Annotated in this window: 51 protein-coding genes and 1 pseudogene; 29 read left to right on the top strand and 23 right to left on the bottom strand. The window is 62.8% G+C overall.

Translation table 11 applies throughout. From position 1 onward, the window contains the following. The 4 genes from ACQ4N9_RS17645 to tcyJ form a co-directional block, all read right to left on the bottom strand. The coding region (locus ACQ4N9_RS17645) for an SfnB family sulfur acquisition oxidoreductase (RefSeq protein ID WP_390968127.1) at window positions 1–1,239 on the bottom strand (1,239 nt) is incomplete at its 3' end. A 319-nt stretch (window positions 1,240–1,558) separates the two neighbouring features. Continuing rightward, on the bottom strand, window positions 1,559–2,317 hold the full coding sequence (gene tcyN / locus ACQ4N9_RS17650) for an L-cystine ABC transporter ATP-binding protein TcyN (protein WP_323831669.1): 759 nt from the start codon (window positions 2,315–2,317) through the stop codon (window positions 1,559–1,561). 2 nt (window positions 2,318–2,319) lie between these two features. Continuing rightward, entirely contained in the window at window positions 2,320–2,988 is a 669-nt protein-coding gene (gene tcyL / locus ACQ4N9_RS17655; RefSeq protein ID WP_125465993.1) for a cystine ABC transporter permease, read from the bottom strand. Next, on the bottom strand, window positions 2,985–3,779 hold the full coding sequence (tcyJ, locus tag ACQ4N9_RS17660) for a cystine ABC transporter substrate-binding protein (protein WP_125861007.1): 795 nt from the start codon (window positions 3,777–3,779) through the stop codon (window positions 2,985–2,987). The genes tcyL and tcyJ overlap by 4 nt, the downstream gene beginning before the upstream one ends. 389 nt (window positions 3,780–4,168) lie before the next feature. Here tcyJ and epsC point away from each other — a divergent pair, with 389 nt between their 5' ends. Then, on the top strand, window positions 4,169–5,101 hold the full coding sequence (gene epsC, locus ACQ4N9_RS17665; RefSeq protein WP_347151243.1) for a serine O-acetyltransferase EpsC: 933 nt from the start codon (window positions 4,169–4,171) through the stop codon (window positions 5,099–5,101). A 331-nt stretch (window positions 5,102–5,432) separates the two neighbouring features. After that, on the top strand, window positions 5,433–7,394 hold the full coding sequence (betT, locus tag ACQ4N9_RS17670) for a choline transporter BetT (protein ID WP_390968237.1): 1,962 nt from the start codon (window positions 5,433–5,435) through the stop codon (window positions 7,392–7,394). 97 nt (window positions 7,395–7,491) lie between these two features. Here betT and tauD read toward each other — a convergent pair whose 3' ends face one another. From tauD to tauA, 4 genes are all read right to left on the bottom strand, one after another. Continuing rightward, window positions 7,492–8,325 carry a taurine dioxygenase gene (gene tauD / locus ACQ4N9_RS17675; RefSeq protein WP_390968128.1) on the bottom strand — a complete coding sequence of 278 codons (834 nt, stop codon included), beginning with the start codon at window positions 8,323–8,325 and terminating at the stop codon, window positions 7,492–7,494. A gap of 181 nt (window positions 8,326–8,506) precedes the next feature. Next, on the bottom strand, window positions 8,507–9,343 hold the full coding sequence (gene tauC / locus ACQ4N9_RS17680) for a taurine ABC transporter permease TauC (protein ID WP_347151241.1): 837 nt from the start codon (window positions 9,341–9,343) through the stop codon (window positions 8,507–8,509). Continuing rightward, on the bottom strand, window positions 9,340–10,134 hold the full coding sequence (gene tauB, locus ACQ4N9_RS17685; protein WP_125465988.1) for a taurine ABC transporter ATP-binding subunit: 795 nt from the start codon (window positions 10,132–10,134) through the stop codon (window positions 9,340–9,342). The genes tauC and tauB overlap by 4 nt, the downstream gene beginning before the upstream one ends. 14 nt (window positions 10,135–10,148) lie before the next feature. Beyond that, window positions 10,149–11,120 carry a taurine ABC transporter substrate-binding protein gene (gene tauA / locus ACQ4N9_RS17690; RefSeq protein ID WP_110992085.1) on the bottom strand — a complete coding sequence of 324 codons (972 nt, stop codon included), beginning with the start codon at window positions 11,118–11,120 and terminating at the stop codon, window positions 10,149–10,151. 492 nt (window positions 11,121–11,612) lie between these two features. Between tauA and ACQ4N9_RS17695 the strand changes: the two genes are divergently transcribed. From ACQ4N9_RS17695 to ACQ4N9_RS17735, 9 genes are all read left to right on the top strand, one after another. Beyond that, window positions 11,613–12,944 carry an OprD family porin gene (locus ACQ4N9_RS17695; RefSeq protein WP_390968129.1) on the top strand — a complete coding sequence of 444 codons (1,332 nt, stop codon included), beginning with the start codon at window positions 11,613–11,615 and terminating at the stop codon, window positions 12,942–12,944. 166 nt (window positions 12,945–13,110) lie between these two features. Continuing rightward, window positions 13,111–13,749: a peroxiredoxin gene (locus tag ACQ4N9_RS17700; RefSeq protein WP_110992087.1), complete on the top strand. Its 639-nt coding sequence runs from the start codon at window positions 13,111–13,113 to the stop codon at window positions 13,747–13,749. Window positions 13,750–13,935: 186 nt separating this feature from the next. Continuing rightward, window positions 13,936–14,517, top strand: coding sequence for an alpha/beta hydrolase (locus ACQ4N9_RS17705; protein ID WP_390968130.1), 582 nt, complete (start codon window positions 13,936–13,938; stop codon window positions 14,515–14,517). A 63-nt stretch (window positions 14,518–14,580) separates the two neighbouring features. Next, a complete protein-coding gene (locus tag ACQ4N9_RS17710) occupies window positions 14,581–15,528 on the top strand; it encodes a sigma 54-interacting transcriptional regulator (protein WP_390968131.1) in 948 nt (315 codons plus the stop codon). 182 nt (window positions 15,529–15,710) lie between these two features. Continuing rightward, window positions 15,711–16,496: a MetQ/NlpA family ABC transporter substrate-binding protein gene (locus ACQ4N9_RS17715; RefSeq protein ID WP_125465983.1), complete on the top strand. Its 786-nt coding sequence runs from the start codon at window positions 15,711–15,713 to the stop codon at window positions 16,494–16,496. 611 nt (window positions 16,497–17,107) lie between these two features. Further along, window positions 17,108–17,773 carry an amino acid ABC transporter permease gene (locus ACQ4N9_RS17720; RefSeq protein WP_125860992.1) on the top strand — a complete coding sequence of 222 codons (666 nt, stop codon included), beginning with the start codon at window positions 17,108–17,110 and terminating at the stop codon, window positions 17,771–17,773. Continuing rightward, window positions 17,754–18,413 carry an amino acid ABC transporter permease gene (locus ACQ4N9_RS17725; RefSeq protein ID WP_390968132.1) on the top strand — a complete coding sequence of 220 codons (660 nt, stop codon included), beginning with the start codon at window positions 17,754–17,756 and terminating at the stop codon, window positions 18,411–18,413. The genes ACQ4N9_RS17720 and ACQ4N9_RS17725 overlap by 20 nt, the downstream gene beginning before the upstream one ends. Then, entirely contained in the window at window positions 18,410–19,183 is a 774-nt protein-coding gene (locus ACQ4N9_RS17730) for an amino acid ABC transporter ATP-binding protein (RefSeq protein ID WP_390968133.1), read from the top strand. Before ACQ4N9_RS17725 ends, ACQ4N9_RS17730 begins: the two co-directional genes overlap by 4 nt. Next, on the top strand, window positions 19,180–20,052 hold the full coding sequence (locus tag ACQ4N9_RS17735; protein WP_258705331.1) for a transporter substrate-binding domain-containing protein: 873 nt from the start codon (window positions 19,180–19,182) through the stop codon (window positions 20,050–20,052). The genes ACQ4N9_RS17730 and ACQ4N9_RS17735 overlap by 4 nt, the downstream gene beginning before the upstream one ends. Before the next feature lie 139 nt (window positions 20,053–20,191). On the opposite strand, the gene ACQ4N9_RS17740 is transcribed toward ACQ4N9_RS17735, so the two are convergent. Further along, window positions 20,192–21,010, bottom strand: coding sequence for an alpha/beta fold hydrolase (locus tag ACQ4N9_RS17740; RefSeq protein ID WP_390968134.1), 819 nt, complete (start codon window positions 21,008–21,010; stop codon window positions 20,192–20,194). Window positions 21,011–21,188: 178 nt separating this feature from the next. Then, window positions 21,189–23,555, bottom strand: a complete 2,367-nt coding sequence (locus ACQ4N9_RS17745) for a penicillin acylase family protein (protein ID WP_390968135.1) — start codon at window positions 23,553–23,555, stop codon at window positions 21,189–21,191. 86 nt (window positions 23,556–23,641) lie between these two features. Between ACQ4N9_RS17745 and ACQ4N9_RS17750 the strand changes: the two genes are divergently transcribed. After that, window positions 23,642–24,193, top strand: coding sequence for a sugar O-acetyltransferase (locus ACQ4N9_RS17750; RefSeq protein WP_390968136.1), 552 nt, complete (start codon window positions 23,642–23,644; stop codon window positions 24,191–24,193). Between the two features lie 39 nt (window positions 24,194–24,232). On the opposite strand, the gene ACQ4N9_RS17755 is transcribed toward ACQ4N9_RS17750, so the two are convergent. The 3 genes from ACQ4N9_RS17755 to ACQ4N9_RS17765 form a co-directional block, all read right to left on the bottom strand. Continuing rightward, window positions 24,233–24,508 carry a bacteriocin immunity protein gene (locus ACQ4N9_RS17755; RefSeq protein WP_390968137.1) on the bottom strand — a complete coding sequence of 92 codons (276 nt, stop codon included), beginning with the start codon at window positions 24,506–24,508 and terminating at the stop codon, window positions 24,233–24,235. After that, entirely contained in the window at window positions 24,505–26,706 is a 2,202-nt protein-coding gene (locus ACQ4N9_RS17760) for an S-type pyocin domain-containing protein (RefSeq protein WP_390968138.1), read from the bottom strand. The genes ACQ4N9_RS17755 and ACQ4N9_RS17760 overlap by 4 nt, the downstream gene beginning before the upstream one ends. Before the next feature lie 65 nt (window positions 26,707–26,771). Beyond that, window positions 26,772–27,353 (bottom strand): DUF6436 domain-containing protein, encoded by a 582-nt coding sequence (locus ACQ4N9_RS17765; protein ID WP_390968139.1) that lies wholly within the window; start codon window positions 27,351–27,353, stop codon window positions 26,772–26,774. A gap of 208 nt (window positions 27,354–27,561) precedes the next feature. On the opposite strand from ACQ4N9_RS17765, the gene ACQ4N9_RS17770 reads away from it, so the two are divergent. Then, complete coding sequence (locus tag ACQ4N9_RS17770; RefSeq protein WP_390968140.1) at window positions 27,562–28,488, top strand: alpha/beta hydrolase; 927 nt, start codon at window positions 27,562–27,564, stop codon at window positions 28,486–28,488. Here the strand turns inward: ACQ4N9_RS17770 and ACQ4N9_RS17775 are convergent, their stop codons facing one another. Continuing rightward, window positions 28,489–29,241 (bottom strand): DUF2059 domain-containing protein, encoded by a 753-nt coding sequence (locus tag ACQ4N9_RS17775; RefSeq protein ID WP_110992100.1) that lies wholly within the window; start codon window positions 29,239–29,241, stop codon window positions 28,489–28,491. A gap of 121 nt (window positions 29,242–29,362) precedes the next feature. Here ACQ4N9_RS17775 and ACQ4N9_RS17780 point away from each other — a divergent pair, with 121 nt between their 5' ends. Then, window positions 29,363–29,986 (top strand): 2OG-Fe(II) oxygenase, encoded by a 624-nt coding sequence (locus tag ACQ4N9_RS17780; protein ID WP_390968141.1) that lies wholly within the window; start codon window positions 29,363–29,365, stop codon window positions 29,984–29,986. After that, window positions 29,973–30,473, top strand: coding sequence for a DUF523 domain-containing protein (locus tag ACQ4N9_RS17785; RefSeq protein ID WP_390968142.1), 501 nt, complete (start codon window positions 29,973–29,975; stop codon window positions 30,471–30,473). The genes ACQ4N9_RS17780 and ACQ4N9_RS17785 overlap by 14 nt, the downstream gene beginning before the upstream one ends. Before the next feature lie 20 nt (window positions 30,474–30,493). Here the strand turns inward: ACQ4N9_RS17785 and ACQ4N9_RS17790 are convergent, their stop codons facing one another. Further along, window positions 30,494–30,970: a transporter substrate-binding domain-containing protein gene (locus tag ACQ4N9_RS17790; RefSeq protein ID WP_390968143.1), complete on the bottom strand. Its 477-nt coding sequence runs from the start codon at window positions 30,968–30,970 to the stop codon at window positions 30,494–30,496. Window positions 30,971–31,196: 226 nt separating this feature from the next. Between ACQ4N9_RS17790 and ACQ4N9_RS17795 the strand changes: the two genes are divergently transcribed. Beyond that, window positions 31,197–31,673 (top strand): DUF4399 domain-containing protein, encoded by a 477-nt coding sequence (locus tag ACQ4N9_RS17795; protein WP_110992104.1) that lies wholly within the window; start codon window positions 31,197–31,199, stop codon window positions 31,671–31,673. Window positions 31,674–31,986: 313 nt separating this feature from the next. On the opposite strand, the gene serA is transcribed toward ACQ4N9_RS17795, so the two are convergent. Then, window positions 31,987–33,216 (bottom strand): phosphoglycerate dehydrogenase, encoded by a 1,230-nt coding sequence (gene serA / locus ACQ4N9_RS17800; protein ID WP_390968144.1) that lies wholly within the window; start codon window positions 33,214–33,216, stop codon window positions 31,987–31,989. A gap of 171 nt (window positions 33,217–33,387) precedes the next feature. Between serA and ACQ4N9_RS17805 the strand changes: the two genes are divergently transcribed. The 4 genes from ACQ4N9_RS17805 to ACQ4N9_RS17820 all read left to right on the top strand — a co-directional run bounded on the left by ACQ4N9_RS17805 (window position 33,388) and on the right by ACQ4N9_RS17820 (window position 37,550). Beyond that, window positions 33,388–34,785: an FAD-binding oxidoreductase gene (locus tag ACQ4N9_RS17805; protein ID WP_390968145.1), complete on the top strand. Its 1,398-nt coding sequence runs from the start codon at window positions 33,388–33,390 to the stop codon at window positions 34,783–34,785. 25 nt (window positions 34,786–34,810) lie between these two features. Beyond that, window positions 34,811–35,476, top strand: a complete 666-nt coding sequence (locus ACQ4N9_RS17810) for a fumarylacetoacetate hydrolase family protein (RefSeq protein WP_390968146.1) — start codon at window positions 34,811–34,813, stop codon at window positions 35,474–35,476. Between the two features lie 154 nt (window positions 35,477–35,630). Further along, window positions 35,631–36,557 carry an SdiA-regulated domain-containing protein gene (locus ACQ4N9_RS17815; protein WP_390968147.1) on the top strand — a complete coding sequence of 309 codons (927 nt, stop codon included), beginning with the start codon at window positions 35,631–35,633 and terminating at the stop codon, window positions 36,555–36,557. 87 nt (window positions 36,558–36,644) lie between these two features. After that, the gene (locus tag ACQ4N9_RS17820; RefSeq protein ID WP_390968148.1) at window positions 36,645–37,550 is read left to right on the top strand and encodes an SdiA-regulated domain-containing protein; all 906 of its coding nucleotides are present in this window, start codon (window positions 36,645–36,647) and stop codon (window positions 37,548–37,550) included. Window positions 37,551–37,655: 105 nt separating this feature from the next. Here ACQ4N9_RS17820 and rpiA read toward each other — a convergent pair whose 3' ends face one another. Continuing rightward, complete coding sequence (gene rpiA, locus ACQ4N9_RS17825; RefSeq protein WP_110992109.1) at window positions 37,656–38,330, bottom strand: ribose-5-phosphate isomerase RpiA; 675 nt, start codon at window positions 38,328–38,330, stop codon at window positions 37,656–37,658. Between the two features lie 135 nt (window positions 38,331–38,465). Between rpiA and ilvA the strand changes: the two genes are divergently transcribed. Then, window positions 38,466–39,980, top strand: coding sequence for a threonine ammonia-lyase, biosynthetic (gene ilvA, locus ACQ4N9_RS17830; protein ID WP_390968149.1), 1,515 nt, complete (start codon window positions 38,466–38,468; stop codon window positions 39,978–39,980). A 128-nt stretch (window positions 39,981–40,108) separates the two neighbouring features. Continuing rightward, window positions 40,109–40,534 carry a DUF2269 family protein gene (locus tag ACQ4N9_RS17835; protein ID WP_390968150.1) on the top strand — a complete coding sequence of 142 codons (426 nt, stop codon included), beginning with the start codon at window positions 40,109–40,111 and terminating at the stop codon, window positions 40,532–40,534. Between the two features lie 123 nt (window positions 40,535–40,657). Here the strand turns inward: ACQ4N9_RS17835 and ACQ4N9_RS17840 are convergent, their stop codons facing one another. Continuing rightward, entirely contained in the window at window positions 40,658–41,314 is a 657-nt protein-coding gene (locus ACQ4N9_RS17840; RefSeq protein ID WP_390968151.1) for an HAD family hydrolase, read from the bottom strand. A gap of 141 nt (window positions 41,315–41,455) precedes the next feature. Here ACQ4N9_RS17840 and ACQ4N9_RS17845 point away from each other — a divergent pair, with 141 nt between their 5' ends. Together ACQ4N9_RS17845 and ptsP are read left to right on the top strand one after the other, a co-directional pair. Continuing rightward, window positions 41,456–41,935: an RNA pyrophosphohydrolase gene (locus ACQ4N9_RS17845; protein ID WP_003249017.1), complete on the top strand. Its 480-nt coding sequence runs from the start codon at window positions 41,456–41,458 to the stop codon at window positions 41,933–41,935. A 22-nt stretch (window positions 41,936–41,957) separates the two neighbouring features. Next, a complete protein-coding gene (gene ptsP / locus ACQ4N9_RS17850; RefSeq protein WP_390968152.1) occupies window positions 41,958–44,237 on the top strand; it encodes a phosphoenolpyruvate--protein phosphotransferase in 2,280 nt (759 codons plus the stop codon). A gap of 133 nt (window positions 44,238–44,370) precedes the next feature. Here ptsP and ACQ4N9_RS17855 read toward each other — a convergent pair whose 3' ends face one another. Then, a complete protein-coding gene (locus tag ACQ4N9_RS17855) occupies window positions 44,371–45,117 on the bottom strand; it encodes an NRDE family protein (protein ID WP_390968153.1) in 747 nt (248 codons plus the stop codon). Window positions 45,118–45,248: 131 nt separating this feature from the next. Here ACQ4N9_RS17855 and ACQ4N9_RS17860 point away from each other — a divergent pair, with 131 nt between their 5' ends. From ACQ4N9_RS17860 to ACQ4N9_RS17870, 3 genes are read left to right on the top strand one after another with little or no spacing between them, the layout of a single operon-like run. Further along, window positions 45,249–46,031, top strand: coding sequence for a sulfite exporter TauE/SafE family protein (locus tag ACQ4N9_RS17860; protein WP_322359611.1), 783 nt, complete (start codon window positions 45,249–45,251; stop codon window positions 46,029–46,031). Between the two features lie 16 nt (window positions 46,032–46,047). Continuing rightward, window positions 46,048–46,857: a prolipoprotein diacylglyceryl transferase gene (gene lgt, locus ACQ4N9_RS17865; protein WP_110992116.1), complete on the top strand. Its 810-nt coding sequence runs from the start codon at window positions 46,048–46,050 to the stop codon at window positions 46,855–46,857. Between the two features lie 48 nt (window positions 46,858–46,905). Beyond that, window positions 46,906–47,877, top strand: a complete 972-nt coding sequence (locus ACQ4N9_RS17870) for a thymidylate synthase (protein ID WP_110992117.1) — start codon at window positions 46,906–46,908, stop codon at window positions 47,875–47,877. 43 nt (window positions 47,878–47,920) lie between these two features. Here ACQ4N9_RS17870 and ACQ4N9_RS17875 read toward each other — a convergent pair whose 3' ends face one another. The 4 genes and pseudogenes from ACQ4N9_RS17875 to cadR all read right to left on the bottom strand — a co-directional run bounded on the left by ACQ4N9_RS17875 (window position 47,921) and on the right by cadR (window position 51,621). After that, on the bottom strand, window positions 47,921–49,222 hold the full coding sequence (locus tag ACQ4N9_RS17875) for a helicase-related protein (protein ID WP_390968239.1): 1,302 nt from the start codon (window positions 49,220–49,222) through the stop codon (window positions 47,921–47,923). A 201-nt stretch (window positions 49,223–49,423) separates the two neighbouring features. Next, window positions 49,424–49,792: pseudogene (locus ACQ4N9_RS17880) on the bottom strand (DEAD/DEAH box helicase); the annotation flags it as partial. Between the two features lie 363 nt (window positions 49,793–50,155). Next, window positions 50,156–51,037, bottom strand: coding sequence for a HamA C-terminal domain-containing protein (locus ACQ4N9_RS17885; RefSeq protein WP_390968154.1), 882 nt, complete (start codon window positions 51,035–51,037; stop codon window positions 50,156–50,158). 140 nt (window positions 51,038–51,177) lie between these two features. Beyond that, on the bottom strand, window positions 51,178–51,621 hold the full coding sequence (gene cadR, locus ACQ4N9_RS17890; RefSeq protein ID WP_390968155.1) for a cadmium resistance transcriptional regulator CadR: 444 nt from the start codon (window positions 51,619–51,621) through the stop codon (window positions 51,178–51,180). A 111-nt stretch (window positions 51,622–51,732) separates the two neighbouring features. Between cadR and ACQ4N9_RS17895 the strand changes: the two genes are divergently transcribed. Both ACQ4N9_RS17895 and ACQ4N9_RS17900 read left to right on the top strand, forming a co-directional pair. After that, on the top strand, window positions 51,733–53,997 hold the full coding sequence (locus ACQ4N9_RS17895; protein ID WP_390968156.1) for a heavy metal translocating P-type ATPase: 2,265 nt from the start codon (window positions 51,733–51,735) through the stop codon (window positions 53,995–53,997). Between the two features lie 123 nt (window positions 53,998–54,120). After that, on the top strand, window positions 54,121–54,990 hold the full coding sequence (locus tag ACQ4N9_RS17900; RefSeq protein WP_125465959.1) for a LysR family transcriptional regulator: 870 nt from the start codon (window positions 54,121–54,123) through the stop codon (window positions 54,988–54,990). Window positions 54,991–55,005 lie beyond the last annotated feature (15 nt).

The following is a 55,005-nucleotide window of genomic DNA, read 5'->3' on the forward strand; positions in this document are numbered from 1 at the left end:
GATCCAGGAATGGCGGGCTGGCAGGGTGCCGTTGAGGTAGTAGGCGCCGACCGCGTGGTACTTCCAGCGCACCGGGTCGTGCAGGGTGTGCACCCGGGCGTTGCGCCAGTGCCGGTCGAGGTTGTACTCGGCCAGGCTCGCGCGGCTGCCGGCCAGCTCGAACAGCTTCTCGCTGGCCTGCAACGAAATCTCGGTGGTGAGCACCTTGGCCTCGGCCACCGCGATCGAGGCCCGCGCAGCGGCGGCATCGTCGATGGGGCCGGCGTTGACTTCGTCGAGCACCTTGGCGGCCCTGCGCAGCAGCGCTTCGGCGGCATGCAGGTCGAGCTTCAGGCGGCCGATGTCGGCGATCACATAAGGGTCGTCGCTGTTGCGCTCGACCTTGGCTTCGATCCACGGCCGCGACTTCTCGCGCACGAAAGTGATCGCGTCCTCGATCGCCGCTTCGGCGATACCGGCGTCGATGGCCGCCTGGATCAGTTGCGAGGCCGCGCCCTGGATGTTCGGTACATCGCGCTGGCGCCAGTTATCCACAACCAGGTCGGCGTCCACCGGCACCTGTTCCAGCAGCACGGTGCCGCTGGCGGTGGTGCGTTGGCCAAAGCCCGACCAGTCGTCGATGATGCGCAAGCCGCGGCTGCCACGGCGCCCGAACGCCAGGCGCTGGCGGCCTTCGTCGTCCAGCGCCTTGACCGCCACCCAGTGGGCGTACAGGGCGCCGGTGGAGTAGAACTTTTCGCCGCTGATGCTGAAGTCGTCACCCTTGCGGGTGATGCGCGCCTTGAGCGTCAGGGTGTCCTTGGTGCCGCGCTCCGGCCCGGCATTGCCGATGCGCCAGCCGTCGAGCACGGCGCGGAAGATCCGCTGTTTCTGCGCCTCGGTGGCGGTCAGGCGCACCAGCTGCAGGATGCCGAACTGGTTCTGCGGGATCTGCCCCAGCGCCGGGTCTGCGGCGCTGATCAGGCGGAACACTTCGGCGATGGTCACGAACGACACTTCCGGGCCGCCGTAGGCCTTGGGGATGCTGATGCTGCCCAGGCCGCTGCGGGTGAACTGTTCGATCTCGGCCCACGGCAGCTTGCGCTGCTGGTCGCGGCTGGCGGCGTTGTGGCGGGCCAGGTCGGCCAGTTCACGGGCGGCCTGCAGGGCCTCCTGGTCGCTCTGCAGCACCTTGGCGGGCAGCAGCAGGGGCGAGCTGTCGGTGTCGCTGTGCGATTGGGTAGTTGGCTGGCTGGACATCAGTACCGCTCCTTGGCTGCACTCAATGCCCTGGCGTTGGCCACTGGGGTGATTGTGATCCTGACCATTCCTTACCTCACAAAAGTTGACTGTGCCGCCTCGGGGTGAGGTCGGCAGACGTTTGCTGGTCCGGTGGTCCGGTCTATATACCCTAATGGCTTATCAAGCCTTTATGAACTAACGCTTTGGAATATATATAGAATCGGGCATTTGCTCCGCACGTGCTGACGCAATCGCCGGCAAGCCAGCTCCCACAGGTACAGTGCACACTTGTGGGAGCCGGCTTGCCGGCGATTGCGTCAGTGGAGGTTGTGCAGGCTTACTCTGAGGCAGCCGTGCCGAGGAACTTGCGCAAGAACTGCCGCGTACGCTCCTCTCTGGGGTTGGCGAACAGCGCCTTGGCCTCGCCCTGCTCGACGATCACGCCCTTGTCGAAGAAGATCACCCGATTGGCCACATCGCGGGCAAAGCTCATCTCGTGGGTGACGATGATCATGGTGCGCTTTTCCTCGGCCAGGCCGCGGATGGTCGCCAGCACTTCACCCACCAGCTCAGGGTCGAGCGCCGAGGTGGGCTCGTCGAACAGGATCACCTCCGGCTCCATGGCCAGGGCGCGGGCAATGGCCACCCGCTGCTGCTGGCCACCTGACAGGCGCCGGGGGTAGGCGTCTTCCTTGCCGGCCAGGCCGACCTTGGCCAGCAGGCGCTTGCCCAACTCGATGGCCTTGTCCCGAGGCGTCTTCTTGACGATCACCGGCCCTTCGATGACGTTGTCCAGCGCGGTGCGGTGAGGGAACAGGTTGAAGTTCTGGAACACGAAACCGGCCTGCTGGCGCAGGCGGCGAATCGCGCTTTGCTGGCCACCCAGGGGGCGGTTGGCGTCGATGCTGATATCGCCGATCTGGATGCGCCCTGCGTCGGGCGTTTCCAGCAGGTTGAGGCAGCGCAGGAAGGTGGTCTTGCCCGAGCCGCTGGGGCCGATGATGGCCACCACTTCGCCCGGTTGTACGGTGAGGTCGATGCCGTTGAGCACGGTCTGGCCCTTGAACCGCTTGGTCAGGCCTTCTACTACGATCATCGTCAGTGCTCCTGGTCGTGCTGGTTGACCCGCGCTTCCATGCGGTTCTGGAAGTGCGCGAGGATGCTGCAGAGGATCCAGTAGATCAGCGCAACCGCCAGGTACATGGTGAACACTTCGAAGGTGCGGGCGGTGATCAGCTGCGCCTGACGGAACAGCTCGGGCACCTGGATGGTCGCCGCCAGGGCGGTGTCCTTGACCAGCGAGATGAAACTGTTACCCAGCGGCGGCAGCGCGGTGCGCAGCGCCTGCGGCAGGATCGCCCGGCGCATGGCCTGGGTGCGGGTCATGCCGATGGAGGCAGCGGCCTCCCACTGGCCACGGTCGATCGAGGAGATCGCCGCACGCAGGATTTCGCAGATGTACGCCGCCATGTTCAGCGACAGACCGATCAGCGAGGCCGGGATCGGGTCTAGCTCGATACCGATCTGCGGCATGCCGAAATAGATCACGAACAGCTGCACCAGCAGCGGCGTGCCACGGAAGAACGAGACGTAGATACGTGCCAGCCAGTCCAGCGGCAGGATCTTCGACAGGCGCATCAGTGCCAGGGCAAAGCCCAGCACCAGGCCGAAGAACATGCCGCCGACACTGAGCAGCACCGTGTAGCCAGCGCCCTTCAACAGAAAGGGCGTGGAATCGGCAACGAGTTGCAGGCTTTCAGCAATCATTTGGTGACATCGGCACCGAAGTATTTCTCGGACAGCTTGGCCAGGGTGCCGTCAGCCTTCAGCTTGTCGATGGCCTTGTTGAGTGCGGCCAGCAGCTCTGGCTCACCCTTGCGCAGGGCCACGCCGCTTTCCAGGCGCGAGAAGGCGTCGCCGGCGAGCTGGGTGTCCTTGGCTTTTTGCGCGTATTCCAGCGCGGCCAGGCGGTCGATCAGGATGGCGTCGATGCGGCCGTTGCGCAGGTCGGCGAACTTGCTCGGGTCGTCTTCATAGGTGCGTACTTCGGCTTTCGGCACGTCCTGCTTGACCCATTGCTCGTAGTTGGTGCCCAGGCCCACGCCGACCTTCTTGCCGGCCAGGTCTTGCGCGGTCTTGATGTTCAGGGTTTCGGCTTTCTTCTTCAGGATCAGCGCCTGGATACCGGAGACGGTGTAGGGCTCGGTGAAGTCGTACTTCTTCTTGCGCTCTTCGGAGATGGTCACCTGGTTGATCACCACGTCCAGACGTTTGGACTCCAGCGCGGCGAGGATGCCGTCCCACTTGGTCGGCTGCAGCTTGACCTTGACCCCCAGCTCCTTGGCCAGCAGTTCCGACAGTTCCACTTCGAAGCCGGCCAGCTTGCCGTTCTCATCCTGGAAGCTGAAGGGAGGGTAGGTGCCTTCCAGGCCGACGTTGATCACGCCTTTTTCCTGGATGGTCTTCAGTTGCTCGCCGGCGAAGGCCTGGCCGAGCAGGCCGGCGCCGAGCAGCAGCGCCAGGCTGGCATTGAGAAGGGGTTTGGCGAATTTGGACATGTGTGGCCCCGCGCTTGTTGTGGAAGTAGTGGGTGGCAAATATAAAGCTGGGCTGTATAGGCCTGGAAATAATAAAAAATCCGGTTGTTATTCCATGTCTGTAAATTGCCATCCCATGGCAGGGTTGAGGGTAGCCACGAATGGACACCCCGTCAGCGTTGCTTATGCCTGACTTAGCGCAGGATGGAATAAAGCGTTGTTTTTTCCAAGGGGGGGATTTGTCTTACAGTGGCTTGCAGAACCAGCACTACCCCCTGTGGGAGCTGGCTTGCCAGCGATGGCGCCGGCCCAGGCAACGGCGTTGTTTCGGCTGGCGCCATCGCCGGCAAGCCGGCTCCCACAAGGCCGAATGTGCACATCAAGAAAGCCCGCCTGGCAGGAGATCCACCGTGAGCGAACAACCATCAACAGCCCATTGGCAACTGCAGGGCATCGTCACCGGCCTGCGCAGCGCCCGTGAGCAATGGCGCAGCAGCAATGGCCGCAGCAGCGGCGAGCAGGGTGGCCGCGAGCTGCCGTCGCGCGAGGCGCTGCGCCAGATCCTCGAGCAACTGTGCGGCGCGCTGTTCCCCATGCGCCTGGGCCCGGTGGACCTGCGCGAGGAAAGCGAGGACTTCTACGTCGGCCATACCCTCGACGCCGCGCTGACCGCGCTGCTGACCCAGGCTCGCCTGGAACTGCGTTACGCGGCGCGCCATGGCAAGACCGACGTCACCGACGTCGACGCCCACGCCCTGCGCCTGATCCAGGACTTCGCCGCCGCCTTGCCGGCCCTGCGCGTGCTGCTCGACACCGATGTGCTGGCCGCCTACCACGGTGATCCGGCGGCGCGCAGCGTCGACGAGGTGCTGCTGTGCTACCCGGGCATCCTGGCGATCATCCACCACCGCCTGGCCCATCACCTGTACCAGGCTGGCTTGCCGCTGCTGGCGCGGATCAGCTCGGAGCTGGCGCACTCGGCCACCGGCATCGACATCCACCCCGGTGCGCAGATCGGCCCGAGTTTCTTCATCGACCACGGCACCGGCGTGGTCATCGGCGAGACGGCGATCATTGGCGAGCGGGTGCGCATTTATCAGGCGGTAACCCTGGGGGCCAAGCGCTTCCCCAGCGATGAGTCGGGGACCCTGCACAAAGGCCTGGCGCGCCACCCGATCGTCGAGGACGACGTGGTGATCTATGCCGGGGCGACCATTCTGGGGCGTATCACCATCGGCAAGGGCTCGACCATTGGCGGCAACGTGTGGCTGACCCGCAGCGTGCCGGCCGAGAGCAACATTACCCAGGCCAATTTGCAGTTGGATTGCCAGGACAAGAACTGATCTGAGTTGTGGGGCGCCTGTGCCGGCCTCTTCGCGGGTAAACCCGCTCCCACAGGGACTGCACATTTCTCGAGTTGGGCGACATCCTGTGGGAGCGGGTTTACCCGCGAAGAGGGCTGCGCCGATGCCCCGCCCAGCGGCATCGGGTCGCATTGAAATCCGATCCATGTTTAACTTGAACGCTTGTTCAATGAAAAAACGCTGGTCCATTGCCGGTGTTCAACAGGAGGATTCCTTTGCTGAACCCGTACAATCCGAACCTCACGTCCTTTGACGAGGTGCACGCCCGATGAGTGCACCAACGCCTTCCCTTGCCAATGGCAAGATCCGCATGAACCCCCCGGTGTTCTACTTCGCGGCAAGCTTCATCCTGCTGTTCGGCCTGGTGGTCATCGCCATGCCGCAAGCGGCCGGCGAATGGTTGCTGGCGGCGCAGAACTGGGCGGCCAACACCGTCGGCTGGTACTACATGCTGGCCATGACCCTGTACCTGGTGTTCGTGGTGGTCACTGCGGTATCCGGCTACGGCAAGATCAAGCTCGGCGCCGACCACGACGAACCCGAGTTCAGCTACCTGTCCTGGGCGGGCATGCTGTTCGCTGCCGGCATCAGTATCACGCTGTTCTTCTTCTGTGTTTCCGAACCCCTGACCCACATGCTCCAGCCGCCCCAGGGCGAGGCGGGCACGGCCGATGCCGGGCGCCAGGCGATGCAGATCCTGTTCCTGCACTGGGGCCTGCATGGCTGGGGCGTGTTCGCCTTCGTCGGCATGGCGCTGGCCTACTTCGCCTACCGCCACAACCTGCCGCTGGCGCTGCGTTCGGCGTTGTACCCGCTGATCGGCAAGCGCATCAACGGCCCGATCGGCTACGCGGTGGACGGCTTCGGCATCATCGCCACGGTGTTCGGCCTGGGTGCCGACATGGGCTTCGGCGTGCTGCACCTGAACGCCGGGCTCGACTACCTGTTCGGCATCAGCCACAGCCAGTGGGTGCAGGTGCTGCTGATCACCCTGATGATGGGCGCGGCGGTGGCCGTGGCGGTCGCCGGGGTGGAGAAGGGCGTGCGGGTGATGAGCGACATCAACCTGTTCCTGGCCTGCGCGCTGCTGCTGTTCGTGCTGTTCGCCGGGCCCACCCAGCACCTGTTCAACACCCTGATCCAGAACCTCGGCGACTACCTCGGCGCCTTGCCTCGCAAGAGTTTCGACGTGTACGCCTATGGTGAAAACCGTGACTGGCTGGGTGGCTGGACGGTGTTCTACTGGGCCTGGTGGATTGCCTGGGCGCCGTTCGTGGGCCTGTTCATCGCGCGTATTTCGCGCGGCCGCACCATCCGCGAGTTCGTCTTCGGCGTGCTGCTGATCCCGCTGGGCTTCACCCTGGCGTGGATGTCGATCTTCGGCAACAGCGCGCTGGACCAGGTGATCAACCACGGCATGACCGCGCTGGGCCAGTCGGCATTGGATAACCCGTCGATGAGCCTGTACCTGCTGCTGGAAACCTACCCGTGGAGCAAGACGGTGATCGCCGTGACGGTGTTCATCAGCTTCGTGTTCTTCGTCACCTCGGCCGACTCCGGCACCGTGGTGCTGTCGACGCTGTCGGCCAAGGGCGGCGGCGCTGACGAAGATGGGCCGAACTGGCTGCGGATCTTCTGGGGGGCGATGACTGCGCTGATCACCAGTGCCCTGCTGTTCGCCGGCAGCATCGACTCGCTCAAGTCTGCGGTGGTGCTGACCTCGCTGCCGTTCTCGCTGATCCTGTTGTGCATGATGTGGGGGCTGCACAAGGCCTTCTACCTGGAGAGCCAGCGGCAGATCGCCCAGATGCATTCGCTGGCCCCGTTCGCCCAGTCGCGGCGCGGCCGTGGCGGCTGGCGCCAGCGCCTGAGCCAGGCCGTGCATTTCCCGTCACGTGACGAGGTGTACCGCTTCATGGACGACGTGGTGCGCCCGGCGATTGCCGAGGTGCGCGAGGTGTTCGAGCAGAAGGGCCTGGTGCTGATCACCCAGGACGACCCGAGCCATGACAACGTCAGCCTGAAGATCGGCCATGGCGATGAGCAGCCGTTCATCTACCAGGTGCAGATGCGTGGCTACTTCACCCCGTCGTTCGCCCTCGGTGGGCTGGGTACGCAGGACTTGAAGAACCGCCGTTATTACCGGGCGGAGGTGCACCTGAGCGAGGGCAGCCAGAACTACGACCTGGTGGGCTACAGCAAGGAGCAGATCATCAACGACATCCTCGACCAGTACGAGCGGCACATGCAGTACCTGCATCTGGTGAGGTAGGCCTGTTCGCGGGTAAACCCGCTCCCACAGGGTTCTGCGCAGCGCCTGTGGGAGCGGGTTTACCCGCGAATGCATTGGGACTGGCAAAGCCTATCTGTCAGAACGGCGCATCCCCCAGGATGGTCGCCCGGTGCATCACCCGCCGATTGGGCCGGTAGTCATCCACCGCAAAATGCTGGGTCACGCGGTTATCCCAGAACGCCACGTCGTTCTCCTGCCAACGCCAGCGAATGCTGAACTCCGGCCGCGTCGCATGGGCGAACAGCAGCTTGAGCAGCGCCTCGCTTTCATACTCGTTCAGCTCGTTGATCCGCGTGGTGAACCCTTCGTTGACGAACAGCGCCTTGCGCCCGCTGACCGGGTGGGTGCGCACCACCGGGTGCGACAGCGGCGGGTTGTTGCGCCGGGTGGCTTCCCAGCGCGCCAGGTCCTCGGGCGTGGTGCCGAAGCGCTCAAGCGGGAAGGATTTGGTGAAGTCATGGGTGGCGGTCAGGCCGTCGAGCATCGCGCGCAGCGGCGCCGACAGTGCCTCGAATGCGGCAATGCCACTGGCCCACAAGGTGTCGCCACCGTAGGCCGGCAGCTGCTTGGCGCTGAGCACCGCGCCCAGTGCCGGGGTCGGCAGGAAGGTCACGTCGGTGTGCCACACGGCGTTGTCGCGCACGTCGGTCACGGCGGTGTCGAGGATCAGTACCTGCGGGGTTTCCGGCACGTTGGGGTAGATCGGGTGGATGTGCAGGTCGCCGAAGCGGGCGGCGAAGCGCGCCTGTTGTTCGGGGTTGATCGGCTGGTCGCGGAAGAACAGCACCTGGTGCTCGAGCAGCGCCTGCTCGATGGCGTCGCGCTGTTCTTTGGTGATATCGCGGCTGATGTCGACGCCGCTGATCTGCGCGCCCAGGGCCGGGCTCAAGGGGGTAATGGTCAGGCTCATGGTTGGTCTCGCATGGATGTCGTATCCCAGGGGCGGGGTGAGTCTTTTCTGATATGGCGCGGACTTGTGGGAGCGGGTTTACCGGAGTGCCGGACCACCGCGAACACCGGCGAAGCCGGTGCCATCCACCGTGGCGCCTGCTTCGCGGGTAAACCCGCTCCCACAGTTGCGATCTTTGGGGTCAATGGCTCTGCCCATGCCAGGGCACCAGCTTGCGTTGCAGGGCGCGCAGGCCCATCTCCAGGGCGAAGGCGATCAGGGCGATCAACAGGATCCCCAGCACCACCACGTCGGTCACCAGGAACTGCGCCGCCGACTGCACCATGAAGCCCAGGCCGCTGGTGGCGGCGATCAGCTCGGCGGCGACCAGGGTCGACCAACCCACGCCCAGGCCGATGCGCACGCCGGTGAGGATGTCGGGCAGGGCGCTGGGCAGGATCACGTGGCGGATCAGCTGGGCCTTGGTCGCGCCCAGCGATTGCGCGGCGCGCAGCTTGGTCGGGTCGACGGTGCGCACGCCGGTGGCGGTGGCGATGGCGATCGGGGCGAAGATCGCCAGGTAGATCAGCAGCACCTTGGACAGCTCGCCGATGCCGCACCAGATCACGATCAATGGCAGGTAGGCCAGCGGCGGGATCGGCCGGTAGAACTCGATCAATGGGTCGAGGATGCCGCGGGCCACGCGGTTGTAACCGATGGCCAGGCCGACCGGGATGGCGGTCAGGGTCGCAGCCGCCAGCGCCAGGCCGATGCGGCCGAGGCTGGCACCCAGGTGCTGCCACAGGCTGGCGTCCATGTAGCCCTGGGTGAGCAGGGTCCAGGCCTTGGCCAGGATGTCGGCGGGCGGCGGCAGGAACAGCGGCTCGACCAGGCCTGCGGCCGTCACCAGCCACCAGGCCAGCAGCAGGGTGGCCAGGGTCAGGGTGCTGATCCAGCGGGTGGAAAGGGGCTGGCGGGTTTTGCCAGGGGCAGGTTTGGCGTCACGTTTGGCCGCGACAGGCAGGTCCAGGCTGCTCATGCAGACTCCTCTCGGCGGGCGCTTTCGCGTTGTGAGAACACCCGCGCCAGCACGTGCTCGCGGGTTTCGATGAAGCGTGGGTCGGACTTGATCGCCCGGGCCGGTTCGCCAGCGGCGTAGCGCTGGCCGAAGTCCAACTGCAGGCGTTCGACCACGCGCCCGGGGTTGGGCGCCAGCAGTACCAGCTCGGTGGCCAGGAACACTGCCTCTTCGATGTCGTGGGTGATCAGGAACACCGGCTTGGCGGTGCGCTGCCAGACCTGCAGCAGCAGCTCCTGCATCTGTTCGCGGGTGAAGGCGTCGAGGGCGCCGAACGGCTCGTCCATCAGCAGCACCCGAGGGTCGGCGGCCAACGCTCGGGCCAGGCCCACGCGCTGTTTCTGGCCACCGGACAACTGCCAGATGTGCCGCTCGCCGAAGCCGGCCAGGTCGACCAGCGCCAGCATCTCGCGGGCCTTGGCCTCACGCTGCGCGCGGGGTACGCCGGCCAGTTGCAGGCCGAAGGCGACATTGGCCAGCACGTCCTGCCACGGCAGCAGAGCGTCGTCCTGGAACACCACGCCACGGTCGGCGCCCGGCCCTTGCACGGCGGCACCGTCAAGGGTGATGCGCCCGGCGCTGGGGGCGACGAAACCGGCGATCAGGTTGAGCAGCGAGGTCTTGCCGCTGCCGGACGGCCCAAGGGCCACCAGCAGCTGGCGTGGGCCCAGGCTCAGGTTGATGTCGGCCAGCACCGGGGTGCTGGCGCCGGGGTACTGTGCGCTGATGCGCTCCAGTTCAAGCAAGGCCATGACGGGCTCCGGTCTTAGTTGGGCAGGTATTGCTTGCTGACGTAGGGCGAGTAGTCCGGCAGTACCGCATCGACCTTGCCTTGTTGCTTGAGGAAGGTGGCGGTGTCGGTCAGCGCCTGGGTGGTCGGTGCGCCGAGGGCATTGGCCTGGTCGTCCGCCAGCGGGTAGACGTTGCCTTGCAGCAGTACCGGGATATCTGCCGCCTTGGCACCCGACAGCTTGACCAGCTTGGCGACGTTGTCCGGGTTGGCCAGCCAGGCTTTCGGGTCTTTGCGGTAGTCGGCATAGGCGTCGAGGGTGACCTTGGCGAACGACTTGACGATTTCCGGGTGCTTGGCGGCGAAGTCCTTGCGCACGATCCAGGCGTCGAAGGTCGGCGCGCCTTTTTCGGCCAGCTCGCCGGAGGTGATCAGCACCTTGCCGTTTTCCTTGGCCACGCCCAGGGCCGGGTCCCAGACGTAAGTGGCGTCGATGTCGCCGCGCTTCCAGGCGGCGATGATCGCCGGCGGCGCCAGGTTGAGGATCTGCACCTTGGTGGGGTCGATGTTCCAGCTTTTGAGCGCGGCCAGCAGGCTGTAGTGGCCGGTGGAGACGAACGGCACGGCGACTTTCTTGCCCACCAGGTCCTGCGGGGTCTTGATGCTGTCACGGGCGACCAGTGCCTCGCCGGCACCGATCTGGGTGGCGATCAGGAAGGTCTCGACCGGCAGCTTGCGGGTGGCGGCGGCGGCCAGGGGGCTCGAGCCGAGGTAGCCGATCTGCACGTCGCCGCTGGCCACGGCGGTGATCACGTCGGCGCCGTTGTCGAACTTGCGCCAGTCGATGCTGGCCTTGCTGGCTTTCTCGTAGTCGCCGTCCACCTGGGCCACCTTGGCCGGGTCGACGGTGGTCTGGTAGGCGACGGTCAGGTCGGCGGCCTGGGCCAGCCAGCTGGTGCCGGCGAGGGTCAGGGCAGCGAACAGGCGCAGCGGGGCATGCGGGATCATGGTGAACCTCTCGTCAGGCAATTGGGTTATGGATGGCGAGAAGACTAGATGATCTAAGAAATGAGAAATAAATAACTTTTTTGCATTAGCTTAGGAGCCAAACGCTTTAAGGGCGCGGGGGCTGCGGCTGGCGGAATGGAAAAGGGCTGCTAGCCTTTTTCGGCTCCGGTCGGGGGGCTGTGCGGCAGAGGGCCGCCAAACGTTTGCACATAACCTAAAGGTATGATTGACGTCGTCGATACAACCTTTTGCAGTAAAGGTTCCAATGTTATTCCGTAAAAATCTTACAGATTCATAAAACGGTCATTTTGGATTTATAGGATTGTCATTATCCTGTAGCGCAGGACGACGGCTTAGACCAAAGTCGCGAATCGACCGTTGAGCATTGACTTGGCGGTCACGCATTGGTGCTAAATCGCCAATCCCGGGCGAGTGGGGCAAAAGATCCTGCCGCTTGTGACGCACAAAAATTAGAACGTAGAGGAGCAAAACATGTACAAGTCCAGCCTGGCCCTGGCCGTGGCACTGGGGGTTCTCGCCCAACAAGCAGGCGCTGCAGGTTTCATCGAGGACAGCAAAGTGTCCTTGAGCTCGCGCACCATGTACTTCAACAACGACAACCGTGAAGCCCACGGTAAAGTCCGCCCGGATCAACGTGAATCCGGCCAGGGCTTCAAGCTCGACTACATCTCGGGCTTCACCGAAGGCACCGTAGGTTTCGGTGTTGACGCCCAAGCGCTGTGGGGCATCCGCCTGGACGGCGGCAAGGGTTACCACAAAGGTGGTTTCTTCCCGGATGACGGCAAGGGCGCCGCAGACCAGTGGGCACGTGTTGGCGCCAATGCCAAGGCTCGCTTCTCCAAGACCGAAGCGCACTTCGGTAGCGCGCTGGCTCCGAACCTGCCGATCCTGGTCTCCAACGATGGCCGTCTGCTGCCGCAGACCTTTGAAGGTGGCACCATCACCTCGAAGGAAATCGACAACCTGACCATCAACGCCGGTCAGCTGACCCACGCCATGGGCCGTGCGTCGAGCAACCGCACCGGTCTGTCGGTTGCCGGTTCCGCCGCCGAAAGCAACAAGTTCCGCTACGGCGGCCTGGACTACAAGCTCACTCCAGACCTGACCCTGCAGTACTACTACTCGAACCTGGAAGACTTCTACAAGCAGCACTTCCTGGGCGCGACCCACGTCTTCAAGATCGCTGACGACCAGTCGTTCAAGACCGACCTGCGCTACTTCGACAGCAGCAACGACGGCAAGAACGGCCACGACAGCGCGTACAACTTCAACAACAACGGTGGCTACGCCAAGAACAAAGGCAAGATCGACAACAAGACTTGGTCTGCCATGTTCACCTACACCCTGGGTGGCCACGCGCTGATGCTCGGTCGTCAGCAGGTTGGCGACGACGGTGGCTTCGTCTGGCTGAACCAGGGCAGCCTGGTCAACGACAGCGGCACCTCGGAAGGCGCTGGCGGTTCCAGCTTCTACCTGTTCACCGACAGCATGATCAACCAGTTCGCCCGTGCTGGCGAGAACACCAACTTCGGTCAGTACTCCTATGACTTCGCCGCGCTGGGCGTGCCAGGCCTGAAAGCCTCGGTTGCCTACCTGCGTGGTGACGACGTGCGTAACGCATCGGGCCACGGCACCTACGACGAATGGGAACGTGATGCCCGCGTCGACTACACCATCCAGCAAGGTACCCTCAAAGGCCTGGGCTTCAGCCTGCGTCAGGGCGTGTACCGTGGTGAAGGCGAAAGCAGCGCCGACCAGGATCAAACTCGCTTCATCGTCAACTACACTTACGCCTTCATGTAAGTCGTAGCTGCAACAGAAGAAGCCTCGCCTAGTGCGAGGCTTTTTTGTGCCTGCCATTTCGTATGCGTTATGGTTATAAATAAATCGATATTTATTCTTTTTATTTTGATTCGAATGCAGGCACATTGAACCCATCAAGGCCAGACACAGCACAGGAGCCGCTTCCATGAGCCTCAAACTCGGCGACATCGCCCCCGATTTCGAACAGGATTCCAGCGCCGGCAAGATCCGCTTCCACGAATGGCTGGGCAACAGCTGGGGCGTGCTGTTCTCCCACCCGGCCGACTTCACCCCGGTGTGCACCACCGAGCTGGGCCTGACCGCCAAGCTCAAGGATGATTTCGCCCAGCGCGGGGTCAAGGCCATCGCCCTGTCGGTCGACCCGGTCGACTCGCACCACCGCTGGATCGATGACATCAACGAAACCCAGAACACCGTGGTCAACTTCCCGATCATTGCCGACGCCGACCGCAAGGTGTCCGACCTGTACGACCTGATCCACCCCAACGCCAGCGACACCCTCACGGTGCGCTCTCTGTTCGTCATCGACCCGAACAAGAAGGTGCGCCTGACCATCACCTACCCGGCCAGTACCGGGCGCAACTTCAACGAGATCCTGCGGGTGATCGACTCGCTGCAACTGACCGACAACCACAAGGTCGCCACCCCCGCCAACTGGCAGGACGGTGATGAGGTGGTGATCGTGCCGTCGCTCAAGGACGAGGACGAAATCAAGCAGCGCTTCCCGAAAGGTTACCGGGCGGTGAAACCTTATCTGCGCCTGACGCCGCAACCCAATCGTTAAGTGAATCCTCGTTGTAATGCTCTTAGCCATAGCAGGGATTTCGGGCCGTTTCGACGGCCCTTTTTTATGGGCGTCGTTTAGTGTTTTGTTATTTTGGTTATTAATAAATAGCTTCTTATTCCTTTACGGATATAACTGCCTCCTTATACTTGCACCCCAAGCACGCAAACTTTCGGAGGCGTCCCCATGCGCAATGAGTCGATTCGTTACCTGATTGTGCCGGGCTGGCAAGGATCGCCAGACAACCATTGGCAGAGTCACTGGCAGCGCAGCCTGCCCAACAGCGCCCGGGTCGAGCAGCAGGACTGGCTCACCCCGCAGCGGCGCGATTGGGTGCAGGCACTGGAGCAGGCGATCGCCGCCGAAAGCTCGCCGGTGATTCTGATTGCCCACAGCCTGGGTTGCATCACGGTCGCCCACTGGGCCGCCCAGGCCAGCCCGAGCCTGCTGCGGCGGGTGCGTGGCGCGCTGCTGGTGGCGCCGGCCGATGTCGAGCGGCCCAACTGCGCGCCGGCCTTGCGCAACTTTGCGCCGATCCCGTTGCAGGCGCTGCCATTCCCAAGCCAGGTGGTCAGCTCTGACAACGACCCGGCGGTGAGCGTGCCACGGGCCCTGCACCTGGCGCGCGCCTGGGATGCCGAGGTGGGGCTGCTGGCCAATGCCGGGCATATCAACGTCAAGTCCGGCCACGAACGCTGGGAACAGGGCTTCGCCTACCTGTTCCGCCTGCAGGCCCGGATCGACCAGCGTGCGCTGCGGCGCGCCTGATCCGCTGGCTGTTCCACGAATGCCTTGAGCCCTGGCTGCATGCGACCGGGGCGGGAGTTTTCCATGACCTTTCACACCCCTTTCGGCCAGCCATTGCTGACCTTCCCTGAACTGGACAAGAGCCCGCTGAGCATCCGCGCCAAGGCGCTGGTATTCGTCGACCCGCGCTCACAGGCGCTGCGCCAGGCCCTCGAACGCCTGGCACCGCAACCGCTGCCGGTATTGATCCGTGGCGAGACCGGCACCGGCAAGGAGCTGCTGGCGCGGCAGATTCACCGCGCCAGTGACCGCGCGGGGCTGTTCGTCTCGGTCAACTGCGCGGCCATCAGCCCGACCTATGCCGACGCCGAACTGTTCGGTTACAGCGCCGGTAGCCAGGGCGGTACCGCCAGCAGCCGCGCAGGCTGGTTTGGCTCGGCCAACGGCGGCACCTTGTACCTGGACGAGATCGCCGACCTGCCGCTGACGATCCAGGGCAAGTTGCTGGCGGCGCTGGAAAACCGCGAAGTGACCCGCGTCGGTGCAGCCCAGCCGCAGCCGGTGGATGTGCGCCTGGTCGCCGCCTCCAGTATCGACCTGGCCAAGGCGGTGCAGGCCGGGCGTTTCAACGAGCGGCTCTACCATTACCTGCATGAGGGCGAGCTGGAGCTGCCGGCGCTGCGCGAGCGGGTCGGTGACATCCTGCCGTTGGCCGAGTACTTCGTCGGTATCTACAGCGTGCGCCTGGACCGGCCGCTGGCATTGATCAGCGAGGCCGCCCAGCAGGCGCTGGAGGCCCATGCCTGGCCGGGCAATACCCGCGAGCTGGAGAACGTCATCCACTTCGCCCTGCTGGTCAGCGACGGTGAGGAGATCCTCCCCGAGCACCTTGATCTGCCGGACACCACCCCGCTGGCCAGCCTTGCCCGCCAGCTTGGGCAGTTGGGCCGCAGCCGCGAGGCGCAGACCCTCCGGGCCCTGCGACAGCTGCTGAGCGAAAGCCTGGCGCAGCTGGATGAGCCTGCACCCTAGAGCGATGCCTGAAGGCTCATAAGTAAAGGCGTTGATGGCCATTTGTTTTTGGAATAAGCAGCTAAATAAAAGATATTGTTCCGGAATAAAAAATCCCGGTATCGTCCGTTTCACGCCCACCCGAACGGGTGGGCACCTGACGTAGCCATCTGCGATGGCCCAGCTCGATAACAAGGATCACCATGAAAAAGACCCTGCTGACCACCGCCCTGGCCGCCGCCCTTTCGTTTGCAGGCCTGGCCTCTGCCGCCGAGAAACTGGTGGTCGCCGCCACGCCGGTACCCCACGCTGAAATCCTCGAACTGATCAAGCCGACCCTGGCCAAAGAAGGCGTAGACCTGCAGATCAAAGTGTTCACCGACTACGTGCAGCCCAACGTGCAGGTCGACCAGAAGCGCCTGGACGCCAACTACTTCCAGACCCTGCCGTACCTGCAGAACTTCAACGAAGGCAAAGGTACGCACCTGGAGACCGTGATCGGCGTACACGTCGAACCTTTCGGTGGCTACTCGAAGAAGGTCAAGTCCCTGGCCGAGCTGAAGGAAGGCGCCACCGTTGCCATCCCCAACGAAGGCAGCAACAGCGGCCGCGCCCTGCTCCTGCTGCAGAAGGCTGGGCTGATCACCCTGAAAGACCCGAAGAACGCTCTGGCGACCCCGAAAGACATCGCCGAGAACCCGAAGAAGCTCAAGTTCCGCGAGCTGGAATCGGCCATGCTGCCGCGCGTGCTGGACCAGGTCGACCTGGACATGATCAACACCAACTACGCCCTGGAAGCCGGCCTGAACCCGGCCAAAGATGCCCTGGTGATCGAGGGTGCCGACTCGCCGTACGTGAACTTCCTGGTGGCCCGCCCGGACAACAAGGACAGCGAGGCCATCCAGAAACTGGCCAAGGCGCTGACCAGCCCGGAAGTGAAGGCGTTCATCGCCCAGAAGTACCAGGGCGCGGTACTGCCGGCGTTCTGATACGCGGCATCAGCCAAGCCTGAAACGAAAAACGCCGACGCATCTTGCGTCGGCGTTTTTGTTTTTGCCGGGAGCAGCTGTCTTGTGCTGGTTTTCTGGCCTCATCGCCGGCAAGCCGGCTCCCACAGGTACATCGTTTGCCTTGGGGAGAGCGGTACGATCCATGTGGGAGCCGGCTTGCCGGCGATTACCGGCGAAGCCGGTGCCATGCCGCGTGGTGCCTGTATCGCCAACAGTTCAGGGTTGGCCACCCAGCGCCCGGCGCAGGGCCAGCAGCCACAGCAATTGTTCATTCGCAGCAGGTGAGCAGGGGCTGTTCATCGTTCTCGTCCTTGTAAGTTGATGGGCCATGCAAGTCACAGTTTGGAATCTGTTTGAGGTGCGGATCGCGGGAAAGGTCCCAAGTTGAAGTAGGAAATTTCCGAGGGAAACAAGCGGTGATATAGATATGCAATAAAGGTATTTATAAAAATATTTTTATACCTTTAAAGTCTATAAATCGTGCCTACCGGCACAGCGCCACTATGTGTTGAACGACGCCGAGCGACCCTCGTGCCGACCTGGAACCTGCCCATGCCGTACCTCCGTAACCTTGTGTCGAGGCCCTATCCATGAGTTTCGACACCGCCTTCATGCTTAGCACATTGCCGGCGTTCTTCAAGGCGCTGGGGGTGACCTTGCAGGTCGGCTTGATCGCCATCGCCACCTCGATGTTGGTGGCGCTCCTCAACTCGGCCATCCTGGTTTTTCGCACGCCGTACCTGTGGCGCCTGGTGCAGGGCTACGTGGAACTGGCACGCAACACGCCGCTGCTGATCCAGCTGTTCTTCGTCTACTTTGCCCTGCCGAGCGTGGGTGTGAAGATTTCCGGCTTCGCCGCGGCGATCATCACCATGACCTTCATGGGCGGCGCTTACCTCACCGAAGTGCTGCGCGCCGGTGTCGAAGCGGTGCCGCGGGCACAGCTGGAGTCCGGGCGTTCGATCGGCCTGTCCGAAGGCCAGTTGCTGCGCCATGTGATCCTGCCGCAAGCGGGCATCCTCAGCCTGCCGGCACTGTTCGCCAACTTCGTGTTCCTGCTCAAGGAGACCACCGTGGTCTCGGCGGTGGCGGTGCCGGAGATCCTCTACACCACCAAGAACTACATCGCCCTGTACTACAAAACCTACGAGATGCTCGCGGTGCTGACCCTGCTTTGCGTGCTGGTCTTCCTGCCGTTGTCGCTGCTGCTGCGTCGCCTGGAAAGGAGGCTGCAACATGGCCAGTTCGGCATTTGAACTGCTGCAGGTGTCGCTGCCGCAACTGGCTGCCGGCGCCGCGCAGACCGTAGCGATTTCGGCACTGGGCATCGGCTTTGCCACCCTCGGCGGTGTGCTCTACGGCGTGCTGGCCACCCTCGGCAACCGGCTGCTGAACGCGCTGCTGCAGGTTTACCTGGAGCTGTTCCGGGCGATCCCGGTACTGGTCTGGTTGTACCTGGTGTTCTTCGGCTTGCCGATCTTCTTCGGCCTGAGCATCCCCAGCTTCTGGTGCGCGGTGCTGGTACTGGGCCTGTGGGGCGCCAGTGAAGTCGGCGAGGTGGTGCGTGGCGCGCTCGGTTCGCTGCCCCGTGGCCAGCGCGAGGCCGGGCTGTCGATCGGCCTGTCCGGCTGGCAGCTGTACGCCCATGTACTGCTGCCGCAAGCGCTCAAGCGCATGACCCCGCCGACCATCAACATCTATACGCGGATCATCAAGACCAGCTCGCTGGCGGTGCTGATCGGTGTGGTCGAGGTGATCAAGGCCGGCCAGCAGATCATCGAACGCACCTATGAGTCGGCGCTGATCTACGGCGTGCTGTTGCTGTTCTTCTTTTTCGTCTGCTACCCGCTTTCCGCCGCCTCGCGCGTGCTGGAACGCCGCTGGGCCCACTTATGAGCGCATTGATCGAATTCCACGGTTTCAACAAGTTCTTCGGCGAGCAGCAGGTGCTCGCCAACGTCGACCTTAAGGTTCGCGCCGGCGAGGTGGTAGTGATCCTCGGCCCCAGCGGCTGCGGCAAGAGCACTCTGCTGCGCTGCCTCAATGGCCTGGAACAGGCCCACAGCGGCAGCCTGCGCCTGGACGGGCAGGAGCTGCTGACCCCAGGCACCGACTGGCGCCAGGTGCGCCAGCGGGTAGGCATGGTGTTCCAGAGCTACCACCTGTTCGGCCACATGAGCGTGCTGGACAACCTGCTGCTGGGCCCGCTCAAGGTGCAAAAGCGCGAGCGCGCCGAAGCCCAGGCCCAGGCCGAAGCGCTGCTGGCGCGGGTGGGCCTGCTGGACAAGCGCGATGCCTTCCCGCGGCAGCTGTCCGGCGGCCAGCAGCAACGCATCGCCATCGTCCGCTCGCTGTGCATGAACCCGCAGGTGATGCTGTTCGACGAAGTCACCGCAGCCCTCGACCCCGAGATGGTCAAGGAGGTGCTGCAAGTGATCCAGGGCCTGGCCCGGGACGGCATGACCCTGCTCATCGTTACCCACGAAATGGCCTTCGCCCGCGCGGTGGCCGACCGCATTGTGTTCATGGAGGCCGGCAGGATCCTTGAACAGAACCACCCCGAGCGCTTCTTCACCCAACCGCAGACCGCACGCGCGCAGCAGTTCCTGGAGAAATTCTCTTTCGTCGAAAGCCTGCCCAAGACACTGCACAAGGAACTGTCATGAACACCGCACCCTTTGCCAAACTGCTCGCTCCACTGCTTGGCCTGGCCCTGCTGGCCGGCTGCAACAAGGCCGATGAGCCGGCCAAGCCCGCTGCCGCCTCGCCCGCCACCAGCTACCTGGAAACCATCAAGGCCCGCGACAAGCTGATCGTCGGCGTGTTCACCGACAAGCCGCCGTTCGGCTTCGTCGATGAGAGCGGCCGCTACGTCGGCTTCGACACCGACATCGGCCGGCGTTTCGCCAAGGACTTGCTGGGCGACGAGAACAAGGTCGAGTTCGTCGCCGTCGAGCCCGCCAGCCGCATCCCCTTCCTGCAGAGCGACAAGGTCGACCTGATCCTCGCCAACATGACGGTCACCCCCGAGCGCAAAGAGGCGGTGGACTTCACCAACCCCAACCTGCGCGTGGCCGTGCAGGCCATCGTTGCCGACGGCAGCCCGGTGCAGAAGCTCGACGAGCTGGCCGACAAGACCATCATCGTCACCACCGGCACCACCGCCGACATCTGGCTGACCAAGAACCACCCGGACTGGAAGCTGCTCAAGTTCGAGAAGAACAGCGAGTCGCTGGCCGCCCTGGCCAATGGCCGTGGCGATGCCTATGCCCAGGACAACCTGATCCTGTTCAGCTGGGCCAAACAGAACCCGGGCTACCGTGTGCTGCCGCAACTGCTGGGCGAGGAAGCACCGATCGCCCCGGCGGTGAAGAAGGGCAATGCCGAGCTGCGCGACTGGGTGAATGCCGAGCTGGCCAAGCTGGGTGAGGAGAAGTTCTTGCTCAAGCTGTATGACCAGTACGTGCGCAAAGAGCTGAGCGACGACACCAAGCCCGAGAGCGTGATTGTCGAAGGGGGCAAGTGGCAGGGTTGATTTTCTGGTCTTGGGGCCGCTCTGCGGCCCAATCGCCGGCAAGCCGGCTCCCACATGGTCAGTGCCAGCCTCAAGCCATGCGCCTCACCTGTGGGAGCCGGCTTGCCGGCGAAAGGGCTGCGCAGCAGCCCCAGCGATATCAGCCGTTGCGCGGCAACCAGTTCAACAGGAAATCATTCACCACCCCCGGGTTCTCCAGGCTGGAGATGTGCCCGGCAAAGGGTATCTGCGCCGCCAGGCAGCCAATCAACCGCGCCATCTCGTTCGACTCCGCGGGCGGCCTGGGAATGTCCTGATCACCGCAGATCACGATGGTCCGATCCGCAGGCAGCTCGCCGAGGCGCGCCAGCAGATCCGGCCGCCCGAAGATCACCCGCCCCATCGGGTCCAGGCTTTCGCGGATGGCCTGGGCGCTGCTTGCCTTCAACCCCGCGCGGAACTGCTCGCGCACCTCAGGCACGGTTTCCCCGCCGGCATGGAAGAAGATCGGCACCACGATATCCAGCAGTGGGTCGGGGAAGGTGCCGGCGGCGCTGGCGGCATCCAGCAAACCGAAGTACTTCAGCCGGGTGGCCTCCGGCTCCGCCCCCAGGTAGGTATCCAGCAGCACCAGGCGATCGACCCGTTCCGGGTGTTCGATGGCCAGCTGCGCGCCCCACATGCCGCCGACCGACAGGCCGACCAGGTGGCACTTGGCGATATCCAGCGCGTCGAGCAGGGCCAGATGCTGGCGGCTCAAGGCGCTCATGTCGGTGGTGGTGGCCGGTGGCGCGGCGGAATCGCCGTGGCCCCACAGCTCGGGCACGATGACCCGGAAGTGCTTCGCCAGCGCGTCGATCTGCGGTTGCCACATGGCGGCCGACCACAGGTAGCTATGGCCGAGCAGGACGGGGAAGCCCTGGCCCTGGTCGACGTAGCTCATGCGCGCGCCGTCGATTTCGATGAAGTGTTTTTGCATGGGTTATCTCATGAATGGGGATAGCAAACTTGGACATCGTGACAAGGCCCTGTGGGAGCGGCGGTTCGCCGCTGCGATTTACCCGCGAACAAGGGCGAAGCCCTTGCCATGCCTTGCAGATCGAGCAGGCTGCTTCGCGGGTAAACCCGCTCCCACAGGGGCAAGGTTTTCACGATGGTCATCGCTCGGGCACCAACCGCAACGTGCTCTGCGCCGGGATCACCCCCATGCGCGCCTTGTGGTAGCGCCCCTCGATGTAATCCTCTGCCTGGTCGCCATAGTGCTTGTCGAACGGCACGCCGCTTTGCCCGACCGGGTTGATGGTCAAGGCCGCGCCGGCGTCGGCGAAGTCGATCACCCGCCGGGTGGAGGGGCCATAGGTGACCGGCCAGGGCGCCGGGCCGATCTTCGCCGACAGGTTGTTCGGCACCTCGTGGGTGCCCGGGGCGGCGAAGGGGCCAACGTTGAACAGCAGGTTCAGCGGCTTTTTCACTCCCAGCGGGTGGTTGTGGGTAAGGGTGTGGGCCTTGCCCCATTGCCAGCTGGCCGGGTCCTTGCCGAAGGTCTCGCCCAGGTGCTTGAGGCTGCGCTGCCAGGCCAGCCGCACGATGGCGCGGCGGTCGGTGTGTTCATTGCCGCCGCGCAGGTTCCACCAGGGTGAGGCTGGGTCGGCGGCCAGCCGCGGCAGGGCCGCGTCGATGGCACGGGTGCTGATCAGGATCGGGAACCAGGTATCGCCCAGCTCGTCATGCAGCGCGGCGAAAGCCAGTTCGTAGAGGAACTGGTTGAACAGCGTGGCGCTGGTGGAGTCCAGTGGGTAGTCGCCGCGCCAGGCGGCCAGCTGCTCCACCAGCTCTTTCTCTTCGTCCCCTTGGGCCACGCTGCGCAAGGTGCCCAGCAGCGGCGCCAGGGTGCGTGGGCCGTAGTCGCTGCTGGTGTCCAGCTGCAGGGCCTGGCTGTTCTGGGTGTCCCACTTGATGTCCGGGTTGTTCAAGTGGCGGTCCAGTTGGCGGCCGCGGTCGGCCAGGTTGTAGTAGCCGGGCACCGGCACCACCGCCGGTGGCTGGTAATTGGCCGAGACGATGTAGCCGCTGGCCGGGTTCTCCTGCTGCGGGTTGACGCTGAACGGGTAGAAGCCGGGCTTGTCGGCCTGGCCGCTGCTGCCGTCGAGGATAAACGCCGGGTTCACCCCGTCCGGGCGGATCGGCAGGCGCGCCGCCGCCCACCAGCCGATATCGCCCCGGGCGTTGGCCCAGACCAGGTTCAGCCCTGGCGCCTGCACCTTGGCTGCCGCTTCGCGCATCTTGCCCAGGGTGTCGGCGCGGTTGATCTGGTAGAAGCCTTCGAGGATCGGGTTATCGGTTTCCAGGAACGCCCACCACATGGCGATGGGCGCAGCGCCGGCGCTGTTGCCCAGCACCGTGTTGACGATCGGGCCGTGAGGCGAGCGGCGCAGGGTGAGGGGCACCGGCTGCTCGCCTTTGACGGCGATTTGCTGCTCGGTTTTTTCCAGGGGCTGCCAGCGGCCATCGACCATCACCTGCTCGGGGTTGGCCGGGTTGGTCTTTTCGGCGATCAGGTCGACGTCGTCGTTCTGGAACATGGTCAGGCTCCAGCCGAAGTCGCGGCTGTGGCCAAGCAGGGCGAACGGGTTGAGCGCCTGGAAGTAGCCGTACAGGTTGAAGCCCGGCGCTGACAGCTCGGCCTCGTACCACACCGCCGGCACCGCGAAGCTGATGTGCGGGTCGCCTGCCAGCAACGGGCGGCCGCTGCGGGTGCGGCTGCCGGCCACGGCCCAGGCGTTGCTGCCTTCGAACTGGGGGATGCCGGTCTCAATCAGGGCCTCGTGGCTGAGCCGTGCCAGCTGCTCCAGGCTGCGCCAGTCGGCGGCGGCCAGCGGCGTGGCGATGGCACCGTCGGGCTGCCAGTCGAGGTCGAAGATCTTCAGGTAATCGGCGCCGAGCTGGTCGCGGATATAGGTGAGCGCGGGCTCGGTGCGAAAGGCCGCAGCGAAGCTGTAGGCCAGGTAGCCGGCGATGCTCAGGGTGTCCTCGGCGGTGAATGGGCGCGGGGTGATGCCGAGCAGGTCGAACTCAATCGGCTTGGGATGGCTGGCCTGCCACTGGTTCACGCCATCGAGGTAGGCCTGCAAGGCTATCCAGGCCGGGGCCTGGCGGTCCTGGCGCTGCACCATCAGCGCGGCCTGCTCGCGGATGCGCAGGCTGCGGAACAGGGTGTCGGTGGGCAGCAATTTGTCGCCCAGCACCTCGGCCAGCTCGCCGCGGGCCAGGCGGCGCATGATCTCCATCTGGAACAGGCGGTCCTGGGCGTGCACGTAGCCCAGGGCACGGTACAGGTCATGCTCGTTCTGCGCCTGCAGGTGCGGTACGCCGCGTGCGTCATAACGGGCGGTGACCGGTGCTTGCAGCCCGGCAAGGGCCAGTTCGCCCTCGCGCTGGGGCTGCTTGCCCTGCACATACCAGTAACCGGTGCCGGCAGCGGCCACGGCAATCACCACGGCCAGCAGGGTCAGGCTGCGCTTCATCGAGACTCCTTGTGCACTCGAGCGAAAAATGTGGTCCGATCATCGGCGGATTCGCGCACTGAGCATAGCCCCAACAAGGAGTTTCCATGTCCCTCAGCGAAAAACAGAAAATGCTGCAAGGCCAGCTCTACCACGCTGGCTGCCCGGAACTTCAGGCCGAGCAGATCGCCAACAAGCACTGGATGCACCGCTACAACGCCAGCGTCGAGCTGCTCAACGAAGCCCGCCACGGGTTGCTGGTCGAGCACTTCGGCAGCGTCGGCGACGGTGTTGTGATCCGCCCGCCGTTCTATTGCGACTACGGCTACAACCTCAGTGTTGGCGCCAATACCTTCATGAACTTCAACTGCGTGATCCTCGACGTGCTGCCGGTGCGCATCGGCGCCGACTGCCAGATCGGCCCGGCGGTGCAGATCTACACCGCCGACCACCCACTCGACCCTGATCTGCGCCGCAGCGGCCTGGAAAGCGGGCGGCCGGTGACCATTGGCGACAACGTATGGATCGGCGGCGGGGCGATCATCCTGCCGGGGGTGAGCATTGGCGATAACGCCGTGGTCGGCGCCGGCAGCGTGGTCACCCGCGATGTGCCGGCGGGGGCGGTGGTGGTGGGTAACCCGGCGCGGGTGCGGGGCTGAAGCCAAAAAGCCCTGCGGTGTTGGCCGCAGGGCTTTGGGTCAGTCAGGTTTGAAGCCGGGTTTGCCGTTGGCTGCGCGCCATTCTTTGACGCGGTTGACGACGCCCTGTGGGCTGTCATCTGCACCCTCGCCGGGGTAGTAGATCAGGTCAGAGCCAATAGGGTTTTCGATGATTTCTTCGAATTTACAAACCAGATCATCTTGATATTGACCAAATGCCTTTCCATTGAGGCCAGAGCGGTTTTCGAAGAACTCTCCAATGAACGCTAGGAACTCGGCTTCTGTAAAATCTTCAAGTCGACTCTTGTTGATCATTCCTCACTCCTTTTGCTGTGGTGAGCGATGTGTTGATGAGGTGTCATGATGGTGATGTTATCCATGTCATATACCGCGCCACCTCTGGCTACTTCGGCAATGTGATGGAGCTCGAATGTACCTCGCTTCCCCGCACGTTCGGCTGCGGGAACATGGGGCGCGCTGCCTTCTTCCACTCTCTGTTGATTACTCAAGGTGAAGTGCTGTCTGAACTCTGGATCGGCCCCTACCTCCCTCCAAAACGCCTCCCGCAGCCTATCGAAACTACTGAACCTGCGACCCCTCAACTTATCCGCAATCCTTGCAGGAATCGGCGCGCCTTCTGGTGTGACTGCGGCCTCAAGAAAGCGATCCGGCGTCACCTGCCCGTTACCGCTGGCCACCCCGGCAATCTGCCGTGGGTCGCGGAACATCACGTAGATCGGCGCCATCCCCGCGTCGACCGGGAAGACGATCACGTAGTCGTCGGGCTGCTCATCCGGCAGGGCAGGGAAGGTGCGGATGTCGAGCTCGGGCGGTACCTGAATGAGGCCGTCGGTGTGCTTGCGCAGGTCCTCGACGATAGGCAGGCCTGGAATATGGCTGCCTGTCTCCGGGTCATAGCTGCTCAGCGTGCTGGGCGGTGTGGCCGGGTGCCAGAGCAGGGTGGCGCCGCCCGGGCCTTCGGCGGTGAAGCGATAGGCGCCTTGGTCGCTGTCCCATTCGGCCTGGCGTACCCGCACGTCGCGCTGCACGCTGCTGCCATCGGTAGCGGCCAGGTACACCACGGTCTCTGTGCCCGTGGGTACTGCGTTCATGCGTAGCGGCAGCTCCAGGGTCTGGCCGGCAAGACGGTTGGCGTCCAGTGTCTGGTCCGCGTCTGGGGTCAGCCAGGCCAGCGGTACGCTCACGCCCATGCGCTCGCCATTGCCCAGGCGCGTCGAGTAGAGCATCAACGGCGCGTAACGTGCGGCTGCCGCGACACCCTGGGCCAGCACATGGGTGGCGAGCCTTTGCAGCGCTTCGCCGAAGGCTTCCCACACTGGTTCAAAGTGCGCCACTGCGCCGCGCGAGCTGGCCAGTACCAAGGCGTGGCGGGTGCTGGAGGTCCAGGCCTCGAAGGTGACGGGCGTGTTGCTTGGCGTCTGTCCGTTGAGCATGGACAGGTGCATCTGCTCATCGAACGCGGCGTTGATGGCCTGCTGCGCCATCGCGCTCAGCCGGTTGGCGGCGTCGTGCTCAGCCGGCCAGGTGCTGCGGTGTGTGTCGCTCTCACGGATCAACTGGTCCTTGAGCGCCAGCAGTTCCAGCCTGCGTCCGTATGGCGTCGTTGGCCTCTCGGACATGAATGTGGAGTCGATGTCCTTGATTTCGATCTCAAGCGCTTGGGCGTTTCGCGGCGCTTCAACGATGCATTTATGCAGCTTTTCCCTGCACTGGGTCAGGTCAGAGGTCTCCCGCTCCAACTCACGGGCATGCACCATTGCGGTTTCTGCCACGATGTCGTCACGCTGGCGGTGCTGGAGCTTGGCCAGCAGCCTTTCGATTGAAACGGACGTGAGTTCCAGTTCGCGCTTGTTGTTGAAGAACCGGGAGAGGTTCTGTTCGATCTTGTGGATCTGGCGGTCCACCTGGTCGCGTTGTCGTGCCTTGAGCCTGGCGGTGGATAGCTTGGGGGCCAGGTCGGCGCGACGGCGGTGCAGCTGCGCGATCTGGTTCTCCAGGCGCATGGCCTCGTAGGCGGCACGATAAGCGCCAAGCCAGGCCTGGCGCGGTTCTGAAGAGGTCTTATGGCGCCGCGCCGCAGCGAGGAAAGCGTCGAAGCTGCGACGTACAGGATCACCGCGGTAAAAGCTGTTGGCTTGCTGGCGCGCTTGCTGCAGCTTTGCCTGGTAACTCGCCGTGACTTGCTCGACAGCCGAGATCTGGCGTTCGATAGCAGCGGTTTCGCTCAGCCCGGACAGCGGCCCGGCATGGGCCGCGATGGCCTTGTCGAGTTGCTCGTCCTGGGTGGCCAGCAGGCGTGCATGTTCGGTGTGGACCTGCTGCTTGTCCAAGTCGAACTGTTTGACCAGGTGGAACGTCAGATGGCCTGGGCGGAACGTCGATACCAGGTTTGTCGGATGGACAGTTGGATGCCTCCCGGAACTCGCTCGCGGCGAACGGTATTCCTCTTCGAGAACTTCAACGATTTGGGTGGGTTTGATTTCGATGGGCATACAGTGCTCCTTGTGCTGTATGCCGCTACGCTAGAGATCCTCCCGGGTTGCTCTGCGGTAGATGATTATCGATGGCTGTCCATCTGCCAGGGGCAATAGCACCCTATTGCCAGGGTGTTGGAGGCTTGCACAGCCCGGCCCTCCATGAGTGCCTTGAGTACAGGTTCGATGAAGCTGTTGCTCGAATTGCACACCGCGCCTTCGCTGTAGGGGCCGAAGTAGGCCAGGTCGCCGTTGCGGTCCCAGATCGCCACGGCGGGGGTGGCCGGCAGCTGTTCGCTGCCGGGTAGCTCGGCCAGGGGTTTGAGCGCAGCGAGGTTGGCGGGTAGCTGGCCGTGGCTGCCGGGCCGTTGCACCACGTGGAAGCTGACCCCCTGCGGGGCAAAGTGTTCGACCAGTTCGCCCAGGTGCTGCTGGTTGCCGACGTTGCACGGGCAGGCCGGGTCCCAGAAGTGCACCACGCGGATCGGGCCGGGCCCGGCCAGTTCGGGCGGCAGGCGCAGCTGGCTGCCGTCGAACAGTGTGGCCTGGTTGTCGAAGGGGCGCAGGTAGCGGGCCTGGAAGCTGTCGTAGGCCCACCACAGGGCGGCGGCGCAGAGCAGGGCGGCGAGGGCGCCGAGCAATGACTTGGAATTTGGGATGGGCATGGGCTGTCTGCAGCGCTTATGAGCAACGCATGCCGCCTGTGGGAGCGGGTTTACCCGCGAATGCGGCAGTGGCAGCACCAGTGCATTCGCGGGTAAACCCGCTCCCACAAGGGAGGCATGCCGCCCGTTGAATGGTGTTGCAGCTTGCCATGACATCAAGCAGACCTGAATATCCCAGATCAATACTCGCCTCGTTGTGGATGTACCGATGCCTGCCGCTTTCCAGCCCGACCTGTTGCGCGCCAGCCTGGCGCCGCTTGCCGAACGTCAACCGCTGTCCGCTCAAGCCCGCGACTACCAGCGCTTCTACGGCCTGGACCTGGGCGTGCCGAGCTGGCTTGGCGGCTTTTGCGCGGCGGGGTTCGAGCTGGTCGGCCAGGCCTGGCTGCCCGCCCAGCCGGTGGCGACGCTGTTCCTGCTGCACGGCTACTACGACCACATGGGCCTGTACCGGCATGTCATCGCGTGGGCATTGGCGCAGGGCTATGTGGTGATCAGCTGTGACCTGCCAGGGCATGGGCTGTCCAGCGGCGAGCGGGCCAGCATCGATGACTTCGCCCTCTACCAGCAGGCCCTCGACGCGCTGTTCGAGCAGGCGCGCCAGCTCGAGCTGCCGCACCCCTGGCACCTGTGCGGGCAAAGCACGGGCGGTGCGATCGTGGTCGATCACCTGTTGCATTGCGCCGGGCAGAGCCCGGCCGATGGTGAGGTGATCTTGCTGGCACCACTGGTGCGCCCGCGCGCCTGGGGCTGGTCGAAGCTGAGCTACCGGGTGCTGCGCCACTTCGTCAACGGCATCGAGCGACGCTTCAGCGAGAACACCAACGACCCGGCGTTCCTGCCGTTCCTGGAGGCCGACCCGCTACAGCCACGGCGCCTGCCGACCGCCTGGGTCGGGGCATTGATGAAATGGGTAAGGCGCATCGAGGCCGCGCCGCAGAGCGCGCGGCGGCCATTGATCGTGCAGGGGGAGGCGGATGCCACGGTGGATTGGCCGTACAACCTCAAGGTGCTCAAGGCCAAGTTCGCCGAGCCGCAGATCCTGATGCTGCCCGAGGCCCGGCACCACCTGGCCAACGAGCTGCCGGGCATCCGCCAGCGCTACTTCGACTTCATTGGCCAGCGCCTGGGCTGATCAGTTCAGGTCGTTGGCGTTCTGGCCCACGGCGAGGGCGGCGCGCACCGCGCTTACCGCTGCTTTGTAGTAGGCCTGGCCGTCCGGCGACTCGGCGAAGGTGGAGAACTGTTCCAGCTCGGCGTCCGACAGGTCGCGATAGACATACAGCAGGGTGTTGTCGAGGTCTTCGCCGACCTGGTTCATCAGGCGCTGGCGTTGGCCGTCGAGCAGGCTCTGCGTCTGACCGCCACCGAACAGGCCGGGGATCATCGAGCTTAGGCTGTCGGCGGCCACTCCGGCGATGGCCAGGCTGACTTCCGCGCCGGCCTCGCGCGCGGGCAGCGCCTGCGCCAGGTGGCCGATGATCAGCTGACGATTGTCGCTGGCCTGGATCTTCGGCAGGCCCTTGGCGTTCTTGGCCAACTGGTCCTTGCGCGTGGCCAGCAGCTCGGCGGCCACCACCTTGCGCCCCAGCGGCGACTGGAAGAAGGCCAGGGCCGGTGCCGGGTTCTTGAGGGTGCTGCGCAACTGCGCCTGGGCGCGGCGGTCCATGGCCTGGGCCTGGAAGCGCTGGTTGCTGTTGTTGACCAGCGCCTGGTAAACCGCAGGCGGCAAGCTGTTGCGGTAGCGCTGCTGGGCGGCGCTCACGGCATCGTTGAAATGGGCGCGCTGGTCGGGCCAGCCGGCGGCCTTGTACAGCTGATCGAGGTTGTCTGCCCAGACAGGCATGGTGCAGATCATCAGCAGAAGCAGGGAAAACAGACGGCGCATTCAGGACTCCTGTCGTCAGGCCGCCATTGTCCTTGGCATGGCGGGGCTTTGTCGAGTCGCCAGGGGCGCTTCCTGACCAAGTGGCGCTGTGCGCGGGCAGGCCGAATGGCTATGATGCGCCATGCACAATCCTTGCGAACATCCCATGCTGTCGGCAATCGTCGACGACCTGGCCACCCGTGGCTGGTCGCAGCAAACCCTCTTTCTACCCGACGGGCTGTCGCGTCAGCTCGCGCTCGAGTGCCGGCGCCGTTATGCCGAAGGCGAACTCAACCCTGCCGGGGTGGGGCGCGGCGCCGCGCAGGAAGTGCGCGAGGCGATCCGTGGCGACCAGATCCAGTGGATCGACCCTGGTGAATCCGAGGCCTGCGACCAATACCTGGGGGCCATGGACAGCCTGCGCCAGGCCATCAACCAGGGGTTGTTCCTCGGGCTCGAGGATTTCGAGTGCCACTTTGCCCTGTACCCGCCGGGGGCCTTCTACCGCCGCCATCTGGATCGCTTTCGCGACGACGACCGGCGTACCGTCTCTGCCGTGTTCTATCTCAATGAAGGCTGGCAGCCGGACGATGGCGGGCAGTTGCGCATGTTCCTCGACGGCGATGTCGAGCATGACGTGCAGCCGATCGCCGGCAGCCTGGTGGTGTTCCTTTCTGGCGCCATTCCCCATGAAGTCCTCCCGGCCGGGCGCGAGCGCCTGTCGCTGACGGGCTGGTTCCGCCGCCGTGGCAATGACCCGTTCTGAGTTGCCGAAAGTCCTGGTCAGCGCCTGCCTGCTGGGCCAGCCGGTGCGCTACGACGGGCGTGCCAGCGGCCACCCCGACCTGCTGCAGCGCTGGCAGGCCGAGGGCCGAGTAGTACCGCTGTGTCCGGAAGTGGCCGGCGGCCTGCCGACACCCCGCCCTGCAGCGGAGATCCCGGGCGGGCAGGGTGGCCAGGTGCTGGATGGGCAGGCCCAGGTGCGCACGGCCAACGGCGAGGATGTCAGCGCGGCGTTCATGGCCGGAGCGCAGCGGGCGTTGGAGCTGGTGCGCCGGCATGGCATCCGAGTGGCGGTGCTCAAGTCCGGCAGCCCATCGTGCGGTAACCGGCAGACCTACGACGGCACTTTCACCGGGGTGAAAGTAGCGGGCGAGGGCGTTACCACGGCGTTGTTGCGGCGTGAAGGGGTGCAGGTGTTCAGCGAGCTGGAGTTGAGCGAGGCCGAACGGGCGCTGGCAAGCCTGTTGTAGGCGCCAGCGTCAGCAGGGGCTCACTTCTGCGCTTGGCTCTGCAGCCATTTCTGTTCAAGCGCTGCCAGCCGGCCATCGCTCTCGATCCGCTTCAGGGCATTGTTCACGGCGCTTTCGAAGGCCGGGTTGCCTTTCTGGAAGGGGATCACCAGGTGCGGGGTACTGAATGGCTGGCTGGTTACCAGTTCAGGGTCCAGTGCCTGTTCGGGTTGAGGCTTGTTGAAGGCGATGTCGTACTTGCCGCTGACGACACCCGGCAAAACATCTTCAGCCGTGGCTTCCACGAACTCGGCACGCACATCCAGCTCTTTGGCCAGGGCCTGGCCCAGCTCGATTTCGAAGCCGGTCAGGTGCTGGTCTTCTTTAAGCACATAGGGCGGCGTGTCGCTCAACACGGCAATGCGCAGTTCGCCACGGTCGTTGATTTCGTCGATCAGTTCGGCCTGGGCCAGTGGGCAGAACAGTACTGCCAGCAGTACGCCAATGGTCAAACGCATGAAAGCCCCTTATTTGTATGGCAGATGAATGTCATTCGCCGCAGCTTGTTCCTCGCCCGGTCGAACGCAGCCTATGACCCCAGGACCTGGGTAATGTTTAACGCCACTGCAACTATTTCTGTAGCGTTTTTCTGAACCTTCGCCGGCGCAGATGAACTATGGTGAATTACCGCTTTGCTTCGTTTTAGTGATAGCGGTCAATTGAAGTGAATGAAAGGAGATGTGAATGAAAAGCCTATTTTCGCGTGCTGCCGTTGCCGGGCTGTTGATGGGGGCGTCGGTATTCGCCAGTGCCGCGGATGCACTGAAGAGTGAGCAGCCACCGGAAGGCGCCAAGGTCTTCATCGTTTCCCCCGCCGACGGCGCCACGGTCGACAAGACCTTCACCGTCAAGTTCGGCATCGAGGGTATTGCCCTCAAGCCTGCCGGTGACCAGACCGCGCACAGCGGCCATCACCACCTGCTGGTGGATGTCGACAAGGCGCCGGTGGCTGACATGCCGCTGCCGACCAGCCTGATGCCCGAGAACAATGCCCCGTTGCCGGCCGGCCCGCAGGTGCTGCACTTCGGCAAGGCGCAGACCGAGGCGACCATTACCCTCACCCCGGGCAAGCACACCCTGCAACTGGTGCTGGGCGACAAGTACCACGTGCCGTTCAAGCCGAGCGTCGAGTCGCAGAAGATTACCGTCAACGTCAAGTAAGGCCGGCGCGGGCCCTGTAGGAGTAACTGTCTTGCACTGCCTGCGTTTAACTCAGCCCCCACAGTTACAACGTTTGGTGTCAAAGCGGCGCGCATCCTGTGGGAGCGGGTTTACCCGCGAACACCGGCAGAGCCGGTGCCATCCAACGCGCCGCCTGCTTCGCGGGTAAATCGCAGCGGCGAACCGCCGCTCCCACACAATTGGATTTGCAAGGCCGCTCCTACAAAGACAGTCGCGTCCACAGGATCGAATGCAAATCGCCAATAAAAAAGGGAGGCCACCAGGGCCTCCCTTTTTCATGCAGCCAGCAAACTTAGAACAGTACGCGCGAGCGGATAGTGCCTTTGACGTGCTGCAGTTTTTCCTGGGCCAGGTCCGAGTACTCGGCGTCGACGTCGATAACCACGTAACCGACTTTCTCGTCGGTCTGCAGGAACTGACCGGAGATGTTGATACCGTTTTCGGCGAACACTTTGTTGATTTCGCTGAGCACGCCCGGGATGTTCTCGTGGATGTGCAGCAAGCGGTGCTTGCCTGGGTGCGCCGGCAGGGCCACTTCAGGGAAGTTGACCGACGACACGGAAGTACCGTTGTCGCTGTACTTGACCAGCTTCTCGGCCACTTCCAGGCCGATGTTGGCCTGGGCTTCGGCGGTGGAACCACCGATGTGCGGGGTCAGGATCACGTTGTCCAGGCCACGCAGCGGGCTTTCGAACTCTTCATCGTTGGAGCGCGGCTCGACCGGGAACACGTCGATGGCGGCGCCGATCAGGTGCTTGTCCTTGATCGCGGCGGCCAGGTGATCCAGCTCGACCACGGTGCCACGGGCGGCGTTGATCAGGATCGAACCCTTCTTCATCGCGCGGATTTCCTTCTCGCCGATCATCCACTGGGTGGATGGCAGCTCGGGAACGTGCAGCGAGACGATGTCGGCCAGGCCCAGCAGTTCGTTCAGGCTGGTGATCTGGGTGGCGTTGCCCAGCGGCAGCTTGGTCAGCGGGTCGTAGAAGTAGACCTGCATGCCCAGGCTCTCGGCCAGTACCGACAGTTGGGTGCCGATCGAGCCGTAGCCGACGATGCCCAGCTTCTTGCCACGGATCTCGAAGGAGTTGGCCGCGCTCTTGATCCAGCCGCCACGGTGGCAGGAAGCGTTCTTCTCAGGGATGCCGCGCAGCAGCAGGATGGCTTCGGCCAGCACCAGTTCGGCGACCGAACGGGTGTTGGAGTAGGGTGCGTTGAACACCGCGATGCCGCGCTCGCGGGCTGCGCCCAGGTCGACCTGGTTGGTGCCGATGCAGAAACAGCCGACCGCGACCAGTTTCTTCGCGCAGTCAAAGACCTCTTCGGTCAGTTGGGTGCGCGAGCGGATGCCAATGAAGTGGGCATCGGCGATCTTTTCCTTCAGCTCTGCGTCCGGCAGCGAGCCGGTGAGGTACTCGATGTTGCTGTACCCGGCAGCCTTGAGGATATCCACCGCATTCTGGTGGACGCCTTCAAGAAGAAGGAACCTGATCTTGCTCTTGTCGAGAGAAGTCTTGCTCATCTGCGTAAACCTGTATCCCGGAGAAAAATGGCGAGGGGGGTTGAAGCGGCGCGGCGTCGGCCTTAGCACGAACAACGGGAGGGCTATGCTAGCATACGCGACTCAATCTGAGCTTATCCCGACAGGTGAAGAGTACTCAGGGTGACTATGAATAAGTCGAGGGTTCCAGTGATGACCCAGCCTGCATTGATTGAAGAGCTGATGACCCTGGTCGACCCAGGCAAGGTGCTTACCGACCCGGCCTCGCTCGACGCCTATGGCAAGGACTGGACCAAGCATTACCCGCCCGCGCCGAGCGCCATCGTTTTCCCCAAGACCACCGAGCAAGTGCAGGCCATCGTCGCCTGGGCCAACCGGCACAAGGTCGCCCTGGTGCCGTCAGGCGGGCGCACTGGCCTGTCGGGTGCCGCGGTCGCGGCCAACGGCGAAGTGGTGGTGGCCTTCGACAACATGAACCAGATCCTCGCCTTCAATGAGTTCGACCGCACCGTGGTCTGCCAGCCGGGCGTGATTACCCGCCAGTTGCAGCAGTTCGCCGAGGACCAGGGCCTGTACTACCCGGTGGATTTCGCCTCCAGCGGCTCCAGCCAGATCGGCGGCAATATCGGCACCAACGCCGGCGGCATCAAGGTCATTCGCTACGGCATGACCCGCAACTGGGTCGCCGGGCTGAAGGTGGTCACCGGCAAGGGCGAACTGCTCGAGCTCAATAAAGACCTGATCAAGAACGCCACCGGCTACGACCTGCGCCAGCTGTTCATCGGCGCCGAAGGCACGCTGGGCTTTGTGGTCGAGGCAACCATGCGTCTGGACCGCGCGCCGCGCAACCTCACGGCGATGGTGCTGGGCACGCCGGATTTCGATGCGATCATGCCGGTGCTGCACGCCTTCCAGGGCAAGCTGGACCTCACCGCGTTCGAGTTTTTCTCCGATAAAGGCCTGGCCAAGATCATGGGCCGTGGCGATGTGCCCGCGCCCTTCGCGACGGACTGCCCGTTCTATGCCTTGCTGGAGTTCGAAGCTAGCACCGAGCAGGTGGCCAACGAAGCGCTCGCCACCTTCGAGCACTGCGTCGAGCAGGGCTGGGTACTGGACGGGGTGATGAGCCAGAGCGAGACGCAGCTGAAGAACCTGTGGAAGCTGCGCGAATACCTGTCCGAGACCATCTCCCACTGGACCCCGTACAAGAACGACATCTCGGTCACCGTGTCGAAGGTGCCGGCGTTCCTGCGCGATATCGATGCCATCGTCGCCGAGCACTACCCGGATTACGAAGTGGTCTGGTACGGCCACATCGGCGACGGCAACCTGCACCTGAACATTCTCAAGCCCGAGCACATGAGCAAGGACGACTTCTTCGCCTCGTGCACCAAGGTCAACAAGTGGGTGTTCGAGATCGTCCAGCGCTACCAAGGCTCGATCTCCGCCGAGCACGGCGTGGGCATGACCAAGCGTGATTACCTGGGCTACAGCCGCTCGCCGGATGAAATTGCCTGCATGAAGGCGATCAAGGCGGTGTTCGACCCGAACGGCATCATGAATCCGGGTAAGATCTTCGCTCCCGAATAAAAAGCAGTGTTCACAGGAGTCGGCCATGAGTTACCAGCACCAGTACGTAGACGGCACGCGCATCCACTTCCCGCTGGGCAAGGTGGTGTGCATCGGTCGCAACTACGCCGAACATGCCAAGGAACTGGACAACCCAATCCCCAGCGAGCCGCTGCTGTTCATCAAGCCGGGCAGTTGCGTGGTGCCGCTGGAGGGCGGTTTCAAGATCCCGACCGAGCGCGGTTCGGTGCACTACGAGGCGGAAATCGCCGTGTTGCTGGGCAAGTCGCTGTCGCCCCACCCAACCGAAGAGGAAGTGCTCGACGCCATTTCCGGCTTCGCCCCGGCGCTGGACCTGACCCTGCGCGACCTGCAGGCCAAGTTGAAGGAAAAGGGCCTGCCGTGGGAGCTGTGCAAGAGTTTCGACGGCGCTTGTGTGCTGCCGCCGTTCGTTTCGGCGGGTACCTTCGAGGACCTCAGCGACATCGGCATCCGCCTGACCATCAATGGCGAAGTGCGCCAGGACGGCAACAGCGCGCTGATGCTCAACCCGATCGTGCCGATGATCCAGCACATGGCGGCGAACTTCTCGCTGCAGGCGGGCGACGTGATTCTCACCGGCACCCCGGCGGGCGTGGGGCCGTTCAATGTCGGTGACGAGCTGGTCCTGGAACTTCCGGGCGTCAGCCGGTTCGAAGGCCGCGTGCTCTGACTGCGTAGGCGCGACGGCAGCCCTGCTGCCGTCGTGTGGCCATCACCTGATGGCGTTTGTCGTTTTTTTCACAAACGATCCGGATAATGCGCAGTTTCGTGTTCATTTGCCGACGTTAAGGAAGACATTACGGCTCATCATCAGGACCCCGCCAATGGCTATCCCGTCCACCGCTCCTGTTCCGCCCACCCGTAAACGTCACGCGCTGCTGCGTTGGCCGGCCTGGCTCGCTGCCCTGGCGTTGATCGGCTATGGCCTGGCCGTGGCCATGCACTGGGATGACCGAGGGCTGCTGTGGATAAAGGAACGCTTCGAGACCCAGGCCGAACGCCAGGAAAGCATCTGGCTGCCGGACTATGTGGTGGACATCGACGCCAAACCGCTACCGGGCATGGAGCGGGACGAGGCCTCTGACCTGGCGTACAGCCCGCACACCCGCACCCTGTTCGCGGTGATGGGCAAGCACCCCTTCCTGGTCGAGTTGACGCTTGAAGGCGATGTGCTGCGCAAGATGCCGCTGGTAGGTTGGTCGAACCCGGAAGGCGTAGCGGTGCTGGAGGATGGCCAGATCGCCATCGTCGATGAGCGCAACCATGACCTGACCCTGGTCAAGGTGGACGCCAGTACCACGTCGCTGAACCGCGCCGACTTCCACAGTTACAACCTGGGCGATGAAGGTAAAGGCAACAAGGGCTTCGAAGCGGTGGTCTGGGACTCGATGCGCCAGCGCCTGGTGATTGGCGAGGAGCGGCCGCCGCAGCTGTACATCTGGAGCACCGATGGGCGCAGCCCGCTGAAGGGCGACAAGCAGCCGCTGGCCAGTGACGAACTCGACCTGCGCAACCTCTCGGCGCTGGGTGTCGACCCCCGCACCGGCCACCTGCTGGTGCTGTCGGCGGACTCCAACATGCTGCTTGAACTCGACGAAAAGGGTGAGCAGGTCAGCTTCATGACCCTGCTCGGCGGTTTCAATGGCCTCAAGGACCGCATCCCCCGGGCAGAGGGCGTGGCCATGGACGAGCAGGGCAACCTGTATTTTGTCAGCGAGCCCAACTTGTTCTATCGCTTCAAGAAGCACTGACGCGCTCAGGGGAGCACTACGCTGGCATTAAGCTTTGCTTCAGTTGGTCGTGGTTAGATTCGTGCTCATTTTGCCGAGTTTGCCCCCATGCGCCTTAGCCGCCGTCTGATTTGTGCTGTCACCGCCTCTGTTCTGCTGCTTTTCGCCGGCGTGGCAGGGCACGAGTTCCGCCTGTTCGAGCGCGGCTGGTTCAACCTCAAGACCTGGTGGCAGCCCGCGCAACAGAGCATGGGCCTGGACCGTTACCAGGTGGTGCTCGAGGCCCAGCCTGTCGCCGGGCTGGACGACGATATCTCGGCGCTGACCTACGATCCCGACCGCAAGAGCCTGTTCACCGTTACCAATGCCAAGTCCGAGCTGATCGAGTTGTCGCTGGACGGGCGCATCCTGCGCCGAATTCCGCTGACCGGCTTCGGCGACCCCGAAGCGGTGGAGTATGTAGGCCCCAGCACCTATGTGATCACCGATGAGCGCCAGCAGCGCTTGATCCGTGTGCGCCTGGATGACGACACCCTGTTCCTCGATGCCAACGACGCCGAGCAGCTCAGCCTGGGGATCGGCCTCAATGGCAACAAGGGCTTCGAGGGGCTGGCCTATGACTCGGCAGGCAAGCGCCTGTTCGTGGCCAAGGAGCGGGACCCGATGGTGATCTACGAGGTGCATGGCTTTCCCCATGACAACCCCGACAAACCCTACGCCGTGCATGTGGTGCAGGACCGCAAGCGTGACCGGCGGTTGTTCGTGAGGGATCTGTCGAGCCTGCAGTACGACGAACGCAGTGGGCATCTGCTGGCGCTGTCGGACGAGTCGCGGCTGGTGCTGGAACTGGACGTGAAGGGCAGGCCGCTGAGCACGATGTCATTGCGCAAAGGCTTCCAGGGCTTGCAGCAGACCGTGCCGCAGGCAGAGGGGATCGCCATGGATGACGCCGGGACCCTTTACCTGGTCAGTGAGCCGAACCTGTTCTATGTGTTCAAGCAGCCGGCCAACTGAATGCCTAGAAGGCCTCATCGCCGGCAAGCCGGCTCCCACAGGGTTCGTAGCGGCCTTTGTGGGAGCTGGCTTGCCAGCGATTCGAGGGCATGGCCCTCGCGAGGTTTACTCAGCCTTGAGGGTTTTCACGCCTTCAGCGGTACCCAGCAACAGCACATCCGCCGGGCGCGCCGCGAACAGGCCGTTGGTGACCACGCCGACAATGGCGTTGATCTGGCTTTCCAGCGCCACCGGGTCGGTGATCTGCAGGTTGTGCACATCGAGGATGACGTTGCCGTTGTCGGTAAGCACGCCCTCGCGGTACACCGGGTCGCCGCCCAGCTTGACCAGCTGGCGCGCCACATGGCTGCGGGCCATGGGGATGACTTCGACCGGCAGCGGGAAGGCGCCCAGTACCGGTACCAGCTTGCTGGCGTCGGCGATGCAGATGAAGGTCTTGGCCACGGCCGCAACGATCTTCTCGCGGGTCAGGGCCGCGCCGCCGCCCTTGATCAGGTTGAGGTGGGCGTCGCTTTCGTCGGCGCCATCCACGTAGAACTCCAGCTCGCTGACGCTGTTCAGCTCATAGACCGGGATGCCATGGCCCTTCAGGCGCTGCGCGGTGGCCTCGGAGCTGGCGACGGCGCCGTCGAAGGCGGTCTTGTGCTGGGCCAGGGCATCGATGAAGAAGTTGGCGGTAGAGCCGGTGCCGACACCGACGACGCTCTTTTCATCAAGCTTCGGCAGGATGAGGTCGACGGCGGCCTGGGCAACGGCCTGTTTGAGTTGGTCCTGGGTCATGCGGGCTCCGGGAGGGGCTGGGCGGAAATCGAAAGGGGCCTAGTATAACGGCTCGCGCGGCTTTGCTGTGGTCGCCCGACGTAGCGCTGCGGTAGACTCCCAGGCCTTGTCCCGCGGCCCAGTGATGCTTTCCCGATGCTCGAACAGTACGTCAAGAAGATCCTCACCTCGCGCGTCTACGACGTTGCCGTCGAAACCCCGCTGCACAGCGCCGGCCAGCTGAGCAAGCGGCTAGGAAACACGGTGCTGCTCAAGCGCGAAGACCTGCAGCCGGTGTTCTCGTTCAAGATCCGTGGGGCGTACAACAAGCTGGCGCAGCTGAGCGCGGAGGAGCTGGCCCGTGGCGTGGTTACCGCGTCGGCCGGCAACCACGCCCAGGGCGTGGCCCTGGCCGCCCGTGAGCTGGGCATCAAGGCCACCATCGTGATGCCCAAGACCACCCCGGAGATCAAGATCGAAGGCGTGCGTTCGCGCGGCGGCAAAGTGGTGCTGCATGGCGACTCCTTTCCCGAGGCGCTGGCCTATTCGCTGAAGCTGGTCGACGAGAAGGGCTTCGTCTATATCCACCCCTATGACGACCCGCACACCATCGCCGGCCAAGGCACGGTGGCCATGGAGATCCTGCGCCAGCACCCGGGCCGGCTTGACGCGATCTTCGTCCCGGTCGGCGGCGGCGGCCTGATCGCCGGCATCGCCGCCTACGTGAAGTACCTGCGCCCGGAGATCAAGGTGATCGGCGTCGAGCCGGACGATTCCAACTGCCTGCAGGCCGCCATGGCTGCCGGCGAACGCGTGGTGCTGCCGCAGGTCGGGCTGTTTGCCGACGGCGTGGCGGTGGCGCAGATCGGCCAGCACACCTTCGACATCTGCCGTCATCATGTGGATGAAGTGATTACCGTCAGCACCGATGAGATCTGTGCGGCAATCAAGGATATCTACGACGATACCCGCTCGATCACCGAACCTGCCGGCGCACTGGGCGTGGCCGGGATCAAAAAGTACGTCGAACTCAAGGGCGTGACCGGGCAGACCCTGGTGGCCATCGACTCCGGCGCCAACGTCAATTTCGACCGCCTGCGCCACGTCGCCGAGCGCGCCGAACTGGGCGAGAAGCGCGAGGCGATCATTGCCGTGACCATCCCCGAGCGCCCGGGCAGCTTCAAGGCCTTCTGCGAGGCCATCGGCAAGCGCCAGATCACCGAGTTCAACTACCGCAAGCACACCTCGGACGAGGCGCACATCTTCGTTGGCGTGCAGACCCATCCGGACACCGACCCGCGTGCGGCACTGGTGCAGCAGTTGACCGAGCAAGGCTTCCCGGTCATCGACCTGACCGACAACGAGCTGGCCAAGCTGCATATTCGCCACATGGTCGGCGGCCACTCGGCCGGGGCCAGCGATGAGATCGTGCTGCGTTTCGAATTCCCCGAACGGCCGGGTGCACTGTTCAACTTCCTCAACAAGCTGGGCGGGCGCTGGAACATCTCGATGTTCCACTACCGCAACCACGGCGCCGCCGATGGCCGCGTGGTGGCGGGGCTGCAGGTGCCGGAAGACGAGCGTCACCTGGTGCCGGAGGCGCTGGCCAAGATTGGCTACCCGTATTGGGACGAGACCGAGAACCCGGCTTACCGGCTGTTTTTGGGGTAACTGGCTAAGCTGGGCGTAGGAGCCCTTCGCGGGTAAACCCGCTCCCACAGGCCATCCTTGAAACTGTGGGAGCGGGTTTACCCGCGAAGAGGGCAGCGCAACAAGGCCTGCTGAAGGACACCTTTGAAATGGAACACCTGACCACCCTCAAGACCCTGCACATCCTCGCCACCGCGCTGCTGTTGCTCGGCGCGCTGGGCCTGGCGATCTGGACCGGCTACGCCCGTCGCAAAGGCGATGCCGAGGCCTACGCCAAACTGCTGCGCCGGCCGCTGGTGTTTGTCTGGCTGCTGATGGGCCTGAGCCTGGTGAGCATGCCGTTCACTGGCTGGTGGCTGGTGCACCTGGTGGGTTGGCCGCTGGGGCAGACCTGGGTGCTGGCGTCCAGCGTCATCTATACCGTTGGCGCGTTTGCGCTGTGGTGGCTGCTGGTGCGCTTGAACCGGCTGCGCAAGGCCGAAGTGGTGGGGTTGAAGTTCACCCTGGCGCTGGCGGTGTTCAGCGGCGTGTGCTTCCTGTCCATCGCCGGGCTGATGGGCGCGAAGCCGGTCTAGGCCCTTTTGGGGCTGCCTTGCAGCCCAATCGCCGGCAAGCCGGCTCCCACAAGGATCGGGTTTGCACTTCCCCTGTGGGAGCCGGCTTGCCGGCGATTGGGCCGCAAAGCGGCCCCGGCATACTCAAGCCCTCAACGAAATCACCGGCCACCCGCGCCGCTGCGCCTCGGCCCGCAGCTTCGGGTCAGGATCCACCGCCACGGCATGGGTCACCTGCTCCAATAGCGGCAGGTCGTTCATCGAATCGCTATAGAAGCAGCTGTCTTCCAGGTCGAAGCCGTTCTCCAGCATCCAGCGGTTCAGCCGCGTCACCTTGCCTTCACGGAAACAGGGTATATCGGTACTGCGCCCGGTATAGCGCCCGTCCTGCGTTTCGCATTCGGTCGCCAGCAGCACGCGCACGCCCAGGCGGCGGGCGATGGGCGCGGTGACGAAGCGGTTGGTGGCAGTGATGATCACCAGCTGGTCGCCGGCCTCGCGGTGCTGCTGCAGCAACGCCAGGGCCTTGGGCAGGATCATCGGTTCGATGCAGTCGCGCATGAACTCGCGGTGCCATTGCGCAAGCTGTGCAGGTTCGGTGGCGGCAAGGATTTCCATGGAGAAGGCCAGGTAGGCCTGCAAGTCCAGGCTGCCGTGCAGGTAGTCCTGATAGAAGGCATCGTTGCGTGCCTTGTACGCGACCGGGTCGAGGATGCCCCGTTCGCACAGGTAGTCACCCCAGGCGTGGTCGCTGTCGCCACCGAGGAGGGTATTGTCCAGATCGAATAAAGCCAGGCGCATGGGAATGTCTCGCAGAAGCCCTCGGGAAGCCCCGCACAATACGGAGTTTTCACCTCGCTGCACATAAGCTTGGCGGGCGCGTTGCTGCGCTCGCAAGCTTTGTGGAACAATGCCGCGACATGCGTTTGCGAGGTTGCTGCCGTGATCGACCCGGATGGTTTTCGCCCCAATGTCGGGATCATTCTTACGAATGATGCCGGGCAGGTGCTATGGGCTCGGCGGATCAACCAGGATGCCTGGCAGTTTCCCCAGGGTGGTATCAACCCTGACGAGACGCCGGAAGACGCCCTGTACCGCGAGCTGAATGAAGAAGTCGGCCTTGAGCGCGACGATGTGGAAATTCTTGCCTGCACCCGTGGCTGGTTGCGTTATCGTTTACCCCAGCGCCTGGTGCGCACCCACAGCCAGCCGCTGTGCATCGGCCAGAAGCAAAAGTGGTTCCTGCTGCGCCTTGTGAGCAATGAGCAACGGGTGCGCATGGACCTGACTGGCAAACCGGAATTCGACGGCTGGCGTTGGGTCAGCTACTGGTATCCGCTGGGCCAGGTGGTGACATTCAAGCGCGAGGTCTACCGACGCGCCCTGAAAGAGCTAGCCCCGCGCCTGCTGACGCGCGACTGACGACGGAGTCCGACCCCGAGCCATGCTCAATACGCTGCGCAAGATCGTCCAGGAAGTGAACTCCGCCAAAGATCTCAAGACGGCGTTGGGTATCATTGTCTTGCGCGTCAAGGAAGCCATGGGCAGCCAGGTCTGCTCGGTCTACCTGCTCGATCCTGAGACCAACCGCTTCGTGCTGATGGCCAGTGAAGGCCTCAACAAGCGCTCCATCGGCAAGGTCAGCATGGCCCCCAACGAGGGCCTGGTCGGCCTGGTCGGCACCCGGGAAGAGCCGCTGAACCTGGAAAACGCCGCCGACCACCCCCGCTACCGCTACTTCGCCGAGACCGGCGAAGAAAAATTCGCCTCCTTCCTCGGTGCACCGATCATCCACCACCGCCGCGTGGTCGGGGTGCTGGTCATCCAGCAGAAAGAGCGCCGCCAGTTCGATGAAGGCGAGGAAGCCTTCCTGGTCACCATGAGCGCCCAGCTCGCCGGGGTTATCGCCCATGCCGAGGCCACCGGCTCGATCCGCGGCCTGGGCCGCCAGGGCAAGGGCATCCAGGAGGCGCGCTTCGTTGGTGTGCCTGGCTCGCCAGGGGCTGCGGTCGGCCGCGCCGTGGTGATGCTGCCGCCGGCCGATCTGGAAGTGGTGCCGGACAAGACCGTCGAAGACATCGACAACGAACTCAAACTGTTCAACAACGCCCTCGAAGGCGTGCGCGAAGACATGCGCAAGCTGTCGGCCAAGCTGGCCACCCAGCTGCGCCCGGAAGAGCGCGCGCTGTTCGACGTTTACCTGATGATGCTCGAGGACGCCGCCCTCGGTGGCGAGGTGACCGAGGTCATCAAGACCGGCCAGTGGGCGCAAGGTGCGCTGCGCCAAGTCGTTGGCGAGCACGTCAACCGCTTCGAACTGATGGACGACGACTACCTGCGCGAGCGCGCCTCCGACGTCAAGGACCTCGGCCGCCGCCTGCTCGCCTACCTGCAGGAAGCCCGTTCGCAGTCGCTGGTGTACCAGGACAACACCATCCTGGTCAGCGAAGAGCTGACCCCCGCCATGCTTGGCGAGGTGCCGGAAGGCAAGCTGGTCGGCCTGGTCTCGGTGCTTGGCTCGGGCAACTCGCATGTGGCGATTCTCGCCCGGGCCATGGGCATCCCCACGGTCATGGGCCTGGTCGACCTGCCGTATTCGAAAGTCGACGGCATCGAGCTGATCGTCGACGGCTACAAGGGCGAGGTGTACACCAACCCCGGCGAAGTGCTGCGCAAGCAGTACCGCGACGTGGTCGAGGAGGAGCGCCAGCTGGCCCAGGGGCTCGACGCCCTGCGCGAGCTGCCGTGCATCACCCCGGACGGCCACCGCATGCCGCTGTGGGTCAACACCGGGCTGCTCGCCGACGTGGCGCGCGCCCAGCAGCGTGGCGCCGAGGGTGTCGGCCTGTACCGCACCGAAGTGCCGTTCATGATCAACCAGCGCTTCCCCAGCGAGAAGGAGCAGTTGGCGATCTACCGCGAGCAGCTGCAGGCGTTCCACCCGCTGCCGGTGACCATGCGCACCCTCGACATCGGTGGCGACAAGGCGCTGTCGTACTTCCCGATCAAGGAAGAGAACCCGTTCCTCGGCTGGCGCGGCATCCGTGTCACCCTCGACCACCCGGAGATTTTCCTGGTGCAGACCCGCGCCATGCTCAAGGCCAGCGAGGGCTTGAACAACCTGCGCATCCTGCTGCCGATGATTTCCGGCATCCACGAGCTGGAGGAGGCACTGCACCTGATTCACCGGGCCTGGGGCGAAGTCCGCGACGAGGGCACCGACGTGCCGATGCCGCCGGTGGGGGTGATGGTGGAAATCCCCGCGGCGGTGTACCAGACCAAGGAGCTGGCGCGGCAGGTGGACTTCCTGTCGGTCGGTTCCAACGACCTTACCCAGTACCTGTTGGCGGTCGACCGCAACAACCCGCGGGTCGCCGACCTCTACGATTACCTGCACCCGGCCGTGCTGCAGGCACTGAACACCGTGGTGCGCGACGCCCATGGCGAAGGCAAGCCGGTGAGCATCTGTGGCGAAATGGCGGGCGACCCGGCAGCGGCGATCCTGTTGATGGCCATGGGCTTCGACAGCCTGTCGATGAACGCCACCAACTTGCCGAAAGTGAAATGGATGCTGCGCCAGGTCAACATGAGCAAGGCCAAGGAGCTGCTGGTCGACGCCATGAGCCATGACAACCCGCAGGTTATCCACAGCTCGCTGCAGCTGGCGCTGAAGAACCTGGGGCTGGCGCGGATGATCGGGCCTGGGGCTAACAAAACCCTCTGAACATGAGGTTTCCTGTGCGGGCCTCTTCGCGGGTAAATCCGCTCCCACAGGTACAGCGCAACATTTGAAGTTTGTGCGGTCCCTGTGGGAGCGGGTTTACCCGCGAAGAGGCCCGCACAGGCGATCAAAACCATCAGACCAGCACTTCAACCTCCCCCAGATGCCCCCCAAACGGCCCGAAACTGCGCTCCACCATGCGCCGCCGCCCCTGGTCATCCACAATCAGCACCGTACTCGCCCGCGTCCCGTAGTTCTGGCTGGCGATGAACACGCTCGACAGCAGCCGCTCGGTGGCCAGCCCCACGCCGGTTTCCGGCAGTTCGCTGTCCGCGGCCGGCTCACCGTCGGCCAGCAAACTCATCAGTTGTTCCGGTTCAGCTGATTCGAGCAACTGCTGAAGGCCGCTGCGCGCCTTGACCAGCTTGGGCCACGGGGTGTCCAGCCCGGCGTTCGACAGCCCGTAGACCCCCGGCGCCAGCAAGCGCGGCGCCGCCTCCCGGGCATGCAGGTAGCCCAGCTGCCCGGCATCCCCGACCAGCAGGTTGAACCCGGAGTACTGTCCGCTGCGGCTGGCGACCTGATCCAGATACGCCTCTACCCCCAGTTCGCCCTGCAGAAACGCCGCCACCAGCTCGCCCCGCGAGCGTGGCCCCAGCGCCTGGCGCGGGTCGCGGATATTGGTCAGCGCGGCGAAGCGCCCCTGCGGCCCTACGCCAAGCCAGGTGCCGCCGGCCTCCAGGTCGCGCCCGGCGTACACCCCCGGTGCATCCGCCCAGGCCGCCAGGGCCTGGGTCGGGCGGGCATGGAACTCGTCACGGTTGGCCGCGACGATCAGCGGCCGGGCGCTACCCGGCCGCCAGGCGAATACGATCAGGCACATAGGTTGTCCCCTGTGTTTTCGGCCACTCTACCCGCGCCGGGGGAGCTGATCCATCACCTGACACAGACTTCACTAGAGCGCCGGGCTTGGCTTCCGTTACCATGCCGGATTGTTTTCCACAGGGGCCACGAATGGAATTCGTACTCTATCTGCTGTTGGGTGCCTGCGCCGGCGTGCTGGCCGGGCTGTTCGGCGTGGGGGGCGGCATCATCATCGTGCCGGTGCTGGTGTTCAGCTTCACCTTGCAGGGCTTCGACCCTGCGGTCCTCACCCACCTGGCGGTTGGTACCTCGCTGGCCACCATCGTCTTCACCTCGATCAATGCCGTGCTCGAGCACCAGCGCAAAGGCGCGGTGCAGTGGCCGATCTTCACCTGGATGGCCGTGGGCATCCTGCTCGGTGCGCTGGTGGGGGCCAAGACCGCCTCGCTGATCCAGGGCCCGATGTTGCAGAAGATCATCGGCGTGTTCGCCCTGGTGATCGCCGCGCAGATGGCCCTGGACCTCAAGCCCAAGGCCAGCCGTGGCATCCCTGGCAAGCCTGGGCTGATCGGCGCCGGCGGCGTGATCGGCTGGGCCTCGGCGATCTTCGGCATCGGCGGTGGCTCGCTGACCGTGCCGTTCCTGACCTGGCGCAGCCTGCCCATGCAGAAGGCCGTGGCCACCTCGTCGGCCTGCGGCCTGCCGATCGCCCTGGCCAGTGCCCTGAGCTTCATGTGGCTTGGTTGGCACGAGGAGCACCTGCCGGCCCACAGTGTGGGTTATGTGTATTTGCCGGCGCTGGTCGGCATCGCCGTGACCAGCATGTTCTTTGCCCGCTTTGGCGCGCGCCTGGCGCACAGGCTGTCGCCGCGCCTGCTCAAGCGCCTGTTCGCCGCGCTGCTGTTCTGCGTCGGCTTAAGTTTTCTGATTTGAACCAAGAGGAAAATCCATGCTGCCTTACCCGCAGATAGATCCCGTGGCCGTGGCCCTCGGGCCCCTGAAAATCCACTGGTACGGCCTGATGTACCTGATCGGCATCGGCGGCGCCTGGCTGCTGGCCTCGCGCCGGCTCAACCGTTTTGACCCCACCTGGTCCCGCGAGAAGCTGTCCGACCTGGTGTTCTGGCTGTCGATGGGGGTGATCGTCGGTGGGCGCCTGGGCTACGTGCTGTTCTACGACCTGCACCAGTACCTGGCCAACCCAACGCTGATCTTCGAAGTGTGGAAGGGCGGCATGTCGTTCCACGGCGGCTTCATCGGCGTGATGCTGGCGGCGCTGTGGTTCGGCAAGCGCAACAACAAGTCGTTCTTCGAGCTGATGGACTTCGTCGCACCGCTGGTGCCGATCGGCCTGGGCGCCGGGCGCATCGGCAACTTCATCAACGCCGAACTGTGGGGCAAGGCCACCGACGTGCCGTGGGCCATGGTCTTCCCGCCGTTCAGCGACCCGGCGCAACTGCCGCGTCACCCGTCGCAGCTGTACCAGTTCGCCCTGGAAGGTGTGGCATTATTCGTCATCCTCTGGCTCTACTCGCGCAAGCCGCGCCCGACCATGGCCGTTTCCGGCATGTTCGCGCTGTTCTACGGCATCTTCCGCTTCATCGTGGAATTCGTGCGGGTGCCGGATGCCCAGCTGGGCTACATTGCCTTTGGCTGGCTGACCATGGGTCAGTTGCTCTGCGTGCCGATGATCGTCGGCGGCATCTTCCTGATCTGGTGGGCCTACAACCGTAAACCTACGGCCAAGGCCGCCGTCTGATTCCCACGGCAGGGGCGATCCCCCTGCCGTTCTTGTTACAGGTAAGCGATGAAACAGTATCTAGATCTGGTCCGTGACGTCATCGACAACGGCACGCTGCAGGAAAACCGCACCGGCACCCGCACCATCAGCCTGCCGGGCGCCATGCTGCGTTTCGACCTGCAAAAAGGCTTCCCGGCCATCACCACGCGCAAGCTGGCATTCAAGTCGGCGATCGGCGAGATGGTGGGCTTTCTGCGTGGCGTGAAGAACGCCGGCGAGTTCCGCGAACTGGGCTGCAAGGTCTGGGACCAGAACGCCAACGAAAACGCCCAGTGGCTGGCCAACCCGTTCCGCCTGGGCCATGACGACCTTGGCGAAATCTACGGTGTGCAATGGCGCCAGTGGCCGGGCTACAAGCGCATCGCGCTGAGCAACCCGGCCGCCATCGCCATGGCTGAGAAGGCCGGTTTCCGCCAGATCGCCCAGGACGAGGAAGACGGCCAGGCGTTCGTCATCCTGTACAAGGCCATCGACCAGGTGCGCCAGTGCCTGGACACCATCGCCAACGACCCGGGCAGCCGCCGCATCCTGTTCCACGGCTGGAACTGCGCCCAGCTCGACGAGATGGCCCTGCCGCCGTGCCACCTGCTGTACCAGTTCCACCCGAATGTCGAGACCAAGGAAATCTCCCTGACCCTCTACATCCGCTCCAACGACCTGGGCCTGGGCACGCCGTTCAACCTCACCGAAGGCGCCGCGCTGCTGTCGCTGTTCGGCCGCCTGACCGGCTACACCCCGCGCTGGTTCACCTACTTCATCGGCGATGCCCATGTGTACGAGAACCACCTGGACATGCTCAACGAGCAGATGAAGCGCGAGCCGCTGGCGGCGCCGAAGCTGGTGATCAGTGACCGCGTGCCGGCGTTTGCCGAGACCGGCAAGTACGAGCCGGAGTGGCTGGAGAAGATCGAGCCGAGTGATTTCTGGCTGGAAGGGTACGAGCACCATGCGCCGATGACGGCGCCGATGGCTGTGTAGACCTTTAAAGGTGATATCTAAATGGGTATCACCTTTATCAAGCTTATAAATATTTCTCTATGACTTTAATTTCGATAGAGTGAATGTCTTTCGTTATTTTCGATTTCTGCTCTTGAGTTACACGCTGTACGTCTTCAAAAGTCTTGCAGTTTTTATAAAAACTTGAAATTTTCCCAATGATTTCATTTGGCAGCCCCGTATCCCTCAGGATTATCTCGTGAGGTTTTGTTGTGCCATATTCAAGCTGCGCGACTAACATGTCTAAATGAATGGGTGCATTGCCCTTTTCAATGGCTGTAAAATTGTAAATACTTTCGAATGCCTTTATATATTTTGGCCAGGTAAATTCAAAGTATTTCGTGTATAAATCGAATACGAAGCGAATTCTGGCGTTTTCACTTGTTCGTTGTTTTTTTACAGTGTCAGAGTTCAGCATCAGCTTGAATGATGGTTTGTGGTAGGTGTAGTAGTTCGTTAGCTGGATTAGTATTGATTTTCCGATTTCGTTGTTAAAGCTTTTTCCTTTGTCCTTTTCGTTGAAAAGGAAATCGAAGATAGTGGAAAGTATCTCCGTTTGAACTTCTTTTTTGATGTATTGGTCTTCTATTGAGTATTCTTTACGAGAATTTCTCAGGTGGTGTATTAGCCTAATTTGTCCTTCGACAGATACAAATCTATTTGAGCGCAGTAGGCTGTCAGGTATAGACATGCGTTCTAGCTTTTTGATGAATTCGTCATGCAAATGATTTTTTTCGAGTGGTATATCGATTCTGTCAAGCTGAAGTAAGGTTTCAATATCCGGAGCCGCTTTGTCTAAATACTCAATTTCAACAACAGATGGTTCATCTTCGGTTTCATCGGTCTCCAGATAGAATATTCGACCAATGAAATGCTGCATGAATCGACCTGCGCGTCCTTCTATATTTTTCCTATCTAGGGTTCCAAGCGGGTCGCCAGTCCCCATTTTTTTATCATAAATTACGACATTCTTCGCGGCTGAGTTGATGCCTTCGGTGAGTGATGTTGTACAGAATAAGTAATTGATGCTTTGAGAAGAGTTATTGTTAAACTCATCCACTATTAAGTCTTGGATGTGTCTAGGCATACCTCCGTGATGGAAACCTACACCTTTCTTCAAACAATCAATAAGGTCCCACTTTGGCGATATTGAATTGGCTAGGTAATCTGTGAGTTCTTGGTTGTGATCCTTGTATGGTTTCGAGTCCGCGAGTTTCTTTGCAGTATCTTCGACGTACTGCTTACGGTATCGATAAACTAAAAACTTCCCATCGATGCTTGGTTGTGAAATTATTCTTGAAAAATTCTTATACCTGTCTTGTACCACTCTGATGGGAGTGTTTTCAATGGACAGTAATCCAGTGTTTTTTATATTGTCTAGTTCGTAGTAGTCTTTTTGTACGATCTCTAAGTCGAATCTGATGAATTTTGCTTTGAATCGCTCTCGAAATTTCAGGCTGAAATCTGATATGTAAGGGCCGATCAGGTAAAAGTGTGTGCTTTGCTTCGAAAGCCTATATAGGATGTCGGAAAAAACTTTGTAACGATCATCTTCAAGCTTGAAGTCGGTTTTATAGATTTCGTCCATCACAAAAAAATCTACTTTAAAATCTGGGTTCTCATCCAGGAAGGAGCTCATTCGCTCAGGGGTCAGTACTAAAATATATTTTTCATTCTCGTCGATTTTGATTTTCGACGATTTGCTAACCAAAAATCCGTTTATATTATTTTTGATGTCTTGGTATTGCTCTGACAATAAAGATACCGTAGGCATGATCAAGGCAATGCGCCGGTAATTGTTAGCTGAAATAATTTCTCTGATTATTCGAGTCTTTCCAAAAGAAGTTGGGGCGCTAACAATCAAACGGCGTTCTTTCTGGAATGTGTCAAATACTTTTTTTGTGGCTTGGTAAGTGTGGTGTTAGTATTTCTGCTCGTGTAGTAATTTTGGAGAATAATGTCTTGGAATGAATGTTGTGGCGAAAAGTTCTTGCTGTTGGCGGAGATTAAGTTGTTGTACAAGAAAACGCGTGATTTGATTACGCAGTCATGAAGCAACTGCTGTACCATTTTTTCTTCCGGAGACGTATTGGCTATATGGCAAATGCTAGACAGACATAGGTTGTAGTCGGCCTCATTCTCCGAGTCTAGTAATCGGTAGGTGGCTATGAGGGCGTTCTCTAAAGTTTCATTGTCAACTATTGCGTTGGATTTTATTTTTCTTAATGCCGACTTGATGACGCTCTGCATCTTCCGCTCCCTAGAATTTCATAGCCATTTCGACTTGGTTTATCATGTTCTTTAAGTCGCTTACCGACTCTAGCGGCATTGCAAAAAATACAATCCTTATATTTTTTTTGCTTGGCCAGTTTTTTCCATAAATGGTTTCAAAATTTTTATCTAGCTCTGCTGTTAGCTCATCTCTAAACGCTACCTCGTCGATGTCGCCGCAACCTGAACTGGCATGCTTTAATATGCATGCGCTATCGTAGGTTATGAGGACTGGTACTGCGATATCAACCTTGTCTAGAGATTTTCCGCCAGCTACATAGCTCTTTAGTAATTCGTATTTTTCTGGGGCCAGGGACTTGTTGACTTCAATTTCACCGCCAAGAAGTTTCAACTCTGACTTGATTTTTTCAGGATCCGTCAAGTGTTCGGTAAGTGATTTTAGTGCAGAGCTAATTGCGGTTGATATATTCTTATGGAATTTAGCCTCTCCCAGCCATAGAGTAACTTTTTCTTCGTCTAGGGAGAAATGGGCGCAGTCAAATCCTTTGATTTGGTCTTTCGTTGTGGATCGAAGTCTGGCTTTGGTTACAAATTTCGGGACGTCATAAAATACAGAGAGAATTAAAAACAACAGTAGCTCGCCGTAGTCCCCTTTGGAGTTTTGGTGTGCGTCTGAAATCCTAATAAAACTTTGCCGATTCCAGTCTGATTTTTCTAGAGAGAGAATTTCTGCTTCTGTAAGTGCAAAATACGGAACGGTATCTCTAATTAGGCCAACGAGCTCAGTTTGTCTGTATCTACCACTCTCGTAGTCGAGAGTGAATGTAGAATCGTCATGATTAGAATTTTGGAAGTCGGCTACAAATTTGAAAATCTGATTTCTGGTACGGCTCTTAATTGCGATATCCATTTCTGTACCCGTGACAGTGTGCAGGCGGTAACTGAGCGGTTATGTACAGGTAGGGTCTACTTTTTGATGGCTATTTGCAACTATGTGGTCAAGGTCAATCCATGGCGAACTGTCTATATATACAGTGCTTAAGTTACTATTCAATGCCCGTGGCTTCGCCCCACATGCGAATGCTCCACCTCCGGCACCGACACCGCCCCATTGGTCTCCAACTGCTGCAAGATCGCGCACTCCGCCCCCTGCGCATTGCACTGCTGCCTCAGCTCCACCAGCTGCGTCTGCAGCGCCAGCAACCCATCGATCCTCGCCTGCACATGTTCGATATGCTCGTCGATCAGCGCATTGACGCTGCCGCACGAGCCTTCCGGGCTGTCGCGCAGGCGCAGCAGGCTGCGGATCTCGTCGAGGGTCATGTCCAGGGTGCGGCAGTTGCGGATGAACGTCAGCCGCTCCACGTGGGCCTGGGTGTACAGCCGGTAGTTGCCATCGGTGCGGGCGGGCTCGGGCAGCAGTTGCTCGCGCTCGTAGTAGCGAATGGTCTCCACGGCGCAATCAGTGGCCTTGGCCAGTTCTCCGATCTTCATGGCAAATCTCCTGCAGAGGGCTTGACCCTATAGTGGCTACAGGGTGTTCACTTGGCAACAACCCGCTCTGTGGATAACTGCAGAGGCCAGTGCTCAGTTAAGGATGATTCCATGAACCAGCCTGTCAGCCCCGAACACAAGCATGACCACGGCCATGATCACGCCCATGACCACCCGCATGGTGACAAAGGCCATCGCCACGACACCCATGCCCACAGCTGCTGCGATACCAGTGCCGCGCCGGCCCTGGTGCAACTGACCGAAAAGGCCAGCGCCGGGGCGCAGCTCAGCCGTTTCCGCATCCAGGCCATGGACTGCCCGACCGAGCAGACCCTGATCCAGGACAAGCTGGGCAAGATGGCCGGCATCGAACAGCTGGAATTCAACCTGATCAACCGCGTGCTGGGCGTACGCCACACCCTCGACGGCACCGCCGAGATCGAGCGCGCCATCGACAGCCTGGGCATGCAGGCCGAGCCGCTGAGCGGTGAAGACGAGGCCAGTGCCGCGCCCGCCGCCAAGACCCGCTGGTGGCCGCTGGCGCTGTCGGGTGTGGCGGCCATCGCCGCTGAAATCGTGCATTTCTCCGCCCTTGCCCCAGAGTGGGTGGTCGCAGCATTGGCCCTGGCCGCCATCCTCGGCTGCGGCCTGGGCACCTACAAGAAGGGCTGGATCGCCCTGAAGAACCGCAACCTCAACATCAACGCGCTGATGAGCATCGCCGTGACCGGTGCCGTGCTGATCGGCCAGTGGCCGGAAGCGGCCATGGTGATGGTGCTGTTCACCGTCGCCGAGCTGATCGAGGCCCGCTCGCTGGACCGTGCGCGCAACGCGATCGGTGGCCTGATGCAACTGGCGCCGGACATGGCGACCGTGCAGCAGGCTGATGGGCAGTGGCGCGAAGTCGAGGTGCGCGAGGTGGCGCTGGGCACCCTGGTGCGGGTACGCCCGGGTGAGCGAATCGGCCTGGACGGCGAGGTTGTCAGTGGGCAATCCAGCGTCGATCAGGCACCGATCACCGGCGAAAGCCTGCCGGTCGAGAAGGGCGTGGGCGACAAGCTGTTCGCCGGCACCATCAACCAGGCCGGTTCGCTGGAGTACCGCGTCACCGCGGGCGCCGGCCAGTCGACCCTGGCGCGCATCATCAAGGCGGTCGAAGAGGCCCAGGGCGCCCGTGCGCCGACCCAGCGCTTCGTCGACCAGTTCTCGCGCATCTACACCCCGGTGGTGTTCGCCGTGGCCCTGGCCGTGGCGATCATCCCGCCGCTGTTCATGGCCGGCGCCTGGTTCGACTGGATATACCGCGCCCTGGTGCTGTTGGTGGTGGCCTGCCCGTGCGCCCTGGTGATCTCCACCCCGGTGACCATAGTCAGCGGCCTGGCCGCTGCCGCGCGCAAGGGCATCCTGATCAAGGGCGGCGTGTACCTGGAGGGTGGGCGCAAGCTGGACTTCCTGGCCCTGGACAAGACCGGCACCATCACCCACGGCAAGCCGGTGCAAACCGACAGCAAGGTGCTCGACCCGTTGTTCGAAGGCCGCGCCCAGGCGCTGGCGGCAAGCCTCGCCGAGCGTTCCGACCACCCGGTGTCCGGCGCCATCGCGCTCTTCGCCAAGGGGCAAGACCTGGCACTGAGCGAAGTCACCGAGTTCGCCGCCCTGGCTGGCCGTGGCGTGCGCGGCGACATCGACGGTGAAACCTACCACTTGGGTAACCATCGCCTGGTCGAGGAGCTGGGCCTGTGCTCGCCACAGCTCGAGGCCGAGCTCGACCAGCTGGAGCGCCAGGGCAAGACCGTGGTGCTGCTGCTCGACCGCAGCGGCCCGCTGGCACTGTTCGCCGTGGCCGACACGGTCAAGGACAGCAGCCGCCAGGCCATCGCCGAACTGCATGAACTCGGTATCAAGACGGTCATGCTGACCGGCGACAATCCTCACACTGCCCAGGCTATCGCTGCCCAGGTTGGGATCGACCGGGCCGAGGGCAACCTGCTGCCGGCGGACAAGCTTGCCACCATCGAGCGCCTGTACGCCGAGGGCCACCGGGTCGGCATGGTCGGTGACGGCATCAACGACGCGCCGGCCCTGGCCCGCGCCGAGATCGGTTTCGCCATGGCTGCCGCCGGTACCGACACCGCCATCGAGACCGCCGACGTGGCGCTGATGGACGATGACTTGCGCAAAATCCCGGCGTTCGTCAGGCTGTCGCGCCAAAGTGCGGCGATCCTTACCCAGAACATCGTGCTGGCCCTGGGGATCAAGGCGATATTCCTGGCGATCACTTTTGCCGGCATGGCCACCATGTGGATGGCAGTGTTCGCCGACATGGGCGTGAGTTTGCTGGTGGTGTTCAACGGCCTGCGCCTGCTGCGTAAGTAGCAGCTGCAAGCTTCAAGCGGCAAGCTTCAAGCTGAACGAGGTGGAATCGAGATCCATGAAACGACGCGAGCCGACTTTCTCTTGCAGCTTGCAGCTTGCGGCTTGCAACTGCGGTCTACCGCGATGCTGAGTGCCGAGCTCAAAGCCTTCTACATGGTGGCCCGACTGGGCAGCATCACCCTGGCGGCGAAGAAGCTCGGGCTCAGCCAGCCCACGGTGACCACGCAGATCCGCAACCTCGAAAGCCAGTACAACGTCGAGCTGTTCTACCGTGGCGGCCGGCGCCTGGTGCTGAGCGAGGAGGGCGTGCGCCTGCTGCCGATGGTCAAGGCGCTGCTGCAACAGGAAGCCGACATCGAGTTCGAACTGCGCAACAGCGGCCAGGCCCAGGGCAGCCTGCGCATCGCCGCCACCGCGCCGTACTACATCCTCGACCTGGTGAAGATCTTCCGCGAGCGCCTGCCCCAGGTAGAGGTGGCGGTGGAGATCGGCAACTCGCAGCAGGTGCTGGAAATGCTCGAGGACTACCGGGTGGATATCGCCGCCTCGTCGCAACTGCTCGAAGACGCACGCCTGGTGCGCCGGGTGCTGGGCACCGACCCGCTGGTGCTGGCGGTACACCGCAACCATCCCTTGGCACAGCGCCAGGCGGTGTCGATCGACGCGGTGGCCGGGCATTGCCTGTTGATGCGCGAGAAGGGCTCGACCACCCGCAAGCTCACCGAGCAGATGCTGCAGGACGCCGGGGTGAAGGCCGGGGCGCTGCTGGAGATCGGCAGCCGTGAGTCGATCCGCGAGGCGGTGTTGCGCAATATCGGCATCAGCATCATTGCCCGCCATGAGGTACCGCATAACCCCGAGCTGCGGGTGCTGGCGCTGGACGATGCGCCGGTGATGCATGAGTACCTGTATTGCCTGAAGGAGCGCCGCCAGGCGCGGTTGCCGGCGGCGTTTCTGGGGGTGGCGCAGGAAGTGGTGGGTTCACAGTTCTAGATAAGCGCTGGCTTC

Source organism: Pseudomonas sp. ES1 (assembly GCF_050586605.1).
Lineage (GTDB): Bacteria > Pseudomonadota > Gammaproteobacteria > Pseudomonadales > Pseudomonadaceae > Aquipseudomonas > Aquipseudomonas sichuanensis.

Bases quoted from the DNA above. Each gene is read 5' to 3' on its own strand.
- tcyN (WP_323831669.1), bottom strand. From the start codon at position 2,317: ATGATCGTAGTAGAAGGCCTGACCAAGCGGTTCAAGGGCCAGACCGTG.
- tcyL (WP_125465993.1), bottom strand. From the start codon at position 2,988: ATGATTGCTGAAAGCCTGCAACTCGTTGCCGATTCCACGCCCTTTCTG.
- tcyJ (WP_125861007.1), bottom strand. From the start codon at position 3,779: ATGTCCAAATTCGCCAAACCCCTTCTCAATGCCAGCCTGGCGCTGCTG.
- betT (WP_390968237.1), top strand. From the start codon at position 5,433: ATGAACCCCCCGGTGTTCTACTTCGCGGCAAGCTTCATCCTGCTGTTC.
- tauD (WP_390968128.1), bottom strand. From the start codon at position 8,325: ATGAGCCTGACCATTACCCCCTTGAGCCCGGCCCTGGGCGCGCAGATC.
- tauC (WP_347151241.1), bottom strand. From the start codon at position 9,343: ATGAGCAGCCTGGACCTGCCTGTCGCGGCCAAACGTGACGCCAAACCT.
- tauB (WP_125465988.1), bottom strand. From the start codon at position 10,134: ATGGCCTTGCTTGAACTGGAGCGCATCAGCGCACAGTACCCCGGCGCC.
- tauA (WP_110992085.1), bottom strand. From the start codon at position 11,120: ATGATCCCGCATGCCCCGCTGCGCCTGTTCGCTGCCCTGACCCTCGCC.
- ACQ4N9_RS17695 (WP_390968129.1), top strand. From the start codon at position 11,613: ATGTACAAGTCCAGCCTGGCCCTGGCCGTGGCACTGGGGGTTCTCGCC.
- ACQ4N9_RS17700 (WP_110992087.1), top strand. From the start codon at position 13,111: ATGAGCCTCAAACTCGGCGACATCGCCCCCGATTTCGAACAGGATTCC.
- ACQ4N9_RS17705 (WP_390968130.1), top strand. From the start codon at position 13,936: ATGCGCAATGAGTCGATTCGTTACCTGATTGTGCCGGGCTGGCAAGGA.
- ACQ4N9_RS17710 (WP_390968131.1), top strand. From the start codon at position 14,581: ATGACCTTTCACACCCCTTTCGGCCAGCCATTGCTGACCTTCCCTGAA.
- ACQ4N9_RS17715 (WP_125465983.1), top strand. From the start codon at position 15,711: ATGAAAAAGACCCTGCTGACCACCGCCCTGGCCGCCGCCCTTTCGTTT.
- ACQ4N9_RS17720 (WP_125860992.1), top strand. From the start codon at position 17,108: ATGAGTTTCGACACCGCCTTCATGCTTAGCACATTGCCGGCGTTCTTC.
- ACQ4N9_RS17725 (WP_390968132.1), top strand. From the start codon at position 17,754: ATGGCCAGTTCGGCATTTGAACTGCTGCAGGTGTCGCTGCCGCAACTG.
- ACQ4N9_RS17730 (WP_390968133.1), top strand. From the start codon at position 18,410: ATGAGCGCATTGATCGAATTCCACGGTTTCAACAAGTTCTTCGGCGAG.
- ACQ4N9_RS17735 (WP_258705331.1), top strand. From the start codon at position 19,180: ATGAACACCGCACCCTTTGCCAAACTGCTCGCTCCACTGCTTGGCCTG.
- ACQ4N9_RS17740 (WP_390968134.1), bottom strand. From the start codon at position 21,010: ATGCAAAAACACTTCATCGAAATCGACGGCGCGCGCATGAGCTACGTC.
- ACQ4N9_RS17745 (WP_390968135.1), bottom strand. From the start codon at position 23,555: ATGAAGCGCAGCCTGACCCTGCTGGCCGTGGTGATTGCCGTGGCCGCT.
- ACQ4N9_RS17750 (WP_390968136.1), top strand. From the start codon at position 23,642: ATGTCCCTCAGCGAAAAACAGAAAATGCTGCAAGGCCAGCTCTACCAC.
- ACQ4N9_RS17755 (WP_390968137.1), bottom strand. From the start codon at position 24,508: ATGATCAACAAGAGTCGACTTGAAGATTTTACAGAAGCCGAGTTCCTA.
- ACQ4N9_RS17760 (WP_390968138.1), bottom strand. From the start codon at position 26,706: ATGCCCATCGAAATCAAACCCACCCAAATCGTTGAAGTTCTCGAAGAG.
- ACQ4N9_RS17765 (WP_390968139.1), bottom strand. From the start codon at position 27,353: ATGCCCATCCCAAATTCCAAGTCATTGCTCGGCGCCCTCGCCGCCCTG.
- ACQ4N9_RS17770 (WP_390968140.1), top strand. From the start codon at position 27,562: ATGCCTGCCGCTTTCCAGCCCGACCTGTTGCGCGCCAGCCTGGCGCCG.
- ACQ4N9_RS17775 (WP_110992100.1), bottom strand. From the start codon at position 29,241: ATGCGCCGTCTGTTTTCCCTGCTTCTGCTGATGATCTGCACCATGCCT.
- ACQ4N9_RS17780 (WP_390968141.1), top strand. From the start codon at position 29,363: ATGCACAATCCTTGCGAACATCCCATGCTGTCGGCAATCGTCGACGAC.
- ACQ4N9_RS17785 (WP_390968142.1), top strand. From the start codon at position 29,973: ATGACCCGTTCTGAGTTGCCGAAAGTCCTGGTCAGCGCCTGCCTGCTG.
- ACQ4N9_RS17790 (WP_390968143.1), bottom strand. From the start codon at position 30,970: ATGCGTTTGACCATTGGCGTACTGCTGGCAGTACTGTTCTGCCCACTG.
- ACQ4N9_RS17795 (WP_110992104.1), top strand. From the start codon at position 31,197: ATGAAAAGCCTATTTTCGCGTGCTGCCGTTGCCGGGCTGTTGATGGGG.
- serA (WP_390968144.1), bottom strand. From the start codon at position 33,216: ATGAGCAAGACTTCTCTCGACAAGAGCAAGATCAGGTTCCTTCTTCTT.
- ACQ4N9_RS17805 (WP_390968145.1), top strand. From the start codon at position 33,388: ATGACCCAGCCTGCATTGATTGAAGAGCTGATGACCCTGGTCGACCCA.
- ACQ4N9_RS17810 (WP_390968146.1), top strand. From the start codon at position 34,811: ATGAGTTACCAGCACCAGTACGTAGACGGCACGCGCATCCACTTCCCG.
- ACQ4N9_RS17815 (WP_390968147.1), top strand. From the start codon at position 35,631: ATGGCTATCCCGTCCACCGCTCCTGTTCCGCCCACCCGTAAACGTCAC.
- ACQ4N9_RS17820 (WP_390968148.1), top strand. From the start codon at position 36,645: ATGCGCCTTAGCCGCCGTCTGATTTGTGCTGTCACCGCCTCTGTTCTG.
- rpiA (WP_110992109.1), bottom strand. From the start codon at position 38,330: ATGACCCAGGACCAACTCAAACAGGCCGTTGCCCAGGCCGCCGTCGAC.
- ilvA (WP_390968149.1), top strand. From the start codon at position 38,466: ATGCTCGAACAGTACGTCAAGAAGATCCTCACCTCGCGCGTCTACGAC.
- ACQ4N9_RS17835 (WP_390968150.1), top strand. From the start codon at position 40,109: ATGGAACACCTGACCACCCTCAAGACCCTGCACATCCTCGCCACCGCG.
- ACQ4N9_RS17840 (WP_390968151.1), bottom strand. From the start codon at position 41,314: ATGCGCCTGGCTTTATTCGATCTGGACAATACCCTCCTCGGTGGCGAC.
- ptsP (WP_390968152.1), top strand. From the start codon at position 41,958: ATGCTCAATACGCTGCGCAAGATCGTCCAGGAAGTGAACTCCGCCAAA.
- ACQ4N9_RS17855 (WP_390968153.1), bottom strand. From the start codon at position 45,117: ATGTGCCTGATCGTATTCGCCTGGCGGCCGGGTAGCGCCCGGCCGCTG.
- ACQ4N9_RS17860 (WP_322359611.1), top strand. From the start codon at position 45,249: ATGGAATTCGTACTCTATCTGCTGTTGGGTGCCTGCGCCGGCGTGCTG.
- lgt (WP_110992116.1), top strand. From the start codon at position 46,048: ATGCTGCCTTACCCGCAGATAGATCCCGTGGCCGTGGCCCTCGGGCCC.
- ACQ4N9_RS17870 (WP_110992117.1), top strand. From the start codon at position 46,906: ATGAAACAGTATCTAGATCTGGTCCGTGACGTCATCGACAACGGCACG.
- ACQ4N9_RS17885 (WP_390968154.1), bottom strand. From the start codon at position 51,037: ATGGATATCGCAATTAAGAGCCGTACCAGAAATCAGATTTTCAAATTT.
- cadR (WP_390968155.1), bottom strand. From the start codon at position 51,621: ATGAAGATCGGAGAACTGGCCAAGGCCACTGATTGCGCCGTGGAGACC.
- ACQ4N9_RS17895 (WP_390968156.1), top strand. From the start codon at position 51,733: ATGAACCAGCCTGTCAGCCCCGAACACAAGCATGACCACGGCCATGAT.
- ACQ4N9_RS17900 (WP_125465959.1), top strand. From the start codon at position 54,121: ATGCTGAGTGCCGAGCTCAAAGCCTTCTACATGGTGGCCCGACTGGGC.